General features: G+C 63.5%; 49 protein-coding genes and 3 pseudogenes (2 of these 52 only partly in view). 17 read left to right on the top strand and 35 right to left on the bottom strand.

Going from position 1 to position 57,376, the window contains the following annotated elements; genetic code table 11:
- From B0G69_RS22885 to B0G69_RS22860, 6 genes are all read right to left on the bottom strand, one after another.
- Positions 1–1,120 carry the 5' portion of a heavy metal sensor histidine kinase gene (locus B0G69_RS22885; RefSeq protein ID WP_121321270.1) on the bottom strand. Its footprint begins 341 nt before the window's first position, so only the first 1,120 of its 1,461 coding nucleotides appear in the window; its start codon is at positions 1,118–1,120; its stop codon lies beyond the left edge, outside the window.
- Positions 1,117–1,803, bottom strand: a complete 687-nt coding sequence (locus B0G69_RS22880) for a heavy metal response regulator transcription factor (protein WP_042328199.1) — start codon at positions 1,801–1,803, stop codon at positions 1,117–1,119. The genes B0G69_RS22885 and B0G69_RS22880 overlap by 4 nt, the downstream gene beginning before the upstream one ends.
- Before the next feature lie 79 nt (positions 1,804–1,882).
- On the bottom strand, positions 1,883–3,328 hold the full coding sequence (locus tag B0G69_RS22875; RefSeq protein ID WP_121323833.1) for an efflux transporter outer membrane subunit: 1,446 nt from the start codon (positions 3,326–3,328) through the stop codon (positions 1,883–1,885).
- Positions 3,329–3,381: 53 nt separating this feature from the next.
- Positions 3,382–4,605, bottom strand: a complete 1,224-nt coding sequence (locus B0G69_RS22870) for an efflux RND transporter periplasmic adaptor subunit (RefSeq protein ID WP_121321268.1) — start codon at positions 4,603–4,605, stop codon at positions 3,382–3,384.
- A 29-nt stretch (positions 4,606–4,634) separates the two neighbouring features.
- Positions 4,635–7,934 carry an efflux RND transporter permease subunit gene (locus B0G69_RS22865; RefSeq protein ID WP_121321266.1) on the bottom strand — a complete coding sequence of 1,100 codons (3,300 nt, stop codon included), beginning with the start codon at positions 7,932–7,934 and terminating at the stop codon, positions 4,635–4,637.
- A 383-nt stretch (positions 7,935–8,317) separates the two neighbouring features.
- Positions 8,318–8,752, bottom strand: a complete 435-nt coding sequence (locus B0G69_RS22860; RefSeq protein ID WP_121321264.1) for a VOC family protein — start codon at positions 8,750–8,752, stop codon at positions 8,318–8,320.
- 163 nt (positions 8,753–8,915) lie between these two features.
- Between B0G69_RS22860 and B0G69_RS22855 the strand changes: the two genes are divergently transcribed.
- From B0G69_RS22855 to B0G69_RS22845, 3 genes are all read left to right on the top strand, one after another.
- Positions 8,916–9,794: a LysR family transcriptional regulator gene (locus B0G69_RS22855; RefSeq protein WP_121323832.1), complete on the top strand. Its 879-nt coding sequence runs from the start codon at positions 8,916–8,918 to the stop codon at positions 9,792–9,794.
- A gap of 189 nt (positions 9,795–9,983) precedes the next feature.
- Positions 9,984–10,622, top strand: a complete 639-nt coding sequence (locus B0G69_RS22850) for a LysE family translocator (RefSeq protein ID WP_121321262.1) — start codon at positions 9,984–9,986, stop codon at positions 10,620–10,622.
- A 70-nt stretch (positions 10,623–10,692) separates the two neighbouring features.
- On the top strand, positions 10,693–11,052 hold the full coding sequence (locus B0G69_RS22845; protein WP_121321254.1) for a hypothetical protein: 360 nt from the start codon (positions 10,693–10,695) through the stop codon (positions 11,050–11,052).
- A 17-nt stretch (positions 11,053–11,069) separates the two neighbouring features.
- Here B0G69_RS22845 and B0G69_RS22840 read toward each other — a convergent pair whose 3' ends face one another.
- A complete protein-coding gene (locus tag B0G69_RS22840) occupies positions 11,070–12,782 on the bottom strand; it encodes a SulP family inorganic anion transporter (RefSeq protein ID WP_121321252.1) in 1,713 nt (570 codons plus the stop codon).
- Between the two features lie 834 nt (positions 12,783–13,616).
- Between B0G69_RS22840 and B0G69_RS22835 the strand changes: the two genes are divergently transcribed.
- A complete protein-coding gene (locus tag B0G69_RS22835; RefSeq protein ID WP_121321250.1) occupies positions 13,617–14,474 on the top strand; it encodes a PA4780 family RIO1-like protein kinase in 858 nt (285 codons plus the stop codon).
- Between the two features lie 128 nt (positions 14,475–14,602).
- Here B0G69_RS22835 and B0G69_RS22830 read toward each other — a convergent pair whose 3' ends face one another.
- The 6 genes from B0G69_RS22830 to B0G69_RS22805 all read right to left on the bottom strand — a co-directional run bounded on the left by B0G69_RS22830 (position 14,603) and on the right by B0G69_RS22805 (position 21,520).
- Complete coding sequence (locus B0G69_RS22830; protein WP_121321248.1) at positions 14,603–15,655, bottom strand: substrate-binding domain-containing protein; 1,053 nt, start codon at positions 15,653–15,655, stop codon at positions 14,603–14,605.
- Positions 15,656–15,703: 48 nt separating this feature from the next.
- On the bottom strand, positions 15,704–16,909 hold the full coding sequence (locus tag B0G69_RS22825; RefSeq protein WP_241991438.1) for an ABC transporter ATP-binding protein: 1,206 nt from the start codon (positions 16,907–16,909) through the stop codon (positions 15,704–15,706).
- Between the two features lie 9 nt (positions 16,910–16,918).
- The gene (locus B0G69_RS22820) at positions 16,919–17,833 is read right to left on the bottom strand and encodes a carbohydrate ABC transporter permease (protein ID WP_121321246.1); all 915 of its coding nucleotides are present in this window, start codon (positions 17,831–17,833) and stop codon (positions 16,919–16,921) included.
- Positions 17,833–18,792 (bottom strand): sugar ABC transporter permease, encoded by a 960-nt coding sequence (locus tag B0G69_RS22815; RefSeq protein WP_121321244.1) that lies wholly within the window; start codon positions 18,790–18,792, stop codon positions 17,833–17,835. The genes B0G69_RS22820 and B0G69_RS22815 overlap by 1 nt, the downstream gene beginning before the upstream one ends.
- Before the next feature lie 10 nt (positions 18,793–18,802).
- Complete coding sequence (locus B0G69_RS22810; protein WP_121321242.1) at positions 18,803–20,041, bottom strand: ABC transporter substrate-binding protein; 1,239 nt, start codon at positions 20,039–20,041, stop codon at positions 18,803–18,805.
- 75 nt (positions 20,042–20,116) lie between these two features.
- Entirely contained in the window at positions 20,117–21,520 is a 1,404-nt protein-coding gene (locus tag B0G69_RS22805; protein WP_121321240.1) for a GH1 family beta-glucosidase, read from the bottom strand.
- 556 nt (positions 21,521–22,076) lie between these two features.
- Here B0G69_RS22805 and B0G69_RS42010 point away from each other — a divergent pair.
- The 3 genes from B0G69_RS42010 (at position 22,077) to B0G69_RS22790 (ending at position 23,868) form a co-directional block, all read left to right on the top strand.
- Positions 22,077–22,379 carry a VF_A0006 family four-cysteine protein gene (locus B0G69_RS42010; protein ID WP_121321238.1) on the top strand — a complete coding sequence of 101 codons (303 nt, stop codon included), beginning with the start codon at positions 22,077–22,079 and terminating at the stop codon, positions 22,377–22,379.
- A gap of 300 nt (positions 22,380–22,679) precedes the next feature.
- Positions 22,680–23,327 (top strand): glutathione S-transferase family protein, encoded by a 648-nt coding sequence (locus B0G69_RS22795; RefSeq protein WP_121321236.1) that lies wholly within the window; start codon positions 22,680–22,682, stop codon positions 23,325–23,327.
- Between the two features lie 157 nt (positions 23,328–23,484).
- Complete coding sequence (locus B0G69_RS22790) at positions 23,485–23,868, top strand: hypothetical protein (RefSeq protein WP_121321235.1); 384 nt, start codon at positions 23,485–23,487, stop codon at positions 23,866–23,868.
- Between the two features lie 206 nt (positions 23,869–24,074).
- Here the strand turns inward: B0G69_RS22790 and B0G69_RS41080 are convergent, their stop codons facing one another.
- Together B0G69_RS41080 and B0G69_RS22780 are read right to left on the bottom strand one after the other, a co-directional pair.
- Positions 24,075–24,533, bottom strand: a complete 459-nt coding sequence (locus B0G69_RS41080; RefSeq protein WP_158608967.1) for a hypothetical protein — start codon at positions 24,531–24,533, stop codon at positions 24,075–24,077.
- A 253-nt stretch (positions 24,534–24,786) separates the two neighbouring features.
- Positions 24,787–25,236, bottom strand: a complete 450-nt coding sequence (locus tag B0G69_RS22780) for an ester cyclase (protein ID WP_121321231.1) — start codon at positions 25,234–25,236, stop codon at positions 24,787–24,789.
- Between the two features lie 425 nt (positions 25,237–25,661).
- On the opposite strand from B0G69_RS22780, the gene B0G69_RS22775 reads away from it, so the two are divergent.
- A complete protein-coding gene (locus B0G69_RS22775; protein WP_121321229.1) occupies positions 25,662–25,850 on the top strand; it encodes a hypothetical protein in 189 nt (62 codons plus the stop codon).
- Between the two features lie 444 nt (positions 25,851–26,294).
- Here B0G69_RS22775 and B0G69_RS22770 read toward each other — a convergent pair.
- A pseudogene (locus tag B0G69_RS22770) lies at positions 26,295–26,695 on the bottom strand (transposase).
- Between the two features lie 99 nt (positions 26,696–26,794).
- Here B0G69_RS22770 and B0G69_RS22765 point away from each other — a divergent pair.
- A complete protein-coding gene (locus B0G69_RS22765; RefSeq protein WP_121321227.1) occupies positions 26,795–28,099 on the top strand; it encodes an acyltransferase in 1,305 nt (434 codons plus the stop codon).
- Positions 28,100–28,307: 208 nt separating this feature from the next.
- Positions 28,308–29,030 carry an IS3 family transposase gene (locus B0G69_RS22760; protein ID WP_199731320.1) on the top strand — a complete coding sequence of 241 codons (723 nt, stop codon included), beginning with the start codon at positions 28,308–28,310 and terminating at the stop codon, positions 29,028–29,030.
- A 155-nt stretch (positions 29,031–29,185) separates the two neighbouring features.
- Here B0G69_RS22760 and B0G69_RS22755 read toward each other — a convergent pair whose 3' ends face one another.
- The 4 genes from B0G69_RS22755 to yfcF form a co-directional block, all read right to left on the bottom strand.
- Positions 29,186–30,409, bottom strand: a complete 1,224-nt coding sequence (locus B0G69_RS22755) for a DUF2252 domain-containing protein (RefSeq protein ID WP_121321225.1) — start codon at positions 30,407–30,409, stop codon at positions 29,186–29,188.
- 238 nt (positions 30,410–30,647) lie between these two features.
- Positions 30,648–31,580 (bottom strand): hypothetical protein, encoded by a 933-nt coding sequence (locus B0G69_RS22750; RefSeq protein WP_147440758.1) that lies wholly within the window; start codon positions 31,578–31,580, stop codon positions 30,648–30,650.
- A gap of 493 nt (positions 31,581–32,073) precedes the next feature.
- Positions 32,074–33,039: a transcriptional regulator FtrA gene (gene ftrA, locus B0G69_RS22740; protein ID WP_121321219.1), complete on the bottom strand. Its 966-nt coding sequence runs from the start codon at positions 33,037–33,039 to the stop codon at positions 32,074–32,076.
- A gap of 174 nt (positions 33,040–33,213) precedes the next feature.
- Complete coding sequence (gene yfcF / locus B0G69_RS22735) at positions 33,214–33,846, bottom strand: glutathione transferase (protein ID WP_121321217.1); 633 nt, start codon at positions 33,844–33,846, stop codon at positions 33,214–33,216.
- A 267-nt stretch (positions 33,847–34,113) separates the two neighbouring features.
- On the opposite strand from yfcF, the pseudogene B0G69_RS22730 reads away from it, so the two are divergent.
- Positions 34,114–35,046: pseudogene (locus B0G69_RS22730) on the top strand (PQQ-binding-like beta-propeller repeat protein); the annotation flags it as partial.
- 184 nt (positions 35,047–35,230) lie between these two features.
- Positions 35,231–36,319 carry a porin gene (locus B0G69_RS22725; protein ID WP_121321215.1) on the top strand — a complete coding sequence of 363 codons (1,089 nt, stop codon included), beginning with the start codon at positions 35,231–35,233 and terminating at the stop codon, positions 36,317–36,319.
- 96 nt (positions 36,320–36,415) lie between these two features.
- Here B0G69_RS22725 and B0G69_RS22720 read toward each other — a convergent pair whose 3' ends face one another.
- From B0G69_RS22720 to B0G69_RS22695, 6 genes are all read right to left on the bottom strand, one after another.
- Entirely contained in the window at positions 36,416–38,158 is a 1,743-nt protein-coding gene (locus B0G69_RS22720) for an ABC transporter substrate-binding protein (RefSeq protein WP_121321213.1), read from the bottom strand.
- Between the two features lie 108 nt (positions 38,159–38,266).
- Positions 38,267–38,548, bottom strand: a complete 282-nt coding sequence (locus B0G69_RS22715) for a DUF2160 domain-containing protein (RefSeq protein ID WP_121321211.1) — start codon at positions 38,546–38,548, stop codon at positions 38,267–38,269.
- On the bottom strand, positions 38,548–39,357 hold the full coding sequence (locus B0G69_RS22710; protein ID WP_121321209.1) for a carbohydrate ABC transporter permease: 810 nt from the start codon (positions 39,355–39,357) through the stop codon (positions 38,548–38,550). Before B0G69_RS22710 ends, B0G69_RS22715 begins: the two co-directional genes overlap by 1 nt.
- The gene (locus B0G69_RS22705; protein WP_121321207.1) at positions 39,347–40,243 is read right to left on the bottom strand and encodes a sugar ABC transporter permease; all 897 of its coding nucleotides are present in this window, start codon (positions 40,241–40,243) and stop codon (positions 39,347–39,349) included. The genes B0G69_RS22710 and B0G69_RS22705 overlap by 11 nt, the downstream gene beginning before the upstream one ends.
- Complete coding sequence (locus B0G69_RS22700) at positions 40,240–41,328, bottom strand: ABC transporter ATP-binding protein (protein WP_121321205.1); 1,089 nt, start codon at positions 41,326–41,328, stop codon at positions 40,240–40,242. Before B0G69_RS22700 ends, B0G69_RS22705 begins: the two co-directional genes overlap by 4 nt.
- Entirely contained in the window at positions 41,315–42,421 is a 1,107-nt protein-coding gene (locus B0G69_RS22695) for an ABC transporter ATP-binding protein (protein ID WP_121321203.1), read from the bottom strand. The genes B0G69_RS22700 and B0G69_RS22695 overlap by 14 nt, the downstream gene beginning before the upstream one ends.
- Before the next feature lie 475 nt (positions 42,422–42,896).
- Between B0G69_RS22695 and B0G69_RS22690 the strand changes: the two genes are divergently transcribed.
- Positions 42,897–43,631, top strand: coding sequence for an ABC transporter substrate-binding protein (locus B0G69_RS22690; protein WP_121323830.1), 735 nt, complete (start codon positions 42,897–42,899; stop codon positions 43,629–43,631).
- A 129-nt stretch (positions 43,632–43,760) separates the two neighbouring features.
- Here B0G69_RS22690 and B0G69_RS22685 read toward each other — a convergent pair whose 3' ends face one another.
- The 3 genes from B0G69_RS22685 to B0G69_RS22675 form a co-directional block, all read right to left on the bottom strand.
- Positions 43,761–44,171: a rhodanese-like domain-containing protein gene (locus B0G69_RS22685; RefSeq protein ID WP_121321201.1), complete on the bottom strand. Its 411-nt coding sequence runs from the start codon at positions 44,169–44,171 to the stop codon at positions 43,761–43,763.
- Between the two features lie 169 nt (positions 44,172–44,340).
- A complete protein-coding gene (locus B0G69_RS22680; protein ID WP_121323829.1) occupies positions 44,341–45,720 on the bottom strand; it encodes a glutamate decarboxylase in 1,380 nt (459 codons plus the stop codon).
- A gap of 207 nt (positions 45,721–45,927) precedes the next feature.
- On the bottom strand, positions 45,928–46,287 hold the full coding sequence (locus B0G69_RS22675; RefSeq protein ID WP_121321199.1) for a hypothetical protein: 360 nt from the start codon (positions 46,285–46,287) through the stop codon (positions 45,928–45,930).
- A gap of 569 nt (positions 46,288–46,856) precedes the next feature.
- On the opposite strand from B0G69_RS22675, the pseudogene B0G69_RS42005 reads away from it, so the two are divergent.
- Both B0G69_RS42005 and B0G69_RS22665 read left to right on the top strand, forming a co-directional pair.
- Positions 46,857–47,262: pseudogene (locus B0G69_RS42005) on the top strand (LssY C-terminal domain-containing protein); the annotation flags it as partial.
- A gap of 293 nt (positions 47,263–47,555) precedes the next feature.
- Positions 47,556–49,625, top strand: coding sequence for an EAL domain-containing protein (locus B0G69_RS22665; protein ID WP_121321197.1), 2,070 nt, complete (start codon positions 47,556–47,558; stop codon positions 49,623–49,625).
- A 411-nt stretch (positions 49,626–50,036) separates the two neighbouring features.
- On the opposite strand, the gene B0G69_RS22655 is transcribed toward B0G69_RS22665, so the two are convergent.
- The 4 genes from B0G69_RS22655 to dapA all read right to left on the bottom strand — a co-directional run bounded on the left by B0G69_RS22655 (position 50,037) and on the right by dapA (position 53,180).
- Positions 50,037–50,480 carry a polymer-forming cytoskeletal protein gene (locus tag B0G69_RS22655; protein ID WP_121321195.1) on the bottom strand — a complete coding sequence of 148 codons (444 nt, stop codon included), beginning with the start codon at positions 50,478–50,480 and terminating at the stop codon, positions 50,037–50,039.
- A 78-nt stretch (positions 50,481–50,558) separates the two neighbouring features.
- Complete coding sequence (locus B0G69_RS22650; protein WP_347232508.1) at positions 50,559–50,855, bottom strand: hypothetical protein; 297 nt, start codon at positions 50,853–50,855, stop codon at positions 50,559–50,561.
- Between the two features lie 91 nt (positions 50,856–50,946).
- Positions 50,947–51,918 carry a M23 family metallopeptidase gene (locus tag B0G69_RS22645; RefSeq protein WP_121321191.1) on the bottom strand — a complete coding sequence of 324 codons (972 nt, stop codon included), beginning with the start codon at positions 51,916–51,918 and terminating at the stop codon, positions 50,947–50,949.
- Positions 51,919–52,250: 332 nt separating this feature from the next.
- Positions 52,251–53,180 (bottom strand): 4-hydroxy-tetrahydrodipicolinate synthase, encoded by a 930-nt coding sequence (gene dapA, locus B0G69_RS22640; protein ID WP_121321189.1) that lies wholly within the window; start codon positions 53,178–53,180, stop codon positions 52,251–52,253.
- A 421-nt stretch (positions 53,181–53,601) separates the two neighbouring features.
- On the opposite strand from dapA, the gene B0G69_RS22635 reads away from it, so the two are divergent.
- Entirely contained in the window at positions 53,602–54,894 is a 1,293-nt protein-coding gene (locus tag B0G69_RS22635; protein WP_121321187.1) for an aspartate carbamoyltransferase, read from the top strand.
- 31 nt (positions 54,895–54,925) lie between these two features.
- On the opposite strand, the gene B0G69_RS22630 is transcribed toward B0G69_RS22635, so the two are convergent.
- The gene (locus B0G69_RS22630; protein ID WP_121321185.1) at positions 54,926–55,795 is read right to left on the bottom strand and encodes an alpha/beta hydrolase family protein; all 870 of its coding nucleotides are present in this window, start codon (positions 55,793–55,795) and stop codon (positions 54,926–54,928) included.
- A gap of 184 nt (positions 55,796–55,979) precedes the next feature.
- Positions 55,980–56,756, bottom strand: coding sequence for an NAD(P)H-dependent oxidoreductase (locus tag B0G69_RS22625; protein ID WP_121321183.1), 777 nt, complete (start codon positions 56,754–56,756; stop codon positions 55,980–55,982).
- A 74-nt stretch (positions 56,757–56,830) separates the two neighbouring features.
- On the opposite strand from B0G69_RS22625, the gene B0G69_RS22620 reads away from it, so the two are divergent.
- Positions 56,831–57,376: the 5' portion of a LysR family transcriptional regulator gene (locus tag B0G69_RS22620; RefSeq protein WP_121321181.1), read on the top strand. The gene runs 363 nt beyond the window's last position; 546 of the gene's 909 nt are visible here — the first part of the coding sequence; it begins with the start codon at positions 56,831–56,833; its stop codon lies beyond the right edge, outside the window.

Here is a 57,376-nt window from a genome sequence, read left to right as displayed (position 1 = left end):
CGATCGTCACCTTGATCGTCGCACCCGGCTCGCAATGCTGGATCGCGTTCATCAGCAGATTCGCGCATGCGCGGCCGAACAGCGAGCGATTCACGCGCGCCTGCGCGTCGCCCTGCAAACTCGCGTACACGCGCGCTTCTTCGAGCGGAATCTCCAGAAACTCCAGCGTGTGTGCGACTTCGGCGGCCAGCGATACCTCGACCAGACCGGTCGCGCGCTCGCCCTGGTCGGCGCGCGCGAGGAACAGCATGTCGTTGATGATCGCGCGCATGCGCTCGAACTCTTCGAGATTCGATTGCAGCGTATGACGCAGATCGTCGACCGAGCGGTTGCGCGTCAACGCCACTTCGGTCTGGCCGATCAGGATCGTCACCGGTGTGCGCAGTTCGTGCGCGACGTCCGCGTTGAACGATTCGAGGCGGCCATACGCGCCGTCCAGACGTTCGAGTGCGCCGTTGAAGGAGTTCGCGAGATCGTTCAGTTCGAGCGGCAGCGACGCGGTGTTCAGACGTTGCGAACGGTTGTTCGGGCTCACCGCGGACGCATCGCGCGTGAGCCGCGTGAGCGGCGCGAGCCCGAGGCGCGTCACCGAATAGCTGAGCAGCAGCACAGCGAGACTGCCCAACGCGGACAGCGCGGCGAGCGCCGAGCCGAACACGCGCATCGTGCGCACATTCGGCGAGTAGCTCGACGCCACCTGCAATTGCACGGGCGGACGCGTGCCGTTAGCGGGAATGGTCTGCGTGAACGTGAGCATGTCCTGGCCGCCCCCGGGCGGGGTCACGCGCGTATAACCGCCGGGCCAGTTCTTCACGACGGGACCGTCGACCGGCTTGCCGTAGTTGTAGGACGGGTCCATGCTCGACACCGAGTACACGGTGCTGCTGTCGTGCGGCGTCATGTCGGTGAGCTTTTCGCGGGCCATGCGCCATTTTTCCGGCGTCACCGCGTGATAGACGATGATGCGGGCGATCTGCGTGCGATCGTCGAGCGACTCGCGCAAGTGATGTTCCAACTGCGTGCGCAGCACCAGAAACAGCCCGGTGCCGACCAGCGTGAACACGAACAGCGCGACGAGCGCGAACATCGATGCGAGGCGGCGAGCGATCGAACGGTTCATGACGATTCAGCCTCTTCGCGCACCTCCAGCACGTAGCCCATGCCGCGCACGGTGTGCAGCAGCTTCGAGGGGAACGGGCCGTCGAGCTTCGCGCGCAATCGTTTGATCGCGGTCTCGACCACGTTGGTGTGGCTGTCGAAATTGACGTCCCAGACGAGTTCGGTGATCGCAGTCTTCGACAGAATGTCGCCTTGCCGCCGCGCGAGCACGCTGAGCAGCTGGAACTCCTTCGCGGTCAGGTCGAGGCGCACGCCGTCGCGCGTCGCGCGCCGGCCGATCAGATCGACGAACAGATCGCCGACCGAAATCAGCGTGGATTCCTGCGAACGCGTGCGGCGCGCCAGCGCATGCAGCCGTTCCACCAGTTCGAGAAATGAGAAGGGTTTGGTCAGGTAGTCGTCGGCGCCTTCGCGCAGGCCGCGCACGCGGTCGTTCACATGGTCGCGGGCGGTCAGCATGATGACCGGCGTCGACTTGCGCATGCGCAGCGCCTTGAGCACGCTGAAACCGTCGCGCTTGGGCAGCATCACGTCGAGGACGATCACGTCGTAATCGAATTCGGTGGCCAGATGCATGCCTTCCTCGCCGTCCAGCGCCACGTCGACGACCCAGCCCTGCTCTGTCAAACCGGAGCGCAGGTAGTCCACCACCTTGTGCTCGTCTTCAACAATCAGCAATTTCATGCGCATCCCCTTGAGTGTCCATTATACGAAACGCCTTCGAATTCCTCCTGCGTGCGCGGATGCATCATGAACCGGCGGCTCACCTTGCGGGAGCCATCGCCTCCTGAGCGGCGGGCTGAGCGTCGTGCGGCGCGCCCGCGACATCGGCGCCGGCCTCCCAGCCGCCGCCGAGCGCTTTCACCAGCGCAACCGACAAGGTCATCTGCTGGCCGTGAATCTGCACGTCCTGGCGCTCGCTGTTCAGTAGCGACTGCTGCGCGGTGATCACGTCGAGGTATGCTACGAGACCGCCCGAATAGCGGTCGGTGGCAAGCGACAGCAGACGCTGCGCATCGCTCACCGCTTCATGCGACTGCTTCGCCGCGCCGTCCAGCACCGACAGCCCGGTGATGCCGTCCTGCACCTGCTGGAACGCATTGAGCACGGTCTGCCGGTAGGTCGCCTCGGTGGCCTGATAGCCCTCGCTCGCGAACTTGACGTCGGCCGCGCGGCGGCCGCCGTCGAACAGCACCTGGCCGACCGTCGCGCCGAGCGTCCACATCAGTGTGGGCGCGCTCAGCAAGCTGGCGAACTGCGTGCTCTCCCAGCCGATGCCCGGCGTCAGCGTCAGGCTCGGAAAGAACGCCGCCTTGGCGACGCCGATCTGCGCGTTGGCCGCCGCCATCGCGCGTTCCGCCGAAGCGATGTCCGGGCGGCGTTGCAGCACATCGCTCGGTACGCCGAGCGGGATCGCGGGCGCCTTCGCATCGAGCACCTTGGGTTCGATCGCGAACTGCGGGGCCGGCACGCCGACCAGCGCGGCGATCGCGTGTTCGAACTGCGCGCGCTGATTCAGCAGCAGTTGCGCCTGCACGCGCGTCGAGTCGAGCAGCGACTTCTGCTGCAGCACTTCGAGGCCCGACACGGAACCGAGGTCGTGCTCGGACGTGACGTAGTCGAGCGCCTTCTGCTGCAATTTCACCGACTGGTTCAGCACGTCGATCTCGGCGTCGAGTTCGCGCAGCGAGAAATAGTCGGTGGCGAGGTCGGTGGTGAGCACGAGCCGCGCATTCGCCAGATCATCGGCCGATTGCTCCGCCGAAGCCTTGGCGCCCTCCACTTCGCGACGTATCCGGCCGAATAGATCGGTGTCGTAGTTGATCGTCGGCCCGAGTTGCACACTGTTCTGCACGGTCGATTGCGTCGGCGTCGCGTAGTTGGTCAGCGGCCGGTTCTGCGAAATCCTGAAGCGCGAGGCCGTTGCGCCGATATCCACTTCCGGCACGCGCTGCGCGCTGGTATTCGCGAGCGTCGCGCGAGCCTGCTCGTAGTGCGCGCTCGCCGCGACCAGGGTCTGGTTCTGCGCGAGCGCCTGGGTCTCGAGCGTGGCCAGCGTCGGATCGCCAAATGCGCTCCACCAGTCCGGCGCTATCGGCGCATGCGACGGCGCGGCGACGCGCCAGTACGAATCGGTGTGCCAGGCCGGCGGCACGTCGGCTTGCGGACGTTGATAGTCCGGGCCGACCGTGCACGCGGCCAGCAACATGACACCCGCTGCGCTTGCAATGGCGGTGAGCGTCCGGCAAGGACCCGCGAACCTCACGACGCCTCCTTACCGTTCTTCTGCGGCTGCGTGACCTGCACGTGATCGCCGTCCGCGATCGAATCGCTCGGGTTGATGATGATCCTGTCACCGGTCCCGATGCCGCTTTCGATTTCGAGCGTCTGCCCGAGGTCGCGCGCGATCACGACCTTGCGCAGTTCGACGTTGCCCTTCGCATCGACCACCGCGATGCGCGGCCCTTCCGCGCGAAACAGCAGCGCGTTGCCCGGCACCGACAGTTCCGCATGCGCCGCCGCCGGCACCGCGACCTGCACGTATGCGCCGGGACGCAGCTTGTTGTCCGGATTGGGCAGCGTCACTTCGATCTGCAGCGAGCGGGTCGGCACATCGATCGCGCCGGACATATGCGTGACGGTGCCGTGAAACTGCTGGCCCGGCAGTTCCGCCTGCGTGACCACCACCTTCTGCCCCACCGACACATTCTGCGCGTACGCCTGCGGCAATTGCACATAGACGCGCAACGGGTCCGACTGCGCGAGTGCGAACAGCGCGCGGCTCGTGCCGCTGCCCGCGTCGATCAGATCGCCGACGTCGACGTTGCGCTGCGTGACCACGCCCGCGAACGGCGCGACGATCCGCTTGAACGATTCGAGCTGCTGCAGGCGCTTGACGTTGGCATCGGCGGCGGCGAGGTTGGCGACGTCCTGCGTATAGGTGCTTTGCCGCTCGTCGAGTTCCTGCTGCGATACCGCATCGCGTTGACGCAGTTGCTGCCAGCGCTCCAGCGAGCTTTTCGCGAGGCCGAGGCTCGAACTGATCTGCTGACGCTGCGCGAGAGCCTGCGCGAGTTCCTGATCGATCTCGGGCGTATCGAGTTCGGCGAGCAGTTGGCCCTGCTTCACGCGTGCGCCGATGTCGGCGTACCAGTGCAGCAGATAGCCGGTCGAGCGCGCGTAGATCGGCGACTCGACATAGCCGCGCAAGGTGCCCGGCAGGAGCGTGTTGCCGCCGCCTTCGGTCTGCTTCGGGCTCACCACGTTCACGTACTGAATGGCGTTCTGCTGCGTGGTCGTCTCGACGGAGCGGCTTTGCAGCACGTTCGCGATCACGGTGCGCAAAGCGCCCAGCGCGAGCAGCGCCAGCACGATCCAGAGCGCGATCTTCGCGCGCTTCCATTCACGGTGGCGCGGCGGCAGCGCGTGCCCGCCTTCGGTTTCTCGCGAGGGGATCGCCAGCGATGCATGTGTTTTTTCGGTCATCTCAGTCAGCCATCTCAGTCAGCCGTCATTTAACTTGATGCGGGCCGGGGAGCGCCGCCGTGGTCCGGCGCTGGGCCGTCGGGGTGGTCGTTGCCGTTGCCGCTATTGCCGTTCTTCCCCTGGTCGCTCTGGTCGCTCTGGTCACCTTCGTCGCCGCCGCCGTGACCCGCTTGATCCGCGTCGTCGTTGCGATGACGGCGCGCGAGGCGGGTGTGGATGCCCGCGAACACGACCGGCACGAAGAACAGCGTGGACACCGTCGCGAACAGCAGACCGCCGATCACCGCGCGGCCGAGCGGCGCATTCTGCTCGGCGCCTTCGCCGAGACCGAGTGCCATCGGGATCATGCCGATGATCATCGCGAACGCGGTCATCAGCACCGGGCGAATCCGGCTCGCGCCGGCTTCGAGCGCGGCGGTGAGCGGCGGCGCACCGGCGCTGAGGCGCTGACGCGCGAAGGCGACCATCAGGATACTGTTGGCGGTGGCGACCCCCATCGTCATGATCGCGCCGGTCAGGGCCGGCACGCTCAGATGCGTGCCGGTCAGAAACAGCATCCACACGATGCCCGCGAGCGCCGCCGGCAACGCGCTGACGATGATCAGCGGATCGACCCACGACTGGAAATTCACCACGATCAGCAGATACACCAGCACGATCGCCACCGCCACGCCCAGCCCGAGACCGAAGAACGAGCTGCGCATGGTCTGCACCTGGCCGCGCACGACAATCTGACTGCCGCGCGGCAGCGACGCCCGCACGTTGTTCACGAGCTTGTCGACCTGATTGGCCACGCTGCCCAGATCGCGCTTCTCGACGCTCACGTACAGGTCGATCACCGGCCTGATGTTGTAGTGCGAGATCTCCGCGAACTGGTTTTGCGGCGAGACGCGCACCAGGTTGCCGAGCAGCTGCGTGGGCCCGGTGGCCGCACCCGACACCGGAGTGCGCAGCAATTCGTCGATCGACGACACCTGATACTGCGGCGTCTGCACCGCCACCTTGTACTCAACGCCGTTCTTGTTGTTGATCCAGAATCCCGGCGACGTTTGCGAACTGCCCGACAACGAAATGAGCACGTTCTGCGCGACGTCGTTCGCACTCAGGTTGAGCTGCTGCAAGCGCGTGCGGTCCATCTGGAGGTTGATCACCGGTTCGTCCAGTTTTTGCTGGATGTGCGTGTCGACCGTGCCGGGAATCACCCGCACCTGCTTCAACAGTTTGCGCGCGACCTCCAGGTTGCCCTGCTGGTTCGCGCCGGAAATCTGCACGTCCACGGCGGCAGGCAAACCGAAGTTGAGAATCTGCGTGACGATGTCGGCCGGCTGGAAGAAAAACTCCACGCCCGGAAAGCGTTGCGGCAGGATGGTGCGCAGCTTGTCCATGTACATCTGCGTCGGCTTGTGGTCTTCGTTCAGCGCGATCTGAACCTCGCCGTCGAACGTGCCGATCGTGCCCGCGTTGCTATACGACAGGTTGATACCGCTATAGGGCAAGCCGAGGTTGTCGAGAATCGTGCCGAGTTCTTTCGGCGGCACGACCTCGCGGATCACCTTCTCGACTTCGTCGGCCAGACGCGCGGTTTCCTCGATACGCGTGCCGGTCGGCGCACGAAAATGCAGGCGGATATCGCCCGCGTCGACAGTCGGGAAGAAGTCCTCGCCAAGCACCAAGACCAGACCCAGCGAGACGATGCACAAGCCGAGAAACACGCCGCCGAACCTGCCGCGACGCACCAGCAGGCTGCTGAGAACCACGATGTACGCGGATCGCATGCGCTCGAAGCCGCTATCGAAACGCCGGTAAACGCGCGTGAACAGATTCGGCTTCGCATCGGGCCTGGGTTTGTGCGCGTGACCCATGAGCAGCATCGCGAGCGTCGGCACCAGCGTGCGCGACAGGATGTACGACGCGAGCATGGCGAACACCACCGCTTCGGCGAGCGGCACGAACAGATAGCGTGCGACGCCGGTCAGGAAGAACATCGGCACGAACACGATACAGATACACAGCGTCGAGACGAGCGCCGGAATCGCGATTTCGCCCGCACCGTCGAGAATCGCATCGTGCAGATTCGTGCCCATATGCAGATGCCGCTCGATGTTCTCGATCGTCACGGTCGCATCGTCGACGAGAATCCCGACCGCCAGCGCGAGCCCACCGAGCGTCATGATGTTGATGGTCTGCCCGAGCGCATGCAACACGATCAGCGACGTCAGGATCGACAACGGAATCGAGATCGCGATGATGCAGGTGCTGCGCCAGTTGCCGAGAAACAGCAGGATCATCGCGGCGGTCAGTGCGGCGGCGATCAACGCTTCGCGCACCACGCCCTGCACGGCCGCTTTCACGAACACCGATTGATCGAACAGCGCCGTGATGCTCAGGTCCGGCGGCAACGCGGCACGCGCGCTCGGCAACAGCCCTTTCAACGTGTCGACGATCGACAGTGTCGAGGCGTTGCCGTTCTTCATCACCGACATCAGCACGCCGCGCCGTCCGTTCTGCCTCACGATGTTGGTTTGCGGCGAGTAGCCGTCGCGCACGTGCGCGACTTCACGCAAATAAGTCGTCGCGCCGTTGAGCGTGCGCACCGGAATATTGTTGAGCCCGTCGAGCGTGTCCGGCGAGCCGTTCATATTGACCGTGTATTCCTTCGGTCCGATCTTGGCTGTGCCGGTCGGCAGAATCAGGTTTTGCGCGTTGAACGCGTTGACCACGTCGGTCGGCGTCAGCCCCTTGGCAAGCAACGCGCGCGTGTCCAGGTCGACCGAAATCAGCCGCGACTTGCCGCCGTACGGATACGGCACCGCAGCGCCGGGAATCGTCACGAGTTGCGGGCGCAGGAAGTTCAACGCGGTGTCGTTGAGGTCCTGCTCCGAGAGCTTCGGGCTCGACAGGCCGAGCTGGATCACCGGAATGCTGGAGGCCGAATAGCTGATCACCAGAGGCGCGGTCGCGCCCGGCGGCATCTGCTTGAGCTGCGCCTGTTCGACGGCCACGGTCTGCGCGATCGCGGTCTGGATGTTCGCGTTCGGCTGCAGGAACACCTTCAGGATCGAGATGCCCGCGAGCGATTGCGATTCGATGTGCTCGATGTCGTTGACCGTGGTGGTCAGACTGCGCTCGTTGACCGACGTGATGCGGTTGGCCATGTCCTCGGCCGACAAACCCGTATACGTCCAGATGATGCTGACCACCGGAATATTGATTTCCGGCAGCACGTCGACCGGCGTGGTGAACAGCACGAATGGCGTCGCCAGCAAGATCAGAATGGCCATCACGATGAACGTGTATGGCCGTTTAAGCGCTACGTTGACGATCCACATTGAAACGCGCCCGAGAGAATGCAGGTAAGGAATGGGTAAGTCAGCGCGTATGCTAGATCTGTAGCCCCAACGCCTGCATGGCGCGAAAATGGCGCAAATGTCAGGAAGTAAATCGTAAGCCTGTGCGGCGCTTCAACCGCGCCAGTATTTGGCGACAAGCAAACGTTTGTTGAGAAAAGATACGCCCTGTTGCGGGTACGTTGCGTCGCGCGATATGTGGCGGCATCCGGAAATATCAGGAAACATGCTTTCAGTTTGATTTGTGCAAAGCAACTACGTTGCGCAGCGCAACGCGCTTTACACGACGTGTCAGATGAAAAAACCGGCCGCCCCTTTCGAGGTCGGCCGGTTTTTTTCGACGCGTGCCGGTTGGTTCGTGACGCTTACCTGGCGAACAGCGCCGACATATCGGCAAACGCCTTGAACTCCAACGCATTGCCCGACGGATCGAGAAAGAACATCGTCGCCTGCTCGCCGACTTCGCCCTTGAAGCGAACATGCGGCTCGATGATGAAGTCGATGCCCGCCTGCTTCAGCTTGTCGGCGGCGGCCTGCCATTGTTCCATCGACAGCACCGCGCCGAAGTGGCGCACCGGCACCGCATCGCCGTCAACCTTGCTGGTCTGACGGTGGCCGATCTCTTCCGGCGCGAGGTGCGCGACGATCTGATGGCCGTAGAAGTTGAAATCGACCCACGCGTCCGAGCTGCGGCCTTCCGGGCAACCCAGCAGTTCGCCATAAAACTCGCGGGCGGCGGCGAGGCTGTGAACAGGAAACGCCAGATGGAACGGCGGCAAAACGTTTTCGGCAACGCTCATGATGGACAACTCGCTGAACTGGAAGTGGGGGTGGGTGCAATTGGCGTGGCGCCGCACAGGCTGCATGCGCGAAGCCCAGCTCAGTGCAATTTTAACCATGACTAAAAGTGGTGAAAAACGATATATATTTGATCTGACCATCACCCATTTCGATCAATCGATCATGCTCAGCGAGCTCAAGACCTTCCTCGCCGTCAGTCAGTACGGCACGTTTTCCGGCGCGGGCGCGCGCATTGGCCTCACGCAATCGGCGGTCAGCGCGCAGATGCAACGGCTCGAAGCGGAACTCGGCTTTGCGCTGTTCGACCGCACCGGCCGCTCCGCGACGCTCAACGACGCCGGCCGCGAAACGCTCGCGCTCGCCGAGGAAATGATGACGCTCTACGCGCGGCTCTCCGAACGCGGCGCGGTCGCGGCGGAAAGCGGCATGCTACGGGTGGGCGCGATCGCGTCCGCGCAAGTGTCGTTTCTCGCCGACGCGCTCGCCCGCTTTCGCAACGACCGGCCCGGCTGGCGGATTCGAGTGGTGCCGGGCGTGTCGCTGGGTCTGCTGGGACAGGTGGATTCCGGCGAACTCGATCTGGCCGTCATCATCAAGCCGCCGTTCGCGCTGCCGTCCGAACTCGAATGGCGCACGCTCGTGAGCGAGCCATTCGTGCTGCTCGTGCCGAAAAAGCTCGCGCGCGGGACGCGTTCCTGGCGCGAGCTGCTCAGGAGCGAGCCGTTCATCCGCTATGACCGCACGTCGTTCGGCGGCCGGCTGGTCGAGCGTTTTTTGCGGCGCTCGCGGCTGAACGTGCACGACGCGATCGAACTTGACGAGTTGCAGGCGATCGTGCAACTGGTCGCGCGTGGGATCGGCGTGGCGCTCCTTCCGAATACGGCGGGGCTCGGCAAGTGGCCTGCGAGCGTCGCCGCGCTCGAACTGGGCGACGCGACGTTCCAGCGCGAGATCGGGCTCGTGCAGCGGCCGCGGCATAGCCGGCAGGCGGTGGCGGATGGGTTAGCGGAGTGTGTCGGTGTGGCCGCTGGGGGAGCGTAGGGCTTGATGCGGGGCCTGGCGTTGCCGATTGTCCTGTCGCGCGGACCGTCAACTGTATCTGTGAGACCTGCGCCACCGCGCGCAGAATCGTCGTTCGCACGTCAGATCACACATTGAATCGCGAACCCGATCCGCCTTCGCGCCGCGTCCCGCGCGTCGCCGAAACCACCTGTCACCGAGTGCCCGCCCATGATCGCCAGCCCCTTTCTCAGCGCCGATGTCCTGATCGCCTACAGCGCCTATTTTGTCGGCACCGCGAGCCCGGGGCCCAGCAATCTCGCGATCATGTCGCTGGCGATGAGCTCGGGCCGACGCTCCGCGCTGACTTTCGCGCTCGGCGTGGTGTCGGGTTCGTTCTCGTGGGCGTTGCTGGCGTCGCTCGGACTATCGGCGGTGCTCGCCACTTACTCCGACTGCCTGACGGCGATCAGGATTGCCGGCGGCCTCTATCTACTGTGGCTCGGCTTCAAGTCCGCGCGTTCCGCGTTCAGCGCCGGCAAATTGCCCGCCGCGGCCGCGCGGCCCGACGAGCCGCTCAAGCGCCTCTATCTGCGCGGCCTGCTGCTGCATCTCACCAATCCGAAAGCGGTGCTGGTCTGGCTGTCGATCGTTTCGCTCGCCATGTCGCCCGCGCGCGGAGCGTCGCACGTGCTGCCGGTGGTGCTCGGCTGCATGGTGATCGGCGTCACGGTGTTCAGCAGCTACGCGGTGCTGTTCTCGACCGCGTCTGCCCGGCGCATTTACGCTGCGATCCGGCGCTGGCTCGACGGCTCGCTCGCCATCATGTTCGCGATTGCCGGCATCAAGCTGCTGACCTCGAAAAGCTAGCCGCCTTCGGCACGCGCCGCCGCTCTGCGATACTGATGCGGTGAAAGACCGACGCGGACCAGTGAACACGATGAGCGGCAGCAACAGGATGAACCCGGCGGCACGACGCACGCCTTGGCAAAAACGGTGGTATCGGGCGGGCGCGGCCGTGCTGTTCGGCGCATGGATCGCGGCGGCGCTGATCTATGCGAGCGCCGCCCCGCCCGACGACGCGCTCGCGCGCTACAGCGCCGTCGATCCGCGCTATCAGATCGAATTGCAGCGCATCGGCGGCAATGCGGCGGTGCTGATGGCGCAGCTTCATCAATGGTTCGACGGCCTGTGGCACGGCAGAGCGCTCGCCGCAACCGTGGCGGTACTGGGCCTCGCGGCCGCCGGCGCCTGCGTTTTCATCGGCTATTTTTTCGACGACGACGCACCTCTGCGCTAACGCTCGCCCCCCCTTCGCTACGACTCGGGCTTCAACTGCGCGTCCGGTCTCTCGACGCCCGCCGCGCGCAGCGCTTCATGCAGCGTGGCGAAGATACAGCGCGCCTCGACGAGCGGCGTGATGCCATGCCGGTCCATGTCCGAGCGCAGATAGCGGTCCACGCGCGCGAAGATCACTTCGATGCCGCCGCGCTTGAGCGCCACGCACAACTCGCCCACCGAACGCGCCGCCGAATAGTCGAGGTCGGTGATCGCGCTCGCGTCGATCACGAACGAGCGCACCAGGTTCGGCGCCCCGTCGATCAGGCGGCGGGTATCGTCGACGAAGAAATGATCGTTCGCGTAAAACAGGTCGGCGCCGAAGCGATAGACGATCAACCCCGGCGCGGTCTGGATGCCGGGCATGGCCGGCACCGGCACCCACATGTCGTCGTCGCCGGGCGCGAGGATCATCGCGTGCGGACGGTAGCTGTGCCGCACGTGACGCAGCAGCGATAGCGCCACCGCCACGAGGATGCCGTGCTCGACGCCGATCAGCACCACCGCCGCCGCGGTGAACACGGCCAGCGCAAATTCGCCGGGGCTTTCGCGGCGAATCGCGAACAGCGTCTTCAGATCGATCAGGCCGATCGCGATCGTCAACACGATGCTGGCAAGAATGCAGTGCGGCAGATATTGCAGATAGCGGCTGAAAAAAAGCAGCACCACGACCACTACCGCCGCAAACGCGAGCTGCGCGAACTGGCTGCGCGTGCCGGCGCGATCGGCCATCGCGGTCTGCGTCGGACTGCCGTTGACCACGAACGCACCCGACACCGCCGCCGCCGCGTTGGCCGCGGCGATCCCGAGCAGATCGGCGTTGGTGTCGACGGACTCGTGATAGCGCTCGGCGAACACGCGGCTCGCGGCTGCGCTTTGCGCGACGATCATCACAAAGCAGGAGGCCGCGACCGGCACCAGATCGAGCAGCTGCTGCCACGTCACCGACGGCAGGCGCAGCGGCGGCAGGCCGCCCGCCACGGGCCCGAGCACGGCGATGCCGCGCGCCGCGAAACCGTAGTGATCGCTTGCCGCAATACCCGCCACCACGGCGATCAACGGCACCGGCAGGCGCGGCAGGAAGCGCTTGCACGCCAGAATCGCGGCGACCACCAGCAGCGAAATGGCGAGCGTCGGCGGATCGATACGCGCCGCCTCGCGCACGAGGAGCATCAGTTGATCGATACTGCGCGCCGCGTGCCCCGGCACGCCGAGCATGTCGCCCAGCATCGCGATGCCGACCTGCACGCCGACCCCGGCGAGAAATCCCACCAGCACGGTGCGCGACAGGAAATCGGCGAGAAAGCCCAGTTTGAAAATCCGCGCGATCAGCAACAATGCGGCGGTGAGCAACGCGACCATCGCGGCGAGCGACGCGTAGTCGGCGCTCCCCGTGGGCGCCATCGTAGAGAGACGGCTTGCGAAGATCGTCGCGGTGGCGGAATCGGCGGCCACGACCAGGTGCCGCGACGCGCCGAAAAAAGCAAACGCGACGAGCGGCAGAAAGACGGTGTAAAGCCCGGTAACGGCGGGCATGCCGGCAATGCGCGCGTAGCCGAGCACCTGCGGAATATCCATCGACGCGAGTTGCACGCCGGCCAGCGCATCGCGCGCCGCCGCGGCACGGCTCAAAGGAAGCACGCCCTTCAGCACGCCGACGCGCGCGGTGATATTCGCCAGAAAATCTCGCATACGCGATGCCGCCCCACACTTAGGTTATCGCGCATCGTGCCGCGACTCGGCACGCGAAAGCAAGACCTGATGGGCAGGAGATCGCCGGCTCGAGAAAGAGCCGGAGCGAATCAGCGGAAGAACCGGAAGCAGACGGCCCGCAAACAGGCATCGTCTGGCAAGACTGCTGCCAGTGCACCCGCTTCGGCAACTGCAAGGAATCAACGCTTGAAATGACCTGTCTGCGGATCCACATGCCGCGCAAAACCGAACAGCGCGACGATGCCGATTGGACAGACGAGCAGAACGACGGCCAACATCACACACCCCGTAACATTTTGTTACTGGTGAGTTTAAGCGATCTGTACGGAAATTGAATAAGGGAAACTGAAAAGCACTGTTGCCAAGAATTACTATTATTTTTGACAAAGCCCGAAGCGGGGAAATGTGAGAAGGCGGTGAAGCAGGCAAAAAACGTCGGAAAAACGATGATTTTGTACAGCTAGAGGACATTGCGGCTTTAGAACGGCTCGCCAGATCGGCGGCCGCACCGGCAGTCTCCTGGCGGCGATTAGATGAGCGCTTCCAGGGATTCGCCGGGACCGCACCCACCGCTACGACCCGCGGCTGACGTTCTCGACGTTCGCCTCGCCAGGCACGAGATGAGGCAACGTGCGGGCCGGCGGCCTCGGCCTCGAACCCGCCCGCACGAACGCCGCTTGCCGCGTGGCACCCGTTCATCCGGCCGCATCGTCGCTCTGCCTTATAATCCGGCATGATCCGAATCCCCCCGCACACGCCCTCGCAGGCGCCCGCCCTGCGCCGCCGCACCGCCCTCCGCACCCGGGCGGTCGCATGAAAACCCCAAAACGTCTACTCCCGCTGGTCGAAGAAGGCCTGATCGACGAAGTCATCTCGCAGTTGATGAGCGGCAAGGAAGCCACCGTCTACGTGGTGCGCAGCGGCGATTCCACGCGTTGCGCGAAGGTTTATAAGGACGCGAAACAGCGCAGTTTCCGCCAGGCCGCGTCCTATCGCGAAGGCCGCAAGGTCAAGAACAGCCGTGAGCAGCGCGCGATGGAAAAAGGCAGCCGCTACGGCCGCGAAGTGCAGGAACAGGCGTGGCAGAACGCCGAAGTCGACGCACTGTTCCAACTCGCGAATGCGGGCGTGCGCGTGCCGCAGCCCTTCATCTGCACCGACGGCGTCCTCCTGATGGAGCTGGTAACGGATGCCGACGGCAACGTCGCGCCGCGTCTGAACGACGTGGATCTGAGCGAAGCACGCGCACTCGAATTGCACGCGCAGCTGCTCAAGGAAGTGGTGCGGATGCTGTGCGCCGGCATGATCCACGGCGACCTGTCCGAGTACAACATCCTGCTGGCCGCCGACGGCCCGGTGATCATCGACCTGCCGCAAGCGGTGAATGCCGCGGGCAATCTCGAAGCGCCCGCGATGCTCGAACGCGATGTCGACAATCTCGCCGCGTATTTCGGCCGTTTCGCGCCGGCGCTGCTCGACGCCGGCTACGGCAAGGAAATCTGGGCGCTGTACGAAGCGGGCGCCTTGCACGTCGATACGACATTGACCGGTCATGTCGAACAGGACACCACGCCGGTCGATCTGGAAGCCGTGCTGCAGGAACTCGAAGATACGCGGCTCGATGAAGAAGCGCGGCTGCGCTACGAAGAGTCGCTGCGCAGCGGGACGTGAGGCGAGCATGCCGCTTCAGCCGTGCACGAGGCCGCTTCAGGGCGGCAACGTGAAGCGTGCCTGAAGCGTCCCGAAGCGCCCCGAAGTGCCCATGAGCCGCACATGAACGGCCCCACGAGGCAAACACGCTACGAAACGCGGTCCGCCCGCCCCGCCTTCGCCGAAGCCGCCGCCCCCGCCACCGGCCCCACCGATTCCCGCATCGTCACGCTCACCGGAAACTCGCGGAAAATCTCCCATGTGGTCCGGTAGCACTGGTTGACGAGCCAGCGCACCGCGTTCTGCGTCAGCTCCGCGGTCGGGATGTGCACCGACGTCAGCCCGGGCGCGGCGTAAGCGGCCGAATAATCGTCGTCGTAGCCGATCACCGACATGTCGTCCGGCACGGCAATGCCCGCCTGGTGCAGGCGCGCGAGCGCGCTCACCGCCATGGTGTCGTTCGCGCAAAAGAGGCCCGTCACGCGCCGCTTCGAATCGAGCACTTTCTGTGTGGCCGCGTAGCCGCCCTCCGGCGAGAAGTCCGATTCGATCAGCGTGACGTCGTCGCGCGTGATGCCGCTACGCGCCAGTTCGGCGAAGAAGCCTTCGAGCCGCGCCTGGTTGTCCGACGCGCTGAACGGCCCCGAAATCACCGCGATGTCGCGGTGTCCGTAATCGAGCAGCGTGCGCGCGGCCAGTTCGCCGCCGCGCCGGTGATCGGCGCAAAACGACGCCTCCGGCAATTGCTCGAATGCCCGGTTGAGGAACACCATTTTCGGGTGCATGCGATGCAGCATGTTCAGGTCGTCGTCGTGCAGATCGTGGCTGATCACCACCACGCCGTCGCAATCGCGGCCGATCAGAAAGCGCACCGCCTCGATCGCCTGCTCGCGCGGCGACACTTCCCCGCAGCCGGTCGCCACTACCACGTGACGGTGCACCGCGCGCAGTTCGGCATCGGTCTGCTTGAGAATCGTGCCGTAGTAAGAGCCGAAGAAGGTCGGCACGAAAATGCCGATCATGCCGAGCGACTGCGTCGCCATCGCGCGGCCGATCGACGACGGACGGAAGTTCAGCGCCTCGATTGCCGCCTGCACGCGAGCGGCGGCATCGGCCGAGATCGGCCCTTTACCGGAAATGGCGCGCGACGCAGTCGACATGCCCACGCCGGCCAGTGCCGCGACATCCTTGAGAGTAGCCACGCGGTTCTCCGTCAAACCATGTTGATTCCAACGACACCTTGGCCAGCGCTACAACCGAGCGCCGCCTGCGTCGTCGAACAGCGAGACATGCGCGGCGTCGAACGAGAACGCCACGCTGTCTCCAAGCGCGAGCGGCGTCTTGCTCTGGTCGATCGATGCGATCTGCTCGCCATGATAGTCGAGCCAGATGACCCGGTGGTTGCCCATCGGCTCCACCAGCGAAACTTTTGCACGCTCGGGGAGCGCCTCGCCCACCCGCACGTCTTCGGCGCGCACGCCGAGCACGCATGGCTGCCCTTGCGGCGGCGCGCTTTTGAACGCATAGGCCGACACGTCGAGCCGCCAGTGCGCGGTGCAAAACTCGATCGAGCCTTCGCGCGACGCCAGCGTGCCCTTGAGCAGATTCATCGCGGGCGAGCCGAGGAAGGTCGCGACGAACAGATTGTCGGGGCGCGCGTAGACTTCGGCGGGCGTGCCGAACTGCTGGATCACGCCGCCGCGCATGACCGCCATGCGGGTGGCAAGCGTCATCGCTTCGACCTGATCGTGCGTCACGTAGATCATCGTCGCCCCGAGGCGCTGATGCAGTTGCTTGAGTTCGCGGCGCAGTTCGGTGCGCAGTTTCGCGTCGAGATTCGACAGCGGTTCGTCGAACAGAAACACGTCGGCTTCACGCACGATCGCGCGGCCGATCGCCACGCGCTGGCGTTGCCCGCCCGATAGTTGCGCCGGTTTGCGCTTGAGCAGCGGGCCGAGTTGCAGCATCTCGGAGGCGCGCGCCACGCGCCGCGCGATCTCCGCCTTCGGCGTGCCGTTGATGCGCAGCGCGAACGACAGATTGCGCTCGACGCTCATGGTCGGATACAGCGCATACGACTGGAACACCAGCGCGATGCGGCGGTCCTTCGGATCGGCCCAGGTCATGTCAACGCCCGCGATCTCGATGCTGCCGTCGCTCACGTCGATCAGCCCGGCAATGCTATGCAGCAAGGTGGATTTGCCGCAGCCCGAGGGGCCGAGCAGCACGACGAACTCGCCGGCGCGCACGTCGAGATCAAGATTCTCGATCACGGTGTTCGCGCCGAGGCGAATGGTCAGATTGCGCACCGCGACGTTGGCCGGGTTCGTGAGGCCCGCCGCGTCCGCGACGCCGGGCACGCTTGCCGCGTCGGCGCCCGCGCCGGTTGCCGCATTCCCCAACGGATTGCCCAGCGCATTGCCGACCGCATTGCTCACAACAGCCGCGTTTGTCATGCCCTTGCCCTATCCCTTGACCGCGCCCGACGCAATGCCGCGCACGAACCAGCGACCCGAAATGAAGTAGACCGCGAGCGGCACCATCGACGTCAGAATGGTCGCCGCCATGTTGACGTTATAGAGGCGCTCGCCGGTCGTCGTATTGATGATGTTGTTCAACTGCACCGTCATCGGCAGGTTTTTGGTGCCCGCGAACACGAGCCCGAGAATGAAGTCGTTCCAGATGCCCGTCACCTGCATGATGACCGCGACCACGATGATCGGCGTGGACATCGGCAGCATCAGTTGTACGAAGATGCGCCAGAAGCCGCCGCCGTCGATGCGCGCCGCCTTGAACAGCTCCTGCGGAATCGACACGTAGTAGTTGCGGAACAGCAGCGTCATCACCGGCATGCCGAAGATCGTGTGAATCACGACGATGCCCGGCAGCGAGCTGAACAGATGCACGCTCGCCAGCACGCGCACGAGCGGATAGACCATCACCTGCACCGGAATGAACGCGCCCATCAGCAGCACGCCGAACAGCAGGCCCGCGCCGCGCGGCCGCCAGAACGACAGCGCATAGCCGTTCACCGCGCCGATCGCGATCGACAGCACCGTGCTCGGCACGACGATGCGCACCGAGTTCCAGAAGCCGACCCGGATGCCGTTGCAATCGAGCCCGGTACACGCGGACTGCCACGCGGCGCTCCATGCGTCGAGGGTGAAATGCGCGGGGAACGCCAGCAGATTGCCGAGCCGGATCTCGCTCATCGGCTTGACCGAGGTCACGAGCATCACGTAGAGCGGCAGCAGGAAGAACAGCGCCGCGCTCAGCAGAAACGCGTAGACGCCAAGACGCGCGGGCGTGAATGCCGTGCGCCGCCGTTTGTGCGCGCGGCTCGGCGTGCCGCTTTTCAGCGGCGGACTGAGCGTGTTCATCACACCTCCTTGCGCAGCGCCGCGCGGCTGCGGGCATAGAAGAACGGCGCGAGAATCGCGAGCACCGTCGCCAGCAAGACGATCGAAGCGGCCGACGCGAGACCGATATTGGCGCGCCCGAACAGATAGTCCATGATGAACTTGGCCGGCACTTCGCTCGCAGTGCCGGGGCCGCCCTGGGTCATCGCGACCACCGCATCGTAGAGCTTGACGACCATCACGAACAGCAGCACGAACGCAGTGGAGATCGACGGCCCGAGCATCGGCACGACGATGCTCGCATAGACGCGCCAGCGCGGAATGCCGTCGATGCGCGCGGCTTTCCACAGTTCGTCGTCGATGCCGCGCAAGCCCGCGAGCAGCAGCGCCATCACCAGACCCGAGGCCTGCCACACCGTCGCGATGACGATCGTGTAGATCACCCAGTGCTGATCGACGATCCAGTCAAACCGTGCGTGCGCGAAGCCGAGCTTGTGCAGCACGGCCTGCGCGCCGAGCTCCGGATTGAGAATCCATTGCCACACGAGCCCGGTCGCGACGAACGACATCGCGTACGGATAGAGAAACACCGTGCGCAACGCGCCTTCCGCGACCACGCGCTGATCGATGAAGATCGCCAGCAGCAACCCGATCACCATGCACGCGACGATGAAGCACACGCCATAGATCACGATGTTCTGTAACGACTGCAGCCAGCGGTCGTTATGAAAAAGCCGCACGTATTGCGTGAAGCCCACGAAGGTATCGGAAGGAAACGTGCGCGAATTGCTGAGCGACACACGCGCGGTCCAGACCATCGTGCCCAGATACGCGAACACGACGGTCAGGATCATCGGCAGCAGCGCGAGCCACGCCGCGATGGAAAACCGCTTCTTCAGCGGCTTGTGACGCGGCTTGCGGCGAGGCCCGTTGCGGGGCCGGTCGCCGGAGCCGGTGGCCGGCAGCTTGAGCGCGTGCATCGCCGCCCGCCTAGCTCTTCAACGCGCTGGCAAACGCTTTCTGCGCGTCGTCGACCGACTGGTTCTTGTTCCAGAAGTTGGTGACGACGTCGATCAGCGCACCCTGCGTGTCGGGCGAGAGCAGCATTTCCGGATTCGGCAACTGCCGCGACTTATCCTTCATGATCGCAATGCCCTCCTTCGCGCAGATGTCGAGACTCGCGGCATCCACATCGGGACGAATCGGAATCGAGCCCTTCTTCGCGCTGAACGCGACCTGCGCGGATGGCGAGGTCATCACCGTGGCGAGCAGATTCTGCGCCTTGATCGCGGAAGGGTTGTCCGTCTTCGGGAACACGAACACGTCGCCCGCGACCAGATACGGCGAATGCGGACCGAAGCCGGGGAAGCAGCCGAAGTCCTTGCCCGCGCTCTGATTGGCCGCCGAGAATTCGCCCTTGGCCCAGTCGCCCATGATCTGCACCCCCGCCTTGCCGGAAATCACGAGCGCGGTCGCGTCGTTCCAGTTGCGGTTGGGCGAGCCCGGATCGACGAAATCGTGCAGACGCTTGAACGACGCCAGCACCTTCTTGAACGCATCCGAATTCACCGCCTTCTGGTCGCGATCGCGATACACCTTCAAGTAAAGATCGGGACCGCCCACATCCGCGAGCACCGCGTCGAACGTGATCTTTTCCTGCCACGGCTGGCCGCCGAACGCGAGCGGAATCACGCCCGCGGCCTTCAGCTTGCCGAGATCGGCGATGAACTCGTCATAGCTCTTCGGCTCGGCGGTGATGCCGGCCTTCTGGAACACCGGCTTCGAGTAGAAGAACCACGCCGGCATGTGGATGTCGACGGGCGCCGCATAGTAATGGCCCTTCACCTTGATGCTGTCGAGGATCGACGACGGGAACACGGTGTTCCAGTTCTCCTTCGCGGCGACATCGTCGACGTTGTTCAGCAGGCCCTGATCGATCAGGTCGTGAAACTGCTTGGACGTATTGAATTGCGCGGCCGTGGGTGGATCGCCGCCGACGATCCGGTTGATCGCCGTGGAGCGCGCCTGATCGGCGCCCGCGACTGCGTTGTCGACCCACTGGCCGCCGGCCTTGTTATACGCATCGGCGAACTGGCGAATCGCGGCCGATTCGCCGCCCGAGGTCCACCAGTGAATCACGTTGGCCTTCAGAGGCTCCGCCTGCGCGACGACGCCATACAACGCCAGTGCCGCAACCACGCCTCGCAAGACCATTTTTTTGCTGTTCATTCCGTCTCCTCCAGGCTTTGCGCCCGTGTTTCAAGTCGACATGCCAACCAGCTTTATCTGCTGCTCCGTCAATCGTTACGTCCTTGCTCCCCGCTCCTTCAAAAACTTCGCGACCAGCTCCGCGCTGCATTTGAGCGTGCGCTTCTGCGTCGCGTAATCGACATGCACGATGCCGAAGCGCCGCTCGTAGCCGAACGCCCACTCGAAGTTGTCCATCAGCGACCAAAGGAAATAGCCGCGAATCTCCACACCCGCCTTGATCGCCTCGTCGACCGCGGCGAGATGGCGCTTCAGGAACGAGATGCGCTGGCTGTCGTCCACCTTGCCATCGCTCACCTGATCGTCCGAGGCCATGCCGTTTTCCGTGATGTAGATCGGCGGCAGGTTGGCGTAAGTGCCCTTGAAACCGGTCAGCAGGTCGCGCAAACCGTCGGGGTGCACCTCCCAGCCCATCTGCGTGCGCTCCACGCCTTCGAGCGGCACTTCCTTGAAACCGTGCGCGCCGTCGCCCGCGACGTTCGTGCGGAAATAATAGTTGATGCCGAGGAAGTCGAGTGGCGCGGAAATCGTTTTCATGTCGCCGTCGAGCACGAGCGGTTCCGTGCCCGGCCACAATTCGAACAGGTCCTGCGGATATTCGCCCTTGAGCAGCGGGTCGAGAACCCACGCGTTGTGCTGGACTTCGAACAGATGCGCGGCGCGCTGGTCGGCAGCGCTATCGCTATTGGCCGTGCCGCGGCCGATGTTGGCGACGATGCCCTTTTGCGAGCGCGGATCGTTGGCCCGCAGCACCGGCACGGCGAGACCGTGCGCGAGCAGCAGATGATGCATCGCCTGCGTCGCGAAGCGGCCGTTGGCGAGGCCCGGTGCATGATGGCCGTTGCCGTAGCCGAGATACGCGGAGCACCACGGCTCGTTGAGGGTTCCCCATGCGTCGACCGAGCCGGCCAGTTCGCGGCTCATCAGGTCGGCGTAGTCGGCGAAACGGTACGCGGTGTCGCGATTGAGCCAGCCGCCGCGATCTTCCAGATGCTGCGGCAAGTCCCAGTGATACAGCGTGACGAAGGTCGTGATGCCCTTCTCTTTCAGCCGCGCGAGCAGGCGCTTATAGAAGTCGATGCCCTTGCGATTCGGCGCGCCCGCCGCGTCCATCACGCGCGGCCATGCGATCGACAGCCGGTAGCCTTCGAGGCCGAGCCCCGCCAGCAGATCGACGTCCGCTTCCCAGCGATGGTAGTGATCGCAGGCCACGGCGCCGGTGTCGCCGGCCAGCACCTTGCCGGGCGTCGCCGAGAAGGTGTCCCAGATCGACGGCAGGCGGCCGTCTTCATGGATCGCGCCTTCAATCTGATACGCCGCGGTGGCCGCGCCGAGCAGGAAGTTCTTGCGCCACAGCGACGAGTCCGCGGGCGGCGTGAAAGGATCGGCGAGCGAAGGGGGGGAGACCGGATCCAGTACTGCGGATGTGTCGTTTGCCATGGATTCTCCAGCGCTGAGGTCGTTGAACCGGGTTGGCGGAGCTGTCCTTCGACCCATGTAAATGCTTGGGTGGAAGCGCTTCCACAGTGACCAGCGAACGATAGCAGTGGCGGATTCACTGCAGCAATCAGGGTTTGTCTGGAGCGGTCGTGGCGTTTGGGTTCATGTGAGTCCGAAGCCTGTTCACACGCGTCTGAACTCGGGCGGTGCACGCTGTGCATGGCTTACGGTTCGATGGGAACCGCCTCTGGCTCCATGGTTTTGGGTTCAGGCTGATGGCTCTGACTACTCGCGCAACGGCAAAAAAACTGGCCGCATTGTGGTCTCGATCAAAAGCATTTCAAATGCAGAAAGTTCGAGAACTACCGATTCAATCGCATTGCATAAAGCGGTGATGTGAGACGACAGTGCTTGCGCTTGTTCCCGCATTTTTTCATATCGCCTGCATGATCCTGCCACTCGGTTTTGAACCGGTTTCAGCCGGCCATTGCATCAAGAGCATCGAGGTGCAACATGATACGATTGACGTCTCGTCGCTGCGTGTCGCCCAGAATCCATGCGCACCCTCACCTCTCTGCTTGTCTCGCTCACGCTCGCCTCGCCGCTCCCGGTCCTGGCGCAAGGCATCGGCAATCCAGACTACGATCAATGCATCCTGCAATCGCTGAGAGATAGTCAAAGCAGCGTAGCGGCAAACGCGATCAGACGCTCGTGCGAAGCGCTTTACAGAAACGGCGCGCTGTTATTGCCTCGGGAAAGGTCGTATCACGTGTGCGTCCTGGAGAATTTGCAGACTGTGAGAAGCCAATTGGCGATTCAACAGATCCTGCGAGCATGCCAGCGCCAGAATCAGATGTGAGCGTTAGTTCGTTACTCAGTAAGCCGACCCATCTACGCGACGAGCGCATTGGTCACGCACGATTGGGATATGAACGGCGGCAAAAAAATCGAAAGCTTGCCGATTCTCAATAGGCGCACCCCGGTCATGACAAAAATAGCCGCCCTTGTTTTTCGCGCAAACGCAGTCAAGGCCGAACGGCGAACAACCGCGCAGGGTCCCGCTGGTCCTTTTCATTGGCGCGCGTAGAATCGTCACTAGTCTTCGAGCAGGCATTCAAAAAACAAGAGGTCGAACCGATCCCTCATGAATAACCGCCCAATGAAGCTCTATTTCAGCCGCAACTACAATCCGCGCCTCGCCGTTGCCGTGGCGCGCTATCTGAACTCACCGGTCGAGTTTGAATTCGCTTCCCCCTTTTCGCCGGGCGAGAGCGAGAAGTTTTTCAAGCTCAATCCAAACCAATGTCTTCCCATTCTGGTCGAGGGGGAAACGTCGCTGTGGGAAGCGGACGCGATCGCCTGCCGACTCTCTCGCCTCGCCGGGTCCGACTTCTGGCCGACAGGCGACGCCATGCCGGATCTCATCCGCTGGATCAGCTGGGGCTACTGGAATTTCGTGCGCGCCTGCGATCAGGTTCATTTCGAACGAGTTCCCAAGCAGCGTTATGGCCTCGGTCCGATCAGGCACGAGCTCGTCGAGGCGGGCATGAGCCAGTTCGCGTCGTCGGCCGTGATTCTGGAACAGCATCTCGCGCACAGGGATTGGCTCGTCGGCCGCGAACCCACCTACGCCGATTTTCGCGTCGCCTGCGTACTCCCGTTCGCCCAACTCGCCGGCCTGCCGCTCGCCGATTTCTCGCGCGTCGAAGCCTGGCATGCGCGGCTCATGGAGATCCCCGCCTGGCGAGATCCCTTCGCAGGGCTCGACGCGCCTGAACTGCCCCCGCTCAGAGCGGAAGCGAAATGACTCACGGGGCGTTCGTCATGGCGACGCCGCAGCCGCGCGACACGAGCTCGACGACTCGCGCTTGAGGGTTTTCCTTAGTCTCGGGCACGGCAACATGCTAATGGTTGGCCGTCGACGGACATGCTAGGATTTCTTTCAAACAACTCCGGAAACTGCTATGCCGTTCATCTGCGAAAACGTTGAATGTCGTGCCGTGCTGGCGCGTGGGCAAGTCAGATCCACCCACGAGGACGAGAGGTGGTACTTCTACTGCCCGGACTGCAAAGCCAGGAACGAGTTGAAAAATATCGGCATACCTGGCGGTCCTGTCGAGTTGATTCAGCCAGAAAGATCCGACCTTCCGCATAAGGTCATAGCGACTGCCCGGCCATTGGAAGACGGCAAGTACGCAGCGCAATTGCGCGTTCAAAGGGCACTTAGTATGAAAGGCGTTTACGCGGCCGAAGAGCACTGGGAGCAGCTCGGTGTATTCCTCGACGCGCAAGAGGCCGTCGCGCATGCGAAGTCCAAGGCAGCCGACTTGCTGGAGCGAAAAGCCTAGTCTCGAGTTGGGCGTTTCATGCACCGTAGTGATGAACGCGCGGATCTTCACGGCCCGTCACCGTAGATCGGCGCGACACGGTCGTGCTGTACGGTGCGCATGCCGTGCAGAAGCGATTCAGCTTTCCGCGCGCTCCGAAAAGCGGCAGAAACGAATTCCGCACCTCTGCGAGGCAACGTGAGTGGCTCGAATCGACCCACCTTAACTCACGAAGCACCACTAACAGAAAGCTTGACAAATAGCCTGGCCGCTTCGTTGCCATGGGACAAGGCGCGCAATGCAAGGGAGAGCGCTAGCTGTGCGTCGTGAGAGACCGCGCTACGATCCTGATCGAAGAGCTTGACGGCGTGGCGCATATGCTGCGCCGCCTGCGTGTGAAGCTCCACGGCCGCCGCATGATGTTTTGCCACGTCCGCGGCACTGACGCTCGTGCCGCTCGACGGCGGCGCTATCGCGGGCGCATTGGCGTTGTGCGCGCCCGCGTCGTGAGCCTGATCGATCGCATGCAACGTGTGGCCGTGGGCCATCATCGCCTGATGTGCGGCGTGGGCAAAATCCCGCCCGTCCTCGAAATGACGCGCCGCCTCGCGGTGATGTCGCGCGGCCTGCTCGTGATGTGACGCCGCGGCTTCGAGATGACCCTTCTTGCTGTGCTTCGTGTTCATGCCGGCTCCTGTGCAATTCAGGACAGACTCCGATGGCGACCGACTCGAAGACACTCGCGGGTCGCAAACTGCAAGACTCCTAATCTACACGCACCCACGCTTTCTGTGGCGTTTGCGTGTCGCGGAAAATCGGCGTCACGTTGCGTCTGCGGCTAGCGCCATGTCCACAGAGCAGGCCGGGGTGTACCCGGCCTGCTGGGACGTTGGATGCGCTCCGCGTTGCCTGAAGACTGCGCGAGCCCCGCGACTTCGATCACGCTGCCTTGACGAGTCCCAGTTGTTGCAGCGCCGTCAAGCCATCGTCCAGCCCGATCTCTTCGACTATTTTGCCGTCTTTGAGCCGTAGCACGGTCGTGCCGGTGAAGCGCATTGTCCGACCCGTCGCAGCCGGCAACGATCCCATGAGGAAATCGCTGAATGCCGGACCGGTATGTGTGCCACCACCTTCCCAGCGGCCAACGACGTATTCTCCCTCGGCGATGAGATCAGCGGCGCCCCAGAAATTGAGGTCCGGGAACGCTTCGCGGAAATCGGTCATGAATGCCTTGATGTCCTCGCGGCCACGGCGCGGTTCGTGCAGCGAGTATTGAAGCAGCATGTCAGGAGCAGCAAGCTCATCGACGATGTCGAGGTTGCATGTCTTGCCCCAGAAATCAGTAAACCAGCGGCCCACGACGGCCTTGTTGTCATCTTCCCTGGACATGGTGAATTCCTCGTTGACAGTGGGTGAGAGAGGGAAACGCAATCGCTTCCCTCTGCATGAACAATATCGGCGCAAGCATTACGCCGCCCCCCGTTTCTTGCTGGAATACTCGATAAACCAACGCGCGGTCGATGGCAACGAGGGTGACGTGCCGTTTCGGCGGTAGTGCATCACACCGGAGCAAGCGAGTACGACACGACGGCATAGCCGTTTGCGTTAGGTATCCTCTGCGTTCACAGCAATTGGATAGCAAGAATCGGAGTGCCGGCACCGACTCGCTGCCATGTGCGGTTCATGCGACCGCACAGTAGACGAGGCCGACGGCCGAAGAACGGTGCGCGAATCACATGTATCTCGCGGGTGTCCGGTCGCCAATTCGGTGTTCGCGCAGAGCGTGCCCGTCCTTCATTGACTGGAGTCCGACAGTGTTGCCCTTTCTCTCGCTTCATGCGCTCGCAGCCCAACGCGGCGATGGACTGCGCCCTGAACTCAAAGCCTTGTTCGAACACCATGCCGGGCTGGCGACCGGTCTCACCGCTGTTATCGAGCCTGTCGAAACAGCGTTTCTTTCTCAGCAGACAGGCGACGCTGGCGAGTTTTCTGTGAAGGAGTGAGGAGCCGACGAGTCGCCGGTACGCGTCTCATGCCTGCGTGAGAACGGACAGTAAGGCACGAACTTCTGAACGACCTGGAAGGGCCGACGGGAACCAGTCGCCGGCTCAGTTTAGGCGATCAGCGTGCGTTTTCACACAAGCTGGACCCACTTCGGCCGTTGGCAGCCTACGTCACCTCAACGGCGGCATCTTTTCAGTTAGCGAACTCGCAATCGTGTGGTCGTCGAAAGCCACAACCGGGAAGTTGAGCCAGTAGCTGCGAAGTTGCGGTTGTGATGCGACAAAGTGTGAGGCACCGTACATATCGCGAATTTAAGAACAACATAATCTTGTAATGCCATCGTGTCGCGCCAAGCTTTCAATAAAAAATATTTCGTCAAGAAAATGCAAGGGGCGCGGGCGGTTGCGAAACCAACACATTAGCCCGCTAGATGCTGTTGACAATCAGCAAATCCAGATGAATGCCGCGGCGAGCGCAACGAAGGACGAGAAGCGTTGGGAGAGCTTGTCGTAACGGGCGGCAACGCGGCGGAATTGTTTGATGCGGCAGAAGAAACGTTCGACCTAATTTCGTGAGGCATACAGATGCTCGTCCACGGGCGTTGTTCAAGACGATTGGCGCGACCGGGGATGATGGCGTGTCTGGCAAAGCGTTTATACACACTGTTCCACGCTCCGAAATCGGGCGGTAGATCGCGCCATGGGCTGCCGGTACGCGCCATCCACGGCACGGCCTCGACAAACAGTCGATTGTCTGCCGCCGTTCGACCCGGATCCGTGGCCTTGCCGGGCAGCAATGGTGCGATCCGTTCGTATTGGTCATCGTTGAGCATCGGCCTTGGCATCCTGTCCCCGCAAAAGACAGGATGTAAACAGAATTCTTCACAAGTTAACGGCTCCCTCGTTGCTGATTGTCAACAGGCTCTGGGGCGAAAGGAAGAAAAATGAAGAAGATGATTCCCGGCCTGGACGTCCTGCGTTTTTTGCTTGCATGCTATCTGGTCCTGTACCACACGCTCCCTTACTACGCGGAGGCCGACGCGATGCCGCTGGGTCAAGTGTTTAGGCTCGGTGGTTGCGCGACCAGTATCTTTTTTATCTTATCCGGATTCATTCTGTCGCACGTTTACGTTGGAACGACAGGCGGTGAAAACATAAAGATTTCACCATCGAGATTTTTTATCAATCGATTCACCAATCTTTATCCTATACACATTATTACGTTACTGCTGGCAATTGCAGTGATGGCTGTGACTTCTCGCCCATATGACGTTTACGTGTCTGTGGTTGATTCTGCACCTGCGATAATGCACACCATGAGCACCGCGGAAGTCGCGGTCAATTCAGTTTTGCAAGTTCTGTTACTTCAGGCATGGAATCCTTTTTATCTGGCATTCAACATTCCGGCGTGGTCATTTTCGACGCTGCTTTTCTTCTATTTGTTCTTTCCGATACTCGCCCCCCGCTTGATCTCTATGCGTCGCAAGTGGACGATGCTGATCGCGATGTGGGCTGCCTGCCTTCTCCCGGCGATAATCACTGTCGCGAACGGGTGGTATGGAGCGTGGACGATAGGGACGCTCCATACTAATCCGCTGCTACGTCTTCCGGAATTTCTGGCGGGCATTCTCGCATACGGCATATTCGCCGGACACGCTGAGCAGATCACGGGATTCGTCGCACGCCACCGGCGCATCGTGATACTCACGCTGGCAGCATTTTACATCGGCGCCGCTTATCTGTTCGCGGATGGTCCGCAATCCTGGAAGGTCCTCCTCCATAACGGTGCGATTTTGCCGGCGCAAATCGCGTTGATATTCGTTTCCGCCAGCGTGCTACAAGGTGCCTCACTGCGTGCTGCCGGATGGGCCAGGCGTCTCGGAAACGCTTCTTTGTCTATCTTCGCTCTGCAAATACCGCTTTTTACTTTATTTCTGAAAGTTCAGAAGGCGTTGGGAATTCCGTACCCGCTTCTGTCCTGCTTTCATCGATTTCATTTATGCAAAGACGCGGCCAGAATAGTGCCGCTGCATTTTTCGGCCTATCCGGCCTATCTCGTCATGATTCTCTTCGCGTCGGTCCTTTTCCAGGAAAAGGTTATCGCGCCTCTTAGGGAGCCCTTGCGTCGCATGTTGACGCGTCGGTGGGGTCCACCGTTGCCACGAAAAATGCCCTCGCCTTCCGATCCAAGCACGTGGCAAGGGGTCGTGCTCGGCGCCAAGCCGGATCACACAACCTCCAAAACATGAGGACTTGCGAACGGCTCAACTTGGGGAATGCCGCTATCGCAACCGTAGCCCGCAGTAATCGCAATGGCATTGCCGCCGGGCGGTTCCGTGACCGAAGCGATCCCTTGGTTGATAGGTGGGCGTCCGCTGCCCGGTTGCGGAGCCGCCGTTCGAGTGTCCGTCTGGGGGGGCGACAATCATTTTGGCCGGCGTGTTGCCTCACGGAAGGATGTTACTCGACGTAGTCTTCACCTCCGGGTTGTTTTGCGATGGAGGCTGGCGCTGCGTAGCGGCGCCAGCCTCCATCGCGTCGGGCTCGCCGAGGATCAGGGTTATCAGCTCCCTGGAGCGGTTGCCGGGCTCGACGACCGACAGCAGGCATACGTTACCTGTAGCCGCGAACGTGCTCGACCGGCAGTTTGATGTGGCCGAGCCCAATCGCGCCTGGGTTTCGGACATCACGGATATCCGCACGGCACAGGGCTGGTTGTATCTGGCGATTGCACTGGACCTGTACTCACGCAAGGTGGTCGGCTGGTCCATGGCGCCCACCATGCCGGCCGGACTGGTCATGTCGGCGCTGGCCGTGGCGCTGCAGCAGCGCCATGGCCAGCGCCGGGACTGGTCCTGCATTCGGACCGAGGCAACCCCGTACGGGAGCGATGAATACCAGGCCTTGCTAAAGCAGCATCACGTGGTTTGCAGCATGAGCCGTAAAGGAAATTGTTGGGATAATTCGGTGATGGAGCGGTTCTTCCTGAACCTGAAGATGGAACGCTTGTGGCAGTGTCAATACGCCAACCACGATGAAGCACGACGCGACATCAACCAGTACATCGTCGGTTTCTACAACGCCGTACGCCTGCATTCGACTTTGGGCTATCTGTCGCCCGTTGCCTACGGGGCGAAACTGACAGTAAAAGAACCTATCAGCCTGTCCGAAATAGCTTGACCACTACAAAATCACGTGCCGGGTAGTTGCAGCTCAACAGAAGTGAGGACTCGGCTGGGTCGCGCCGACTTTGCTGCATATCGTTTCGCTGCGCTTTTCCGTGCATTTGACCTCGCAGGAAGAATGCGCGACGTAGTGTGCAGAATGCCAACGCATCAATGCCCCTCAGCGCTTCCCCCTACTTCAAACCCACCCCAATCGAAAGCCTCGCAATACACCTTCCAGTCATCCCCAACCTGCGTCGCGCATCGCGTCGCAAGATCGATCAGCGGCAACTGCCAGTCTTTACGATTGCCGAACACAATCAGCTCGTCGGCAATCGACGACTTCTGCCGTCCGCCGCTGCGCAGATGCGCCCATGCACTCAATTCGGCCATGCTGTTGATCACCGCTTCGAGCCGCGGCAGTTTGCCGTTCCAGTCGCTCAACGCGACCCGGTCTTCCGACGGCTGCAGGCTGCGCAGCACATACGAACGCTGATTGAAATCGACCGCATGCAGGAACGCCTGCGAGACCGCCTGATTGCGCCGCTGCACTTCGACGACGCGCTGCGCCTCGGTCTGCCACGGCGGCTGCGGCGTGTGCAGATGCGGCGTGACCGACGAAGGCAGCGCCTCTTTCAGATCGATCAGATAGTTGCCATCGGGTGAGCCCTTGCCTTCGACGAGAATCACATAGCGGTCCACGCCGAGACTGCCCGTGCCGGCGATCCGCCGCGCCACGTCGAGGATGCGATAGAAGTCGGGATTGGGCTCGCTCGCGGCGAACCGCTGCATGAATTGCGTGACGGCCGCGCGCTGTTCGTCGCTCACGGGCAGTGCTTTCTTGCCGTCCACTTTCAGCACGCGCGTCTTGCCCTTGAGCACCGTGCGCCGCTCCAGATGCGCCACGCGCGTGCGGCTCGCCAGTGCATCGAACAGATCGCGCACCATGCCGACCGAGGTTTCCGGCTCGATCCAGCGCGACTTGCCCACCGCGAGCGCCGCGCCGTACGCCTCCACCGCCGTGTGGCAGAGCGCCAGCGCCTGCGCACGGCTCAGCGTGAGATCGGCGGCGCCGACCAGCACGCTCGTCAGCAGGCGCACCAGTTCGTAAAGCGCGGGCGCGAGACAGGCTTCGTCGAAATCGTTGTTGTCGAAGTAGATCAGGCGATTGTCGGCCTTGTAGCTGCCGAAATTTTCCAGATGCATGTCGCCGCAAATCCAGACCGGCGGCGCATCGTCGAGCACCTTCTCGCGCGGCAGACGCTCATAGAACAGATGACAGGTGCCGCGCAAAAATACGAACGGCGAACTGCGCATGGCTTTGTATTTCATCGCGAGCCGTTCGGGATCGCGCCCGGCGTTGAAACTGGCGATGATCTCCGCGATGTCGGGCATGGGCGTTCCGTTCATTGGGCACATTGCGGCCAGGTGGGAGGGAAGCGGCTTCATCCGGTTTCATGCCGCTCGATGCGGATTCAGCGCATGGTCGATGCCCGGGCAGCGAATCATGCCGCCGCGTGGGATGGATCACGTTGTGCTCGTCGCCGGCTTGGGTCTCGATTTTGCAGAGACGCCGGATCGCCGCCACCACTCGCACGACCATCGCATGATAAGCGCCACCTACATGATCGCGCTACCGCCCCGTCATCAGATAGTACCGCCCGTCGGCACTCACGTTGAAGCCGAACCCGCACGCCGTCGGCGAGCCACGCGTACGCACGTCGAGCGTTTCCGGCGCGGACAGGCTGAACTCGATCAGGCATCTGTCGCTACGCTGCTCGTACGGCGCGAGCGTGCCGATCTTCGCGGTGGCGTCGATCGGCCCGTTGCCGCCGGCCTCGGTCATCGGCACGCGCGCCACGCCGTCGAAGAACCGCACATAGGCCGACATGCTGCCCATGTTCGCACTGGGCTCGCCGTCCGGGCCCACGGTCGGATAGACGAAATCGCCGTCGATCCGGTAGACACCGCGCCGCCCTTTCACCGGCTTCACGTCGATGCTGTTCCAGGCGCCGAAGAACATGTAGCGGCTAAAGCGCGCGCCGGGCGGCGGTATGCCCGTCACTACCGCTTTGTTCGAAACCGCTTCCAGACGCTGACGCGCCGCGGCCACCGCGCGGCCGAGCAGCGCGTCGTTCGGGTAGTCGTCGCCACGGCTCACCGCGCTCCGGTAGTAGGCGCGCGCGTCGGGGTATGCACCGAGCTTCTGTTGCACGTCGCCCTGATGGACCAAGGCCATCGCCACGCGCGAGCGCGCCGAACTGGTCGCCTTCGGCGAGTTCTCCTCGGCGGCCCGCATCGCGGCGGCCTCGGCGAGCGAGGCTTCCATCGCGACGAGCGTCTGCGCGTCCTCGATGCGCCCCGCTTCGAGCGCGGCCACGCCGAGCGCCGCGCACGAAGCATTCGTGCGGCACGCGATGTCCTTGCCTGCCAGCAGATTGCGTCGATACAGCTCGGCACGCGAATCGCCCTGCTGCGTCTGCGCCACGGCGAACGCCGGCGTAAGCACGGCACCCGCCTCCAGAACGGCAAGCATAGCCACGGCGAACACGGTTCTGACGTTCATGAGCAAGAGAATGCGATGGGAATCATGTATTTCGGCTTTCCGTTTCGATGTGGCGGATGTGGCGCTTCGAACACATGTTTTGCGCCCGGCATATGCACGACTCACACGATACGCGCTGGCGCGGCCACTGGCCGTGATGCTGACAGAAAATCGGCGCCCGCGCGAATCCGTTCGGACGCCGCCAGTCGCCGGCCTTGTATGCGACGGACCGGAAAACCGCGGCGCGCGACGCTCCAGGCCGTGCGCATGGCGATTGCGTCGCGCCGATGTGTCGACAACGCGCCACGCCGAGCAGCGCCGGTTCGCATTGCAGCTGCGAGCGGGGAAGCAGCAGTTCGCGGCGGACGCGCGACGGAACGGGGGGCGTCGGCAAGCTACCGCCAAGCCGCGCGCATCGAGCGCCAATGTTGCGAACGCGCGCCTGCACCCTACATTGCTTATTGAATGATCGCCAATACCCGCCGTCTGTCGCACACGACATAAGCGCGTTTTTTCAGGCACGCTCCTGCGTGCCGAACTTCTTGCGATACGCCGCCGGACTCGTCAGCGCGACGCGCCGAAAATGGCGCCGCAGTGATTCTTCGGAACCGAAGCCCGCGACTTGCGCGACGCGCGCCATCGGCCACGAAGCCTGTGCTTCGAGCAACTCGCGCGCCATCGCGACCCGTTCCCGCACCACCCACTCGAAGAGCGCCATGCCGATCGCGTCGCGAAATTGCCTCTGCAGCGTGCGCGGGCTCACCACGGCGCGTTCGGCGAGCGAACCCAGCGTGTGCGGCTCGGCCGGATGCGCGCGCACCCAGTCCATCAGTTTCGCCAGCCGCCCGCTCTCGTCCTGCGGCATCGGGCGCGGCACGAACTGCGCCTGCCCGCCCTCGCGATGCGGGGGCACCACGAGCCGTTGCGCGACCCGATTCGCCACCGCGCCGCCATGATCGCGCCGCACCAGGTGCAACAACATGTCGAGCCCCGCCGCCGATCCTGCCGACGTGATGATCCGGCCTTCGTCGATATAGAGCGCATCGGGCCGCACGCTCAACTGCGGGTAACGCTGCTGCAATTTGTCGGCGTAGCGCCAATGGGTCGTGACGGTCTTGCCGTCGAGCACGCCCGCGGCCGCCAGCACGAACACGCCGGAACAGATCGAACACAGACGTGCGCCTCGCTCATAGGCGGCGCGAATCTTTTTCAGAAGCGGTGCGGGCGGCACTTCGTCCGCGTCGCGCCAGCCGGGAATGACGATGGTGTCGGCACGCTCCAGCAGCTTGAGCGTGTATGGCGCGGCGATCGTGATGCCGCCCGCCGCGCGAATCGGACCGGCTTCGCCCGCGCACACCGCGAAGCGATACCAGTCGACGCCGAGCTCGGGACGTTCGAGCGCGAATAGTTCGGTCACGCAGCCGAATTCGAAGGTGCAGAGCCGGTCATAAGCCAGCGCGGCGACGAGGTGATTGTGCATGGCGCAATGTTACTGGAGATCGTGATTACGCCAATCAGAATGACGACGAGGTGATGCAACGAATTCGCGCTTCGGGCCGCGAGATAGCGCATCCAGGGATGGGTATGGCTCTGAGCCGAACCGCTGGATTGAGACCAGGCCGGCAAGGTCCGCATCCAGCCCGGCCCCGCCGATTCAGAGCGGCGGACGTTCCAGCTCAATCCACCGCTGCACGGCAGGCCTCTCCCACTGACGCGCAGCGTAGTCCACTAACCTCGCCGGCACCTGATCGCCGTGCATGATGAGGCGGTTCAGCATCAACGCGAGGTCCGTATCGGCGATGCACCAATTCCCGAAGAGATTGTGGGCGTCTCCAGCGAGCAAAGCCTCGGCCGCGGAAAACAACTTCCGCGCCGCCGCTTGGGCCGCGGAGCTGAGCGGCGCTCCTGCCTGACCGTAGAACACCACCTGCGTCGAACGCTCCTGCCGGATCGGCATCAGATCGCTCCGGAGCCAGGCTTGCATCTGGCGCGCCCTTGCCCGAAGAAACCTGTCCTGTGGGTAGACGAGCGTTTCTGGAAATGCCTCGTCGAGATATTCACTGATCGCCGACGACTCCGACAAAGCGAAGTCCCCATGCACAAGCGTCGGTACGCGCTGTGTCAACGACCGGGCCGCATAGCTCGCTTCATGATTCGCGTGACCGCCGAGATCCACGGTCGACAGGTCAAACGGCAATCGTTTCTCGTGAAGGGTCACAAAGACCGACATCGCGTAAGGGCTGGCAAACTCGGTATCGGCGTAGAGACGAAGACGACTTTCCTGCAAGGTGCTCTCCTTGGCGGTTACGTTCGTGGGGAATCTCGATCATATCCGGCTCAGTCGGGTTCGACCGCGAGGCGTGCGCCCTGCATGGGAAAACCCAGTTTGGCAAAGACTCTTTCACCGGATCGACACGACATCCCCGCGTTAATGGGCTAACTAGGTCGTTAATACCAGAATTGGGGGATTACCGCCCAATCCGTGCAGGCTTTTCCGCCAAAGAAAAATCAAGCCGCCCCACATGCCATCAAAGATTCGAAAAGGCCGGTCGACGGCAAGAAGGTGCCGGCGCTGGTGGTCGGCACGAAGATGGGCCAACTGTTCGTGCTCGACCGTCTGACCGGCAAGCCGCTCACCAAAGTGATCGAGCAGCCGGTGAAGACCGCGACGATCCCGGGCGAGCCCTATTCGAAGACTCAGCCGGTGTCGGTCGGCATGCCGCAGATCGGCGCGCAAGTGCTGAAGGGCTCCGACATGTGGGGGATGACCCCGGTCGACCAGATGATGTGCCGGATCATTTTCCACGGCATGCGCTATGACGGTCAGTTCACCGCGCCGGATACCGACACGTCGCTGAGCTTCCCCGGCTCGCTCGGCGGGATGAACTGGGGCGGCCTGTCGTACGATCCGGACGCGGACATGATCTTCGTGAACGACATGCGCCTCGGCCTGTGGGTGCGTCTCGTCAAGGAAGCGCGTCGCGGCGGCGAATCGAACGGCAATGAAGCCGTGAACGCCGGCATGGGCGCGGTGCCGCTCGGCGGCACGCCGTATTCGGTCACCAAGGACCGCTTCTTCTCGCCGCTCGGCATTCCTTGCCAGAAGCCGCCTTTCGGCAGCCTGACGGCCATCGACCTGAAGACGCGCAGCGTCGCATGGCAAGTGCCGCTCGGCACGGTGCGCGACACGCGCCTCGCGGGCGTGCAGATGCACATGCCGACGCCGATCGGGATGCCGACCATAGGCGGCTCGCTCAGCACCGGCGGCGGTCTCGTGTTCTTCGCGGCCACCCAGGACTACTACCTGCGCGCGTTCGACAGCTCGACCGGCAAGGAAGTCTGGAAAGCCCGCCTGCCGGTTGGCAGCCAGGGCACGCCGATGAGCTACGAGCTCAACGGCCGCCAATACATCGTGATCTCGGCGGGCGGCGCGCGTCAGTCGCCGGATCGCGGCGATTACGTGATCGCCTACGCGCTGCCGCAATAACGCGGGACGCGAGCACCTGAAGCGCGGTATATTCGTCCGCGCTTCAGCGGAGCTCTGTATGGCGTCAGCGTGCGCACCTCCGCAACGGCATGCCGCCGACGCAGCTTCGCGTCGGGCATGCCGTTTTCATTCGAGCGTCTCGTGCCCCCCGTGGCGCACAGCGTGCGGTATTCTCTTTTCCCTTATGAAACATTCACCCCTCGCGCTACCTCAGTGCCATGACGCCTCACGCGGGTCACCGCGAGCGTTCGGCTGGCGTGCGCGGCGTACCTCGGCGGCGCTGGCCGTGTTCGCCGCGCACGCCGTGACGGCGCACGCCCAGAGCTCCGTCACCCTCTACGGCGCGCTCGACACCAGCATCGAAATCACCAACCCCGGCGCGGGCTACGTTGCACGCATGGACTCCGGCGCCTATCGTGGCTCGCGCTTCGGCCTGCGCGGCGCGGAAGACATCGGCAACGGCGTCAAAATCCTGTTCGACCTGGAGAACGGCTTCAATTCGGGCAACGGCTCGCTTGCCGTCGCCGACACGATGTTCAATCGCCAGGCATGGATCGGCGCGTCCACGCGCTATGGCACCGTGCGGGTGGGCCGTCAGTATTCGCCGATCTACATCCCGTTCAAAGGACAGCTCGACGCATTCGGCGCCGGCACGATCGCCTCGGGGCTCGACAATCTGTCGAAGATCACGCCGTATGAGAGCAACGCGATCACGTATCTTTCGCCGGAATTCCACGGCTTCTCGACGACGCTGATGGCCGCCCTGCGCGACCCCGCCGACGGCGACGGCAACGGCCTCGCCGGCCACATCGAGACGGTCGAGTGGCACAACGGTCCATTCCGCATTTCCTATGCGCACCAGCAGACACACGGCGACGGCGCGTTGCGCGCCAATCTCGGCGGCGTCTCGTACGTGTATGGGCCGCTCACCGGCTTCCTGTCGTTCTTCAATGGCGATGGCGGCACGCCGCGTTATCACAACGACGGCGCATCGGTGTCGGCGCGCTACGCGATCAACGGACGCTTTCGCGCGTCGCTCGGCTACACGTATCTGCGTGACCGCTCGGGCGGCGACAACAATGCCGACCAGTTCAGCGCCGCCTGTGAATACGATCTCTCGAAACGCGTGTTGCTCTATGCGAGCGCGGGCTGGCTGAGAAATCACGGCGACGCCGAATTCACGCTCAAGGGCGTGAACGTGACCGGGCTCACACCTTCGTGGCCCGGCGCCAGCGTGCGAGGCGTGCAGTTCGGCATGATCAACCGCTTCTAGACGACGCGCGTAACACGTGTGCGCATCGCGTGAAAAAACGGGCGGCCTGCCCAGGCCGCCCGCCCACACCCTCTCATACGATCGCGCAGCAACGCCCTAGCGCACCTTCCCCTGCCTCCACGCCGTCAGCAACTGGTCGTACTTGACCGTTTCGCCCTTCGGCTTCTCGTTGCCGAGCTTCTTCCAGGGCGCGTGCTGATCCGACAACCATTTTGCCGGATCGCTTTCCGCATTCAACTCCGGCGCGCACACTTTCATCCCCGCGCGCTGCAAGCGGGCCAGCACCTGGTCCATTTCCTTCGCCAGATTGTCCATCGCGGCCTGCGGGGTCTTTTCCCCGGCCACGGCCGTCGCGACGTTCTTCCACCATAGCTGCGCCATCTTCGGATAGTCGGGCACGTTGTTGCCGGTCGGCGTCCACGCGACGCGCGCCGGGCTGCGATAGAACTCGATCAGGCCGCCGTACTTGTCCGCGTTCTTCGTGAAAAACTCGCTATGAATGTCGGAGTCGCGAATGAACGTGAGCCCGACGATCGACTTCTTCAGCGAAACGGTTTTGGACGTGACGAACTGCGCGTAGAGCCATGCGGCCGCACGCTGGTTCGGTGGCGTCGACTTGAAGAACGTCCACGAGCCGACGTCCTGGTAGCCGTTCTGCATGCCGTCCTTCCAGTATGGACCGTGCGGAGACGGCGCCATCCGCCACTTCGGCGTGCCGTCGGGGTTGGTCACGTTGCCGGGCTTGAGCATCGACGCGGTGAATGCGCTGTACCAGAAGATCTGCTGCGCGATGCGGCCTTGCGCCGGCACCGGCCCCGCTTCGTTGAAGGTCATCCCCGATGCTTCGGGCGGTGCGTATTTCTTCAGCCAGTCGATGTACTTGGTGGTCGCGAAGACCGCCGCCGGACTGTTCGTGCCGCCGCCTCGGCTGACCGACGCGCCGACCGCATGGCAGCCGTCGGGCGTGACGCGAATGCCCCACTCGTCGACCGGCAAGCCGTTCGGGATGCCCTTGTCGGCTTCGCCCGCCATCGACAGCCACGCGTCGGTAAAGCGCCATCCCAGCGACGGGTCTTTCTTGCCGTAGTCCATATGGCCGTAGACCTTCTCGCCGTCGATATTCTTGACGTCGTTGGTGAAGAACTCGGCGATGTCCTCATAGGCGGACCAGTTCACCGGCACGCCGAGATCGTAGCCGTACTTCGCCTTGAACTTGTCCTGCAGGTCCTTGCGCGCGAACCAGTCGGCGCGGAACCAGTAGAGGTTGGCGAACTGCTGGTCGGGCAGCTGATAGAGCTTCTTGTCCGGCGCGGTCGTGAAACTCGTGCCGATGAAGTCCTTTACGTCGAGCCCGGGGTTGGTGTACTGCTTGCCTTCGCCGGCCATATAGTCGGACAGCGGCATGATCACGCCATAGCGGTAGTGCGTGCCGATCAGATCGGAGTCCGAAATCCAGCCGTCGTAGATGCTCTGTCCGGATTGCATCGAGGTCTGCAATTTCTCGACGACGTCGCCCTCCTGGATGATGTCGTGCTTGACCGGAATGCCCGTGATCTCGGTGAACGCCTTGGCGAGCGTTTTCGATTCATACATGTGCGTGTCGAGCGTTTCGGACACCACATGCACCTCCTTCACGCCCGCCGCCTTCAGCTTCGCCCCGGTGTCGATGAACCACTTCATCTCGTCCATCTGCTGCTGCTTCGACAGCGTGCTCGGCTGGAACTCGCTGTCCACCCACTTCTGCGCCTCCGCCGTGCCGGCCATCGCCGCACGGCCCGTCAAGCCTGTCGCGACGACGCCTGCCACGGCGAGCGTGACGATCCGTCTCCTCTGTTGCATGGTTGTCTCCAGTCTCTGAGCACCCCTTGCATCAACTGCCGGCGTCCGCCCGGGGCATCAACGGAACCGGTCTGTCCAGATACGCAAGTCTTCGGAACGCAACGCCGTTCAACCCTTCCACATGACGACGAGCAGCACGAGCATCGACACCGCGAAGCCCGGCCACGCACTCGCGTTTTCCGCGCTGATGCCGATCCACGCGAGATTGATGTACGCGGCAATCAGCAGCCCGATGAAAAGCCGGTCGCCACGCGTGGTGGAAATCGGCAGGAAGCCTTTTCGTTCGATCGTCGGCGAGCGGATTTCCCACACGGTCATGCCCGCCAGCATCAGCACGATGCAGCCGAAAAAGACCGCCACCTCGGGGGTCCAATACATCCACGTGAGCATCAGACTCTCCCCATCGCAAAGCCCTTCGCGATGTAATTGCGCACGAAGTAGATGACGAGCGCGCCCGGCACGATGGTCAGCACGCCCGCCGCCGACAGCACGCCCCAATCCATCCCCGCCGCCGACACCGTGCGCGTCATCACCGCGGCAATCGGCTTCGCGTTGACCGTCGTGAGGGTGCGCGCGAGCAGCAGCTCGACCCAGCTGAACATGAAGCAGAAAAACGCCGTCACGCCGACACCCGACTTGATCAGCGGCAGAAAGATCTTCACGAAGAAGGCGGGGAACGTATAGCCGTCGATGTACGCGGTTTCGTCGATTTCACGCGGCACGCCCGACATGAAGCCTTCGAGAATCCACACCGCGAGCGGCACGTTGAACAGCATGTGCGCGAGCGCGACCGCGATATACGTGTCCATCAAACCGACGCTCGAATAGAGCTGGAAAAACGGCAACAGGAACACGGCGGGCGGCGTCATGCGGTTCGTGAGCAGCCAGAAGAACATGTGCTTGTCGCCGAGAAAGCGATAGCGCGAAAACGCGTACGCCGCAGGCAGCGCGACCAGCACCGACATCACCGTGTTCATCAACACGTAGATGATCGAATTGATGTACCCCCAGTACCAGGACGGGTCGGTGAAGATGACCTTGTAGTTGTCGAAGGTCACATGGTGCGGCCAGACGGCGAACGCCGACATCGTCTCTTCGTTCGTGCGCAGCGAGATCGACAGCATCCAGTAGAGCGGGACCAGTGCGAACAGGATGTACACCGTCAGCACGACGATGCGCATCCAGCGGTTATTGCCCATATTCGTCTCCCCCGCTTGCCGGGCCGCCCTTGCCGACGCGTTCCATCCAGTTGTAGAGAATGAAGCACAGCAACAGGATGATCAGGAAGTAGATCAGCGAGAACGCCGCCGCCGGTCCGAGATCGAACTGGCCGACCGCTTTTTGCGTCAGATATTGCGAGAGGAACGTAGTCGAGTCGCCCGGGCCGCCGCCCGTCAGCACGAACGGCTCGGTGTAGATCATGAAGCTGTCCATGAAGCGCAGCAGCACGGCGATCATCAGCACGCCGCGCATCTTCGGCAGCTCGATGTAACGGAACACCGCGAAGCGGCTCGCGCCGTCGATTTCGGCGGCCTGATAGAACGCGTCGGGAATCGCGCGCAAGCCCGCATAGCAGAGCAATGCGACGAGCGGCGTCCAGTGCCAGATGTCCATCACGAGCACCGTGATCCACGCGGCGGCGGGACTCGCCGTGTAGTTGTAGTCGATGCCCACGCGATTGAGCGCATAACCGAGCAGACCGATATCCGGCCGCCCGAAAATCTGCCAGATCGTGCCGACCACGTTCCACGGAATCAGCAGCGGCATGGCGAGCACGACCAGCGACGCCGACGCGCGCCATCCGGACGCGGGCATCGCCAGCGCGAGGCCGACGCCGAGCGGGATTTCGAACAGCAGCACGCACGCGGAAAAAATGATCTGCCGCCCGAGCGCGCCGCGCAGATCGGCGTCGTTGATGATCGCGCGAAACCACTCGGTGCCGACGAACACATGCTGCGTCGGGCTGATGATGTCCTGCACCGAATAGTTGACCACCGTCATCAGCGGCAGGATCGCCGAAAAGGCGACGCAGATGAACACCGGTATGACCAGCAGCCAGGCCTTCTGGTTGACAGGCTTGTTCATCGCACGATCCTTTCGTCGTTGCTGAAGAACACGGTTTCCGCCGCGGCGAGCTTCAACCAGACCGCCCCCTCGCCAACCCGCAGATGCGGTTCGAGCTTGGCGCGGAAGGTGTGGCCGTCGCATTGCGCGGTGACCAGCTGGTAATTACCGAGCTGCTGCACGCGCAATACATCTGCCTGCACCGCGCCGGGCTCGCCGTCGCTCACCACGCGCACGAACTCCGGGCGAATCCCAAGCGTCAGCGTGCCGCTTGCGTGCTTGAGCGTATCGAGCGTGTGCGCGTCGAGCCGCAAGTGCTGCGTGCCGATCCTGATGCCGTCGGCGTCCAGATCGACCGGGCAGAGATTCATCCCCGGACTGCCGATGAAATAGCCGACGAACGCATGATCGGGCCGCAAAAACAGCGCGTCCGGACCGCCCTTCTGCACGACGCGGCCGTTCGTCATCACGATCACTTCGTCGGCGAAGGTCAGCGCCTCGACCTGATCGTGCGTCACGTAGATCAGCGTCAGCTTCAGTTGCTGATGGATCTTCTTCAACTGCCGACGCAAGATCCACTTCATATGCGGATCGATCACCGTCAAGGGTTCGTCGAACAGAATCGCGGCGACGTCCTTGCGCACGAGCCCGCGCCCCAGCGAAATTTTCTGCTTCGCGTCCGCCGACAGATTGTTCGCCTTGCGCGGCAATTCCCGCGTCATGTCGAGAATCTCCGCCACCTCGTGCACGCGGCGCTCGACGTCGCGCGCCGCCATCCTGCGGTTGCGCAAGGGGAACGCGAGGTTGTCGAACACGCTCATCGTGTCGTAGATCACCGGGAACTGGAACACCTGCGCGATGTTGCGTTCGCGCGGGCTCAAGCCGGTGATGTCCCGTCCGTCGAACAGCACCCTGCCCTCCGACGGCCTGACGAGGCCCGATACGATGTTCAGCAGCGTGGACTTGCCGCAACCGGACGGCCCGAGCAACGCATACGCGCCGCCGTCTTCCCAGACCATGGTCATCGGCTGCAACGCGTAGTCGTCGAGCGTCGCGGGGTTGGGGGCGTACGCGTGCGCGAGATTCTGGAACTCAATGCGCGCCATGAGCCGCCTCCGGGCCGGACAGCAGCGTCGCGTCCGCGCCGAACACGAACAGTTCGTCGGGGTCGATATATACGTCGAGCTGCGTGCCGAGATCGATCTGATGCACGCCTTGCAGTTGCGCGACCAGATCGACCCCGCCTTGCTGCGTGTGCAGATGCAGGTAGGTTTCGGAGCCGCTCAATTCGGCCAGTTCGAGCCGGCACGGCACCGCGACGGAGCGCTCGGTGCGGGGCGCGAGCCGCAGATGGCCGGGGCGGATGCCGATGCGGAACGTGTCGTCGCCGCGCACGGCGCGCATGCTCGCCCGTTGGAGCGGCACGTCGATGCCGATCGGCAGGCGCGCGGTGCCGTCGGCGGTGAGATCGCTCACCAGCATGTTCATCGGCGGATCGTTGAAGACAGCCGCGACGTCGACGGTGGCAGGCGCGTTGTACACGTCGAGCGTCGGGCCGTGCTGCAGCACGCGCCCTCTGTCGACGATCGCCGTATAGCCGCCGAGCAGCAGCGCTTCGAGCGGCTCGGTGGTCGCGTAGACGACCGTGGTTTTGCCATCCGCGAATAGCGTCGCCAGTTCGACGCGTAATTCTTCGCGCAGCTTGTAGTCGAGATTCACCAGCGGCTCGTCGAGCAGCACCAGCGACGAACGCTTGACCAGCGCCCGCGCCAACGCGCAACGCTGCTGCTGGCCGCCGGACAGTTCACCGGGACGGCGTTGCAACAGGTGATTGATATGGAGTTTGCCGGCGACTTCGTGCACGCGCCGTTTGACTTCGTCGGCGGGCAGCTTTTGCAGTTGCAGCGGCGACGCGATGTTGTCGAACACCGTCATGGCCGGATAGTTGATGAACTGCTGGTACACCATCGCGAGGTTGCGCTGTCTGACGCTGACGCCGGTCACGTCGTGGCCGTCGGCCAGCACGCGCCCCGACGCCGGGCGATCGAGTCCGGCCATCACGCGCATCAGGGTGGTCTTGCCGGCTTGCGTCGGCCCGAGCAGCACGTTGATCGCGCCGGGGACGAGCCGCAGATCGACGCCGTACAGATGCGTCTGGGCGCCCGAAACGACTGTCACCCGCTCCAGTTCCAAGACCAAATCGCTCTCCTTTGTTCTAAGTGCGTCTCCGGTGCTGCGGGTGCCTGGCGCGGCGCTCAGGCGTGGTGCGTGATGGTGTTACGGATTGCTTGCGCCGTGGGATCGTTCCGTGAATCTTGCGTGGTTCTTATGCTTCAGGGCGGACCGTCAGGCAGGCCCCATTTTTTCCGAAAGGAATTAAAACAACAGAATCGATGTTCCTTTTTGTTCGTTTACGGATAAATTGGTGTTAACCATACAATCTTGAGACAGTTACGTTCCTGAATCCTTACCGTATGCCGCTTGAATTCTTTCGCCGCCGGTATTTTTTATTCTTGTCGTAAGAATCGTGTCAGCGTAACAGAAAGGTCATGGCCCGACGAGGCGGCAGCGAGCCCGCCACAGAGTCGGCGGAACCGATATGCTGTCGCGCATCGACCAAACTCCTGAACTTCGGGACCGCATGCAAACAATGGCGGTCGCGACGAGAGCCGCCATGAACATCGAACCGTCCGTTGCCGCCGCCTTCACGCCCACCGGCAAGCTGCGCGCGTCGATCAATCTCGGCAATCCGATTCTTGCCAACAGACATCCCGAATCCGGCGAGCCGTTCGGCGTGTCGGTCGACCTTGCGCGGGCGTTCGCCGCGAAGCTCGGCGTCGAACTGGAACTGGTGGTTTTCGATGCTGCAGGCAAATCGGTCCAGGCCTTGAGCGAGGAGCGAGCCGATTTTGGTTTCTTCGCCGTCGACCCAGTGCGCGGCGAGACCGTCGCTTTCACGGCGCCGTACGTGTTGATCGAGGGCTTTTATCTCGTGCGCGACGGCTCGCCCGTCAGAACGAATCAGGATGTCGACGAGGCGCACAACCGGGTCGCCGTCGGCAAGGGCAGCGCTTACGACCTGTTCCTCACGCGCGAACTGAAGGCGGCGCAAATCGTTCGCGCGCCGACGTCGCCGGCTGTCGTGCAAACGTTCCTCGAACAGAACCTCGAAGTGGCTGCCGGCGTCAAGCAACAGCTCGAAGCCGATGCGCTAAAAACCTCCGGGCTGCGCTTGCTCGACGAACGATTCATGGTGATCCAGCAGGCGATGGGCACGCCCAAAAGTCGCGGCGCCGCTGCGGCGAACGCGCTGAGTCAGTTCGTCGAAGCAATGAAGGCGTCGGGCTTCCTGGCCGGATCGCTGGAGCGGCATGGGATCGTTGGCGCGTCGGTTGCGCCGGCGGCCTAGCTGCGGGCACGGTGCCGTGTGACGCGTCTGGAAAGAAAGCGGTGGCAGCGCAATGCCGCTCCCCTTCAAGACCCATTGACAGCCACCAACGTGCCTCATGGACGAAGCCGCCTAGCCTCGCCCCGCCGCTCACTCGCTGCGAGCAACGGCTAACGGCAAACCCTCGTCGAGCCAGCCTGTGATGCCGCCGGTCATGACCTTGACCGGGCGGCCGAGTCGAGCCAGATTGATCGCGGCACGCGTTGCGCCGTTGCAGTGAGGCCCCGCGCAATAGGTGACGAACAGCGTTTCGGGCGGATAGTCGACGAGCTTCGACGCCACGATCTTGCCATGCGGCAGATTCACGGCGCGAGGCACATGGCCGGCGGCGAAAAGCGCGGGGCCGCGCACGTCCAGCAATACAAAATCGATCGAAAGCGGATCGTCGCTGGCCAGTGCCGCGTGGACGTCGGCGCAATCCGTTTCAAATGACAGCAGCATGCTGAAATGATCGAGCGCGGCAGCGCTGTCGGCAGCAGGAACGGCCGAGACCGGGGACATATAAAGCTCCTTGTGCGTGTGGTGTCACGACGGATTGTCCCGTTCTCACGCACGATCGACCAGTGGCGCGATTGACAGATTCCGGTAACATCACGCCACCCCGCGCCACCCCGCGCCACCCCGTTCCCTGCAACCATAGCGACTCGCAGCTGCGCCTCAAACGGCATTCTCAACACTTGGCCGGGGCCGCCAGTCCCGACGCATGCGTGTGCAGCTTGGGAGGCGTCGCGTTCCCGCCATGCGTTTCGAGGAACTGACACGCATTGACGATGTCGCCGGCGAGCAGCTCCACCACGTTCCGGTTGATGTGCGGCCGCACCACGACCCGCAGGCTCGTCACTTCCTCGGCATCGGGCGGCATCGAATAGGCCGCGAGCACCCAGCCTTTTTCGCGCACCTTGTTCGACACATCGAACTCGTTGAAATTCTTTACCTTCTTGTCGAGTGTGACGGCGACCACCGGGATGCGCTGCGCTTCGTTCATGACGGTGAAATACCCGCTATCCACGAGAATGCCCCGCAACGCAATGGCATTGTCCAACGTGTGCTGCATGACTCTCCGATAGCCTTCAAAGCCCTGACGAAGAAACATGTAGTACTGCACCGCCACCTGAAACGCGTTGCGGCTGAAATTCAACGTCGCGGTCGGCATTTCCCCGCCCAGGTAATTGACGTAGAAAACCAGCTCCTCGTTGAACACCTTGCGTTCGCGGAAAATGATCCAGCCGAGGCCGGGAGGCACGAGGCCGTATTTATGCCCCGACGCATTGATGGACAGCACGCGTGGCAGCCGGAAATCCCATGCGTAGTCGGGGTAAAGGAAGGGATTGACGAAACCCCCCGACGCGCCGTCGATATGCATCGGAATCGAAATGCCGGTGCGCTTTTCGTAGTCGTCGAGCCAGTCGTGAATGCCCTGGATATCGTCATCTTCGCCGGTGAAGGTCTGCCCCGCGATGGCCACCACGGCGATGGTATTTTCGTTGACGTACTTGTCGAGGTGTTCCGCCGTCAGCCGGTAGTTGCCGGGACTCAGCGGCACGATGCGCGGTTCGACATCGAAGTAGCGCAGAAACTTTTTCCACACGATCTGCACGTTGCCGCCGGTGACCATGTTCGGCCTGCTCGTGTCTTTTCCTTCCGCTTCCCTATTCTTGCGCCAGTTCCACTTGTGCGCGAGACCGGCCAGCATGCACGCCTCCGACGAACCTACCGTCGCCGTGCCATACGGCTCGACGCCTTTCGGCCCGTTCCACAGTTGATGCAGCCACCTGACCATCCGCGTTTCCATCGCAAACGCCTGCGGATACATGTCATGGTCGATGTAGTTCTTGAATATGTTGCGTTTGGCGGTCTCCGCGGCCTCCGGTTCGGCCCAGGTGGTCACGAACGACGACATGTTCAGCATCGGGTTCGCGTCGGTCCACTCGGCGCTGATGACCACCGCGGCCGCCGCGCGCGCCGACATGCCGTCCTTGGGAAACTCGTCCTCTGGAATCGGATAGTTAAACTCATCATAAGGTGTGATCTTGTCGCTGGCCGTAGTCATCTGTCGCTCCTCGGTGCAGAAAGATGGGATGCGATGGCCGCCGTGGACGGCACGATCGCCGGTCGGTCCGATGGCGGCCGTTGCAAAACCCTCGGCTGCCGAGCCCGTCCGGCGATCGTTCAGGTACATCGCCGAATGCGTTTAACTGCGCCGGCCACGCTGCGCAAGAAGGCCCGCGTTGTCAGAAGGACTGCGGGCGTGGGCGGCTCAAAGACAGGCGTTGATGTCGGCCGCGCCCCCGCCGGCATCACCGCCACCGCCGGCTCCTGGACGAAAGCCAACCCACGTCTTGCTGTTGCCCGACCACGAAGGCCGCACGAGGGCGGCTGCGCCATTCGGAGGCTGCTGCCCGGGCACATAGACGTCCATCGCCTGATTGTTCGCCACGATGACCTGCGATATGACCTGCTGTTGCGACCGGTTCGCCCATTTCTGAGCGATGCATTGCCAGACTGCGGAGACCGGCTGCTGACTTTCGCCGACCGTTTGTGCGTTCGGCGGCATCGGTGCGTTCGCGCAGGCGGTCAAGGTAGCGGCAGTCACGACGAGAAGTGGTAACGATTTCATTTTTTCCTCCCTCACTTGGATCCGCACTTCTATCGGTGTGATGCTACGTTCGGGGAGCACGTGCTCCGGTCTCGAACGATTCGCATCGCTCGAACATTTCATGACATGCCCTCACTACAGTCACTTTTCAGTGCTGACTGGCAGTGATCGAACTTGAACGAGCCGCGCGAATGGGCCTTGGTGTACGGCGCAGCGGCAGCTTTTCGAGCGTGACCCGCAGCAAGATGGGCGACAGTCGCCTGGCGAGCATGCCGTCAATGAAAATAACGCACGCCTCTAAACGCTCTCCAGCCGGATGCGGCTGCCGATCTCAGCACAATGACGGCTACCGGCCGATGCGTAAATCGGCCTTTGGTCTTATACGTGCGAGCGTCGCGCCATATGACGATACAAGGCCTCGATCTCGTCGATTTTTAACCATGGCGCGCTCGAAGCCGCATTCGAACGGCCCTTTCGCGCGCTCGCTTTCCGTCACCCGGTCCGGCTCGGGCAAACCGTTTCGGGCTATGTGCTGATCAACCTCAGGAGGGCGCGGAGCGTGCAGTTGGACCTGGTGTCGAGCGAACGGGCGCGACACGATTCACTAGCGCAATCACCTGTGACTCCGACTGGGCCCGATGCGCTATCACGACAAACCCGTGTGGGCCGGCCAGATCAGCCGGGATATCGGCGTGTGTCTCACGTTTCATTCGCCGACGTTCACCACACACAAGATCGACCCGGCCGTCGACGAGGCGCGCAGCGCGTTGACGGAAAACATGGCCTGTTCGCAGAACCTCAAGAAGATCGGCTTCGTCAAAGGCGTGGGCATCGCGCCGCAAAGCACACCGAGCGAGGACCTCACCACCGATCCGTACTTCACCGACGGCTATCGCCAGGTACTGATCTTCGTACCAGCAGCCGACTTCACTGTCGGGAATCGAGTTCCTGCCGTGGGAGTCCGCCGCGAAACTCAACACGCTGCCGCCGGGAGCGAACCGATATCAGGTCATGCCCCGGCAGCGTTGCTCCAACCGGACAAAATGCCGGGAACCTGGCTTGAACGCATTGCTGGAGGGCATCCCTGTTACCGATCATCCATCCCCATTCAACAGGTGCTTCTTCAGCCAGGGGCGCCGGGTCGCGAATGTCGTTTGCCCGTTGACCTTTGTCCTTCCATCACACGGCCCCTTAAACCCGACAGCCAGCCGACTGGAAATGCGCTAAATAAAAACCGCAAATTGCCGATAACATGTCCAGCCGCATTCCTCCCGGCGGTTGGACCCAACATGCAGAGTTCATACAATTTTTGGCTCGTGGCCATTTCGTTCGTGGTCGCGACGCTGGCGTCGTACACAGCGCTCGATCTGACCGGCCGCATTTTCCTGCTGGCGTCGGCGCGGCTGCGGCACGCCTGGCGCGCGGGCGGCGCGGCGGCGCTCGGCGTCGGCATCTGGTCGATGCACTTCATCGCGATGCTCGCCTTTTCGCTGCCGATCCGGCTCGGCTACGACGCCGTGACCACCGCCTTGTCGCTCGGGCTGGCGATCGGCGCGTCGTACCTCGCGCTGTGCATGACGACCCAGGTGCGGCTGACGCCACGCCGCCTGCTGGCGGGCGGCGTGCTGATGGGACTGGGCATCGCCGGCATGCATTACACCGGCATGGCGGCGCTGCAGATGACGCCCGGCATCCGTTATCAGCCGGCATGGTTGGCGGGGTCGCTGGTGATCGCGATCGGCGCATCGAGCGCTGCGCTGTGGATGGCGCGTGTACTCAGTAAAGACGAACAACGCCACGTCGTGCGCAAACGTTTCGCCGCGGCGCTGGTGATGGGCGTCGCGATCAGCGGCATGCACTACGCGGGCATGGCCGCCGCCGGTTTTGCGCCGGGCGCCGTGTGCGGCGCAGCCAAAGGCGTGGACGCCGCCTGGCTCGCCACCTCGGTGATCCTGTTCACGTTCGCAATCCTGATCGTCACGCTGATGCTGTCGCGTTCCGGCGCGCGCGCCACCTTCCTCATCAGCGCGGTGTCGAGACTGAACGGGCAAATCGTGCGTCTCGCCACGCTCGACACCCTGACCGGCCTGCCGAACCGCAGCACGCTGACCGAGCGCATCGAACGCGCGCTGATCAACGCGCGCCGGCAGCGCTCGCTGTTCGCGATCCTCTTCATGGATCTGGACGGCTTCAAGACCATCAACGACTCGCTCGGCCACTCGGCCGGCGACGCCGTGCTGTCGGCGTTCGCGCAGCGCCTGCAGCAATGCGTACGCGCGAACGACACCGTCGCGCGTCTCGGCGGCGACGAATTCGTCGTGCTGGCGGAAAACCTCGGCTCGCGTGAAGACGCGAGCGCGCTGGCCGAAGGCGTGCTCGAACGGATGCGCCGCGGCACGTGGACAGATTCGCAGCCGCTGCAGGTGATGCCGAGCATCGGCATCGCGCTCCATCCGCACGACGGCGATTCCGTCGAAACGCTGCTGAAGCATGCGGACGCGGCCATGTACGAAGCCAAGCGCGCGGGCCGCAGCACCTATCGCTTCTTCGAGCGGAGTATGAACGAGGCGGCCGTGCGCACGCTGCAGATTCAGAACGCGCTGCACGACGGACTCGCCGCCGGCCATTTCTCGGTGCATTTCCAGCCGAAGTTTTACGGCGGCGGCGACTCGCTCGCGGGCGCCGAGGCGCTGATCCGGCTACATCATCCGCAGCTTGGCGAACTGGCGCCGCTCGAATTCATCCCGGTCGCCGAGCGCTCGGGCCAGATCGTGGAGATCGGCTACTGGGTCGCGCGCGAGACCTGCCGGCGGATTCGCGGCTGGATCGACCAGGGCCTGCCGCCGATGAAAGTCGCGATCAATCTTTCGCCGCGCCAGCTCCTGCAGCCGAATCTGGTCACGACCATGCTCGAGATCGTCAAGGCCGAAGGCATCGCGTGCGAGCAGATCATGTTCGAGATCACCGAAACCGTGGCGATGCAGGACGCGCCGCGCACGATCGAGATGATCCGCGCGTTTCAGGCGAGCGGCTTCGAGATCGCGATCGACGATTTCGGCACCGGCTATTCGAGCCTCGCCTATCTGCAACGCTTTCGCGTGAAGCAACTGAAGATCGACCGCTTCTTCACCAATGGACTCGACGAACACGGCCCGGAAGGCAGCGCGATCGTCTCGGCGATCATCGCGCTCGCGCACTCGCTGGAAATGGACGTGGTGGCCGAAGGCGTCGAGACCGAGTCGCAACTCGACATGCTCAGGTCGATGATGTGCGACGAGATGCAGGGCTTTCTGCTCGGCAAACCCGTCAGCGCCGACGACTTCGGCGAACTGCTCAGAGGCAGGATGCTGGCGGCGTAAGCATGCTGGTTTTTGAACCGACAGCGCCCTTGTAGCCAGCGCCATGCCCGCTGTCGACCGCGCTACGGCCAGCCGCGAAGTTCGCTGGCGGCGAACAGATCATCGATAACAAGCGGATTCGATGCTGAGATTTCATGAAATTTGACGTAGCGACGTTCACATCGTTGTGGCTGATTACGTTCCTATGCTGCGCCCTCGTGACGAGCGCGTTGTCGCGCATGTTCACGCAGGCCGCCGCGCTGCGCTTCTGGGCAACCAGCTTCTATCTGCTAGCCGCGTCGCTGGCGTGCTTCGCGTTGCAGCGCACGTGGCTACGATCTGTTGCTGCTCGCCACCGCGACGCTCGCACTGCAAAGCCGCATCCCGCTCTGGGCGGGCACCCGCGAACTGTTCGGCGCGCGACGGGCTCGCCTAGCCGCGTTCCCTGCGCTCGTCGTCCACGAACTCGTTCAGCGAGACCAGAAGCGCCGGCGCCTGCACTGCCTGCGCGGCTTCCCGCTTGGTGAGCTTGCCGTCGACCGACGCGCCGCAATCCATCCGCAGTTGCTGGTAGTAGATGTTGCCGGTCACGTGCGCATTGCCCTGCAACTCGACGAAGTGATCCGCAATCAGATCGCCGACGATCCTCCCATTGACCACCACGTCGTAGCCGTGCACGTTGCCCTCGATCGAGCCACGCTCGCTGAGCACGAGCAGCGTCTGCGCGCCGGGCGTGCCGCTGACGTTGCCTCTCACGTGGCCGTCCATGCGCAGGCCGTCGCTGAACTGCAGGTCGCCGGTGATCTGCACGTCGTGGGCGATCAGGGTGGCGAGCTTGGTCTGTTCGATGCCCGCGCTTTTTTTCTTGCTGAACATAACCGCTTCCTCGAAATAAAAATGTTCGCCGCGTGATGCTGTCCGTACGGCGGGGGTGGGTGTGCGCTGTCCGCCCCCTCACCGCCTTGACGCTGCCTGCGTCTTGCCCTGCCCCCGCAGAAACTGCAACTCGACATTGAGCCGCGCGACCTCGGCGGCGGCGCTGTCGGCCGACTTCTGCACCGCCGCGCGAGCCGCCGACTCCTGCGCCAGCGCGAGCCGCGCGCGGGCCAGTTCGGTCTGCTGTTGCCCCTCGTCGACGGGTTCGGGCGCGCACCGGCCCGGCGGCATGCCGGCGCGCTGCGCGTTCCAGCCGGCCAGCGCCGCCGCGCCGAGCGCCGCGCTGAACGCACACGCCCCAGCCCACATGGCCACGCGCCGAGCCAGCGATCGCGCCGGCCGCAGCGTGTAGGTGCGCCCGCTCAGTGCGCCCGCGACGCGGTCAAGCCGCCGGCCGCTCCAACGTTCAGCCATGAGGCGGCGGCGCGAACAGCGCGAGGTAGTCGACCGGATTGACCGGCACGCCGTTGACCAGCACTTCGAAATGCAGATGCGGGCCGGTTGAGCGTCCGGTCGAGCCGACGTCGGCAATGTGCTGACGCGGCAGCACCAAGTCGCCCACATGCGCGACGATCCGCGACGCGTGCGCGTAACGCGTCATGAGTCCGTTGCCGTGATCGATCTCGACCGCGTTGCCATAGCCCGCTTTCTCGCCGGCGAATACCACGCGGCCGCCCGCCGCCGCCATGATCGGCGTGCCGGTTTTAGCGACCAGATCGATGCCCGGATGAAAACTCAAACGATGCGTGAACGGATCGCTGCGGTTGCCGAACGGCGAACCGAAGCGCGCGCCGTCGGCGGGCATGCGCCCCGGGAAAGCGGCGTAGGCGAGTTCGTGATCGGCCGTTTGCTGTTCGAGCGCCGACAGCGTCCCGGCGATGCAATCCAACTGCCGGCGCGTGCGTTCGGCGTCGGCAGATCCGTGCCCAGGCGGCACGTTTTCGCCGCAGGACCGTGGCGGCAGCGCGGGGCCGCCCTCGCCGTCGGTGGCGGACAACTCCGCGTCGGACGCCGGCGCCAACGGAACGGGCGTAGCCAATGCGCGCGGCGCCGGCCGTGGCGTATTCAGGCGGGCTTCGAAATCGCGCAAGGCGCCGACCTGGGTGGTCAGCCGCGCCATACGCGGCTCGATCTGCGCAACTGAAGCGCTGAGCTTGCCGAGCTGATCGATCGCGTAGTCGTGCTCGACGCGGTTGGCAGCCTGAGCGCCGGACGCGCCATGCGCATCCCAGTGCATGCCAATTGCGACGCCCGCGGCGAGCGCCAATGCGGCCGAGCCGCAAGCCGCCCCCGCCGCGAGCGAAAAAGCCGTGCGGCGCGTGACGAAGCGGACCGAGCCGCTGGAAAGCTGACTGCCGGCGCTGAATACGGAAGCCATCACGGACTCCCCGCGCACGAAACGCAAGCGGCACGAAACCGCGCACGCGGGTCGCGGCGCATGCCGGTGGACATCGGCGCGTCACACGCGCCCGACACGCGGCACGTGAAGACACGGGACAGGACATTGGCACACAGGAATGACTGCATTCGGCATGGGCCGGACACAGGCCGGCGGCGATAAAGGATCAGAAGGGCGTCGATTATCGCCTGGCTACACCAGGCTTTATCTCAAATATGGAGCGGTGATTAGAGATGCCAAACACGGCGTATAAGCCGTGTTTGGATGCGTCGTGATGACCGTCCTTTTGTCCGTGCTTCGCGACGATCCGATCAGGTCGATCGTTCGGCATCCTGTTCAAATACACCTGGTCCGTCGAGCGCTTCGAGCCGCGCGGCGAGCGCATCGCTCGCGCGCGTCATCGGCATGCGCAGTTCGTTACGGATCAGCCCGTGCGCGGCGAGCAGCGCCTTCACCGGCGCCGGATTCGGTTCGGCGAACGCCGCCTGAATCAGCGGCACCAGTTCGTGAAAAATGCGCCGGCCTTCATCGAGCCGGCCTGCCGTCAGCGCGCGATAGAGCGCGACGAAGCGCTCCGGCCGCAGATGCGCGGACGCCGCGATCGCGCCGCTGCCACCCAGACACACGGTGTTGAAGATCGCCACGTCCTCGCCGGCGAGCACCTGCAGGCGGCCGTCGCGAATCAGCGCGAGCGTGGTGTCGAGCGAGCCGGCGCAATCCTTCACAGCCTGGATCCGCGGATGCGCGGCGAGCGTCAGCAGCGTGTCGAGTTCGAGCCGCACGCCGGTCCGGTACGGAATGTCGTACAACACGACCGGCTTGTCGCTCGCATCGGCGAGTGCGGTGAAATGATCGACGATGCCCGCTTGCGACGGCCGTATGTAATACGGCGCGGCGATCAGCGCGCCGGCGATCGGCAGCGTGTTGAGTCGTTCGATGCGCTCGCGCATGCTCGCCGTGTGATTGCCCGATACGCCGACCACCACCGGCAGCGCCCGCGCGCCGTTCGCGCCGTTCGCGCCACGAGCCGCGGCTTGCGCGGCGTCGAGAATCGTTGCGAGCACGGCGTCCTGCTCGGCGGCATCGAGCGCGGCAGGCTCGCCGGTCGTGCCGAGCGCGACCAGCCCGGCGACGCCCGCATCGGCATAGCGGCGCACCAGCGCGCGTAACGCGGCGTGATCGACGGCGCCGTCGGCGAACGGCGTAATGAGCGGAATCCAGATACCCGAAAAATCAGACATGTTTCTACCTCGATGACGCGACCGTATCGATTCCGTTCAGCGGTGCGAGAGAAACATTCAGGACAGGCCGCAGGCGGGCGGTGACCGGCTGTTCCGTCGCACATCTGACGACGGAACAGCGTGCTCCGGTCAGATGAGCGGCTGTTTTTTGGCTTTGGCGCCGACGTTCGGGCGGTTCGCGCTGCTGCGAACGCGCCACCCGGCTGCGAGCATCCCCGCGACGCTCGTGGAAGCGTCGTGTGCGAGGGTCGACAGGCGGAGTCGGAACGTGGGGCTGGAGTGCATGAGCCGCAGTGTAACCGGCTCCGGCGCCGTCTGGCAAAGCCGTCTCGAAAAGGCGCTTGACTTCTCTCACAGGCCAACTAATATACGCACCGCGTACATTCACCGCCGATTCCCCCTTCCCCCGACAGGTGCCTCCATGAGCGTCCCGCAACAAGCCTTCCTACGCGATGCGATGCGTCGCATGAACATGACGCGCGACACGTTCGCGAGCCGCATCGGCGTGTCGCGCCGGGCGCTCGACACGTGGCTTCTGCCGGACGATTCGCAGGAATCGCGGGCCATGCCGGAGATCGTCGAGCGCTTCGTATCGGAGATCGTGGTGCATGGCGACCCCGGCGAGAAATATACGCAGAGCGTAGATTCGCAATCGCTCGCCAGCCAGATGCTGTTCGAAGGCCGGCCACAGCTGTTGTCGGTCGATCAGTTCTCGCGCGACTCGGTGGAGGCGCTGTTCCGGGTGGCCGACATCATGCAGCCCATCGCGCGGCGCCGCAAAATCTCCCGCGTGCTCGAAGGCGCGGTGCTCGGCAATCTGTTCTTCGAGGCCAGCACGCGCACCCGCGTGAGCTTCGGCGCGGCCTTCTGCCGGCTGGGCGGCTCGGTGTGCGACACCACCGGCTTCACGTTTTCGTCGATGGCCAAGGGCGAGTCGATCTACGACACGAGCCGCGTGATGAGCGGCTACGTGGACGCCCTGGTGATCCGCCATCCGGAGCAAGGCTCGGTGGCCGAATTCGCGCGCGCGACCAACGTGCCGGTGATCAACGGCGGCGACGGCCCCGGCGAGCATCCGAGCCAGGCGCTGCTCGATCTCTACACAATCCAGCGGGAGTTTTCGCGTCTGGGGAAAATCGTCGATGGCGCGCATATCGCGCTGGTCGGCGACCTGAAGTACGGGCGCACCGTGCATTCGCTGGTGAAGCTGCTGGCGCTGTACCGCGGCATCAAATTCACGCTGATCTCGCCGCCGATGCTCGAAATGCCCGGCTACATCACCGAGCAGATTTCCCGCAACGGCCACGTGATCGAGCAGACTCACGACCTCGCCAACGGCTTGCGCGGCGCCGACGTGGTGTACGCGACGCGCATCCAGAAAGAGCGCTTCACCGACGAATCGTTCGAAGGCTACACCCCCGATTTCCAGATCAATCAGGCGCTGGTGGACAGCGTATGCGGCGCCGACACGCTGATCATGCACCCGCTGCCGCGCGACAGCCGGCCCGGCGCGAACGACCTGAGCGTGGACCTGAATCACGACGCGCGGCTGGCGATTTTCCGGCAGACCGACAACGGCATTCCGGTGCGGATGGCGATTTTCGCGGTGCTGCTGGGCGTCGAAAAGCTGGTTCAGCATTCGATGCGCGACGCCGCGTGGCGCCCGCCCGCGTATCTCGGCCCGGATGACGCGGTGTTTCACGGCATCGATTGAACGGCGCAGTGCGGTATTCGAATTCGCGCGTTCAGCTTGCGGCGCTGGTGAGGTGGCCAGCCGCGGTGCTGGCCATGCGCGCGTGCCTGAACGCGCTGGCGAAGAACAACACCTGATACTGCACCGCGTTCGACCAGTACGTCCACGTGTGGCCGCCGGGCCGCTCGGCGTAGTCATGCGGCACGCCGAGTTCGACGAGCCGCTCGTGCAGCATGCGATTCGACTGCACGAGCGAATCGTTCACGCCGCAGTCGATCGTCAACGCGATATGCGCGTCGTCGAAACTGCGCGCATTCTCGACGATCGCCTCGCTGTTCCAGAAGCCCGCGTCACGGGCCGGGTCGCCGAATACCTGCTCGATGCCGGGCTCGTCCTCGGAGCCGCGCGGGTCCACCGCGCCGCTGATGCTGCCCGCCGCGCCGAATTCATCCGGCCGCCCCAGCGCGATATGCAGCGCGCCGAATCCGCCCATGCTCAGGCCGGTAATCGCGCGCGCCTCTTTCGTTGCAAGCGTGCGGAAGTGCGCGTCGACGTAAGCCACCACTTCCGTGCCCACATAAGTCTCATAACGGCTGCGCGGGTTGACCGGACTGTCGATGTACCAGCTTTCATGACCGCCGTCGGGCATGACGAGAATCACGTGATAGCGGTCGGCCAGCTTGCCGATGGGCGAATTCGTGGCCCAGTCGGTGTAGTCGCCGCCCGAGCCGTGCAACAGATAGATGACGGGAAAGCGATTGGCCGTATTGCCTTGCGCATATTGATCGGGCAGCACCACCGTCGCCTCGAACGATTCGTGCATCGCCGCGCTGGGAATGGTGACGACCCGCGACTCATAAGCCCATGCGGGCGCCGTGACGAGCAGCGTCAGAATGAGCCAGAACGCACGAACTGGATTCACGGTGTCGCTCTCCCTGTCTAGGTGTCCGAAGAACACTACCCGGCATGCGGCGGCCTGCTTGCGTCGACGACTCTAGCAATAGCGACTTACAACCAAATTTCAGCGAAACATACGATCCCTTCAGAGAGAAGCCCTACACGCTCACACGAAGGGAGGAGCGAACGTTCGCCCCTCCCTGCCCGGCCTATTCGACATGCGCGGCGAAGCCGACCCGCTCCGGCGCCAGATCGTCCCGCAGCGTCAGTTCAGGAATCGCATACGCGCCGCCGTTCTGCTGCCGGAACGGGATCGGCTGGGTGGTCCAGAGATCGTCGAGTCTTTTGGCCAATGCTTCGCGAACCTCCGCATAGTTCGCCTCGTCGATTCTGCTCGTGCGATAAACCACGAACGGCGGCAGCACGTCGAAACCGGGGAAATACAGAACGCCGTGCTGGATCGGAAACAGCACGTCGTCCATCGGGCCATTGATGCCACGCGCACTGTAGTGCGACTCCCAGCCGCCGGTCGTGACCACCAGCATCGCGCGCTTGCCGGCGAACTTGCCCTCCCCATAACGCTCGCCCCAGCGCGCGTCGGAGTGCTCGCCGACGCCGTACGCGAGGCCGTACGCATAGACGCGCTCCACCCAGCCCTTGAGGATGGCCGGCATCGAGAACCACCAGAGCGGAAACTGCAGGATCACCGCATCCGCCCACATCAGCTTCTCCTGTTCGCGGACGATGTCCGCGCTCTGCAAGCCGTTCTCGAACGCGTGTTTCGACTCGCGGGATGGATAGAAGCGCTCGCTGGCTTGCCGCTCGATGCTGTCGTGCGCATCGAGCGAGGCTTTCCACTGCATCGCGTACAGGTCGGAAACCTGCACGACGTGGCCGGCGTCCTGGAGCCGCTTGACCGCGAAATCCTTCAGCGACCCGTTCAACGATTTCGGTTCAGGGTGCGCATAAACAAGCAGAACTTTCATGACCGTGCTCTCTATCGTGATTGAATGACATCACGATAGGTTCCGCTCCGCTATATTGGAAATGAATTCCCTGTATATCTGGTATTGCGATGGTTAATCTCCGAACACTCGACCTCAATCTGCTCGTCACGCTCGACGTCCTGCTGTCGGAGCACAACGTGACGCGCGCGGCCGAACGCCTGAACTTCTCGCAGCCGTCGGTCAGCGTGCATCTGGCCAAATTGCGGTACGTGTTCGGCGATCCGCTGCTGCTACCCGGGCCGCGTGGCATGCGGCCCACCGCGCGCGCCGAGGCGTTGCGCGAACCGCTGCGCGAGGCGCTCGAAGCGCTAGAACGCGCGGTCGCCCCGGCGAGTCCGTTCGATCCGGCGGTGGCCACGCACACGTGGCGCGTCGCCGCGAGCGATTACGCCGAGTCGACGATCATCCTGCCGGCGCTGGCCGGCATGCGCGCGGCGGCGCCGGGCACGCGCCTCGCCGTCGTCGAAGCGGCGCCGCTGCGCATCGCGAAACAAGCCGAACGCGGCGAGATCGACCTGGCATTTCACACGAGCGAAGGCTCGCCCGAAGGATTGCGCCGGCGCGTGCTATTTGCGGAGCGTTATGTACTGGCGGGCCGC

It is taken from the genome of Paraburkholderia sp. RAU2J, assembly GCF_003634845.1.
GTDB classification, from domain to species: Bacteria; Pseudomonadota; Gammaproteobacteria; order Burkholderiales; family Burkholderiaceae; genus Paraburkholderia; species Paraburkholderia fynbosensis.
Note: the sequence above shows the minus strand (reverse complement) of the source record. Positions and strands in the feature narration are given on the sequence as shown.

What these genes read in the sequence shown, in the direction of transcription:
- B0G69_RS22765 (WP_121321227.1), top strand. Translation starts at nt 26,795, where the DNA reads ATGAAGAAGATGATTCCCGGCCTGGACGTCCTGCGTTTTTTGCTTGCA.
- B0G69_RS22810 (WP_121321242.1), bottom strand. Translation starts at nt 20,041, where the DNA reads ATGAACAGCAAAAAAATGGTCTTGCGAGGCGTGGTTGCGGCACTGGCG.
- B0G69_RS22850 (WP_121321262.1), top strand. Translation starts at nt 9,984, where the DNA reads ATGATCGCCAGCCCCTTTCTCAGCGCCGATGTCCTGATCGCCTACAGC.
- B0G69_RS22860 (WP_121321264.1), bottom strand. Translation starts at nt 8,752, where the DNA reads ATGAGCGTTGCCGAAAACGTTTTGCCGCCGTTCCATCTGGCGTTTCCT.
- B0G69_RS22675 (WP_121321199.1), bottom strand. Translation starts at nt 46,287, where the DNA reads ATGAAATCGTTACCACTTCTCGTCGTGACTGCCGCTACCTTGACCGCC.
- B0G69_RS22665 (WP_121321197.1), top strand. Translation starts at nt 47,556, where the DNA reads ATGCAGAGTTCATACAATTTTTGGCTCGTGGCCATTTCGTTCGTGGTC.
- B0G69_RS22705 (WP_121321207.1), bottom strand. Translation starts at nt 40,243, where the DNA reads ATGAACAAGCCTGTCAACCAGAAGGCCTGGCTGCTGGTCATACCGGTG.
- B0G69_RS22680 (WP_121323829.1), bottom strand. Translation starts at nt 45,720, where the DNA reads ATGACTACGGCCAGCGACAAGATCACACCTTATGATGAGTTTAACTAT.
- B0G69_RS22835 (WP_121321250.1), top strand. Translation starts at nt 13,617, where the DNA reads ATGAAAACCCCAAAACGTCTACTCCCGCTGGTCGAAGAAGGCCTGATC.
- ftrA (WP_121321219.1), bottom strand. Translation starts at nt 33,039, where the DNA reads ATGCACAATCACCTCGTCGCCGCGCTGGCTTATGACCGGCTCTGCACC.
- B0G69_RS22625 (WP_121321183.1), bottom strand. Translation starts at nt 56,756, where the DNA reads ATGAAAGTTCTGCTTGTTTATGCGCACCCTGAACCGAAATCGTTGAAC.
- B0G69_RS22870 (WP_121321268.1), bottom strand. Translation starts at nt 4,605, where the DNA reads ATGACCGAAAAAACACATGCATCGCTGGCGATCCCCTCGCGAGAAACC.
- B0G69_RS22760 (WP_199731320.1), top strand. Translation starts at nt 28,308, where the DNA reads ATGTTACTCGACGTAGTCTTCACCTCCGGGTTGTTTTGCGATGGAGGC.
- B0G69_RS22820 (WP_121321246.1), bottom strand. Translation starts at nt 17,833, where the DNA reads ATGAACACGCTCAGTCCGCCGCTGAAAAGCGGCACGCCGAGCCGCGCG.
- B0G69_RS42010 (WP_121321238.1), top strand. Translation starts at nt 22,077, where the DNA reads ATGCGCACCCTCACCTCTCTGCTTGTCTCGCTCACGCTCGCCTCGCCG.
- B0G69_RS22635 (WP_121321187.1), top strand. Translation starts at nt 53,602, where the DNA reads ATGAGCGTCCCGCAACAAGCCTTCCTACGCGATGCGATGCGTCGCATG.
- B0G69_RS22825 (WP_241991438.1), bottom strand. Translation starts at nt 16,909, where the DNA reads ATGACAAACGCGGCTGTTGTGAGCAATGCGGTCGGCAATGCGCTGGGC.
- B0G69_RS22795 (WP_121321236.1), top strand. Translation starts at nt 22,680, where the DNA reads ATGAAGCTCTATTTCAGCCGCAACTACAATCCGCGCCTCGCCGTTGCC.
- B0G69_RS22815 (WP_121321244.1), bottom strand. Translation starts at nt 18,792, where the DNA reads ATGCACGCGCTCAAGCTGCCGGCCACCGGCTCCGGCGACCGGCCCCGC.
- B0G69_RS22720 (WP_121321213.1), bottom strand. Translation starts at nt 38,158, where the DNA reads ATGCAACAGAGGAGACGGATCGTCACGCTCGCCGTGGCAGGCGTCGTC.
- B0G69_RS22715 (WP_121321211.1), bottom strand. Translation starts at nt 38,548, where the DNA reads ATGCTCACGTGGATGTATTGGACCCCCGAGGTGGCGGTCTTTTTCGGC.
- dapA (WP_121321189.1), bottom strand. Translation starts at nt 53,180, where the DNA reads ATGTCTGATTTTTCGGGTATCTGGATTCCGCTCATTACGCCGTTCGCC.
- B0G69_RS22780 (WP_121321231.1), bottom strand. Translation starts at nt 25,236, where the DNA reads ATGTCCAGGGAAGATGACAACAAGGCCGTCGTGGGCCGCTGGTTTACT.
- B0G69_RS22845 (WP_121321254.1), top strand. Translation starts at nt 10,693, where the DNA reads ATGAGCGGCAGCAACAGGATGAACCCGGCGGCACGACGCACGCCTTGG.
- B0G69_RS22710 (WP_121321209.1), bottom strand. Translation starts at nt 39,357, where the DNA reads ATGGGCAATAACCGCTGGATGCGCATCGTCGTGCTGACGGTGTACATC.
- B0G69_RS22685 (WP_121321201.1), bottom strand. Translation starts at nt 44,171, where the DNA reads ATGTCCCCGGTCTCGGCCGTTCCTGCTGCCGACAGCGCTGCCGCGCTC.
- B0G69_RS41080 (WP_158608967.1), bottom strand. Translation starts at nt 24,533, where the DNA reads ATGAACACGAAGCACAGCAAGAAGGGTCATCTCGAAGCCGCGGCGTCA.
- B0G69_RS22840 (WP_121321252.1), bottom strand. Translation starts at nt 12,782, where the DNA reads ATGCGAGATTTTCTGGCGAATATCACCGCGCGCGTCGGCGTGCTGAAG.
- B0G69_RS22690 (WP_121323830.1), top strand. Translation starts at nt 42,897, where the DNA reads ATGAACATCGAACCGTCCGTTGCCGCCGCCTTCACGCCCACCGGCAAG.
- B0G69_RS22655 (WP_121321195.1), bottom strand. Translation starts at nt 50,480, where the DNA reads ATGTTCAGCAAGAAAAAAAGCGCGGGCATCGAACAGACCAAGCTCGCC.
- B0G69_RS22755 (WP_121321225.1), bottom strand. Translation starts at nt 30,409, where the DNA reads ATGCCCGACATCGCGGAGATCATCGCCAGTTTCAACGCCGGGCGCGAT.
- B0G69_RS22750 (WP_147440758.1), bottom strand. Translation starts at nt 31,580, where the DNA reads ATGAACGTCAGAACCGTGTTCGCCGTGGCTATGCTTGCCGTTCTGGAG.
- B0G69_RS22865 (WP_121321266.1), bottom strand. Translation starts at nt 7,934, where the DNA reads ATGTGGATCGTCAACGTAGCGCTTAAACGGCCATACACGTTCATCGTG.
- B0G69_RS22645 (WP_121321191.1), bottom strand. Translation starts at nt 51,918, where the DNA reads ATGGCTTCCGTATTCAGCGCCGGCAGTCAGCTTTCCAGCGGCTCGGTC.
- B0G69_RS22725 (WP_121321215.1), top strand. Translation starts at nt 35,231, where the DNA reads ATGAAACATTCACCCCTCGCGCTACCTCAGTGCCATGACGCCTCACGC.
- B0G69_RS22855 (WP_121323832.1), top strand. Translation starts at nt 8,916, where the DNA reads ATGCTCAGCGAGCTCAAGACCTTCCTCGCCGTCAGTCAGTACGGCACG.
- B0G69_RS22805 (WP_121321240.1), bottom strand. Translation starts at nt 21,520, where the DNA reads ATGGCAAACGACACATCCGCAGTACTGGATCCGGTCTCCCCCCCTTCG.
- B0G69_RS22875 (WP_121323833.1), bottom strand. Translation starts at nt 3,328, where the DNA reads ATGTTGCTGGCCGCGTGCACGGTCGGCCCGGACTATCAACGTCCGCAA.
- B0G69_RS22700 (WP_121321205.1), bottom strand. Translation starts at nt 41,328, where the DNA reads ATGGCGCGCATTGAGTTCCAGAATCTCGCGCACGCGTACGCCCCCAAC.
- B0G69_RS22880 (WP_042328199.1), bottom strand. Translation starts at nt 1,803, where the DNA reads ATGAAATTGCTGATTGTTGAAGACGAGCACAAGGTGGTGGACTACCTG.
- B0G69_RS22790 (WP_121321235.1), top strand. Translation starts at nt 23,485, where the DNA reads ATGCCGTTCATCTGCGAAAACGTTGAATGTCGTGCCGTGCTGGCGCGT.